The following is a 57,671-nucleotide window of genomic DNA, read 5'->3' as shown; positions in this document are numbered from 1 at the left end:
GCTTTTTTTACCTGTCCAAGCACCGCATATTCATCTTCTGGCATGGTAAAGCTATCCCTGACCAGCTTAGTTTTGCGGGGTTTTTCCTGCACCTCCGCTTTGACAGCGACAGCGCGCTCAGTAACAGCTTTGACCGCTGTCGCTGTTTTTTGCGCACGAGCTGTGCTGGCGGCTTTCACTGCTGGCACCTTAGCCGCCACCGGCTTACGTCCAGCAACAAGCTTTTCGACAGCAACTTCTTTCTTATTTCCGACTGCAGCCATGTCAATCTCCCTGGTTAAACGGCAAATGATATAAACAATTTATGCAAAACACTTAACTCTAAGCATAACGCCTTGACATGACAAGCAAATTACGAGTCTCTTCACAAAAAAAACGCTTGTGGGATAATCGCGCCGCTTTTATTTTTCCACACATCAACAATCATGATACGCAAAGCTCTACTCATCAGTTTGATTTCGCTGACATCCGCCTACGCAGGCGCAAATGAAATCAAAGGCGCAGGATCTTCCGCGGCCGCTCCGCTTTACCAGACCTGGGCCGATGCTTATGCGAAAACGACCGCATCCAAAATTGACTATCAAGCCATAGGCTCATCCGCAGGCATACGCAAAATCAAAAACAATGAGCTGGATTTTGGTGCGAGTGACGTTGCCTTGCCCTCTGCAGAATTAAAAAAAGCAAAGCTGATACAATTCCCATCCGCCGTATCCGGTGTCGCCATCATTTACCATGTTCCCGGCCTGCGTTCCGGCGAACTAAAGCTCAATAGCACACTGCTGTCGCAAATATTTTCCAAAAAAATCCAGTTTTGGAATGATCAGGCAATTCAAAGTCTGAATCCTGGCTTACGCTTACCCGCCCATACCATCGAAGTGATCGCACGTCAGGATGGATCAGGCAGCACCTATAATTTCAGCGACTATCTGAGTAAAACCAATCCGGACTGGCAAAATCAGTACGGAAAAAATTTCACCATACAGTGGAACGAAAACATACAGCAGGTCAAGGGAAGCAGTCTGCTGGCGGCAAAGCTGAAAAAAACGCCGTATGCGATCAGCTATGTAGACTACAACTACGTGGCACAAGAAAAACTCGATGTCGCTCAACTGCAAAACCGGGAAGGTAAATTTGTACTGCCAAATACAGAATCTTTTTCCAGCGCACTGAGTAATAGCAGTTGGAAAACCAGCGGTAATTTTGAAGAAGCACTGACCGACAAAGCTGGCACCAAGTCCTGGCCAATTACCATGGGAACCTTTGTCATTATGCCGCAGGCTGCAGTCAATAGTGAACAAGCGAAAGCAACACTCAGATACTTCAACTGGGCCTTCCTCAATGGTGATCGTCTGGTCAACAGCGTCGACTTTGTACGCCTGCCTGACGCATTGCAAGCAAGGGTATTCAGGGAAATGACGACAGTCACTGATCAGAAAGGCGTGCCTCTGAATTGGTCAGTCTGAGTCACCATCTGAATGGCCACCTGAATTGATGGCCCAGCTCAGCCGCTTCATTGCGTACCCGCGTGAATTGAAACGGCTGAGCATACAGACCACAAAAAAATACAGCAGTAAGCCCTTAGCATCAGCACAAAATACGCATTAATTGTTTATTCTATATGCTGCGTATCCAGAGCGGATTTTGCCTGATTCTACCCCCCCTATCCCTTGAAAGCCTTATCAGGCCTAGCGCTCCCACGAGTGCTAAAAAAATCGCTACAATTGCGCACTTTTAAAAATCCAGGAAATTACAGACAAAACTTGTCAAGAAGAGCTAAGCCGAGGATAATTCTGCCCTCGCGTCTCTTCAGAGATCCAGTTTGAGCAAGATGAATCCGCTTTCATCAGCGTAGCCCGCTATCACAGCGGGCTTTTTCGTCCGTGTCTGCCGTTGATCTACAACACATGATCGTCAGCAGCCTATCGCCATTGCCATACACTATTGACAAGCCTTTGTTGTCGCATTCGATTTTGTTACATGAAAAACAGCTTAACTGACTCAACGATTTCTATTTCTAAAACAGGCTCTACACTCACCCTGGGAAAGAAAACATTACAGTTGAATCGCCCGACCCTGTCCAGCTCCAGCAATGAAGTGTCGACAGAGGCTACGGTCGCTGAATCTGCTGAAAATGTCACCTCTCCCGCTGCTCCTGTGACAGTGATAACCAAGCGCCGCTCGCGCATGCAGGCGGTGTCTGCGGCTGCGATCGTCACTCCTAAGGCATTGACCGCTGAAGATATCGAAGCGATGAGCTCGCTTCCTGTCGAGGATATCCCTGCCGAGACAGCACCTTCAAGCCTGAGCGAAGAGCCACTGTCCATTCAGGATGTCAGCGCCATCAATCATGAGGTGGAAGCGCTTGCTGCAGTTGCAGAAGCGGACATCGCCCCTGAGCCTAAGGTTGAAATCAAAACCGAAATCCGTGCCGACTTAAAAGCTGAGTTACTGACACTGACCGGTGCCGACATTGCCAAACCACGTGCCGCCGTTATCCGCAAAACCAGCGTCAAGCCAGCTAAAAAGCTGCTGCTGTCAGATCAATTGGGCAGCAAACCGGTTACGGTCAGCGTGAAACGCGAAAGCCGCATCAGCAATACCAAATTCGCTGCACCCGCTCCAGTCACTACGCTGAAGCCGGTAGCGCCAGTTGCACCAGTTGTAGCGGTTGCGCCTGCAATCAGTCGCCCGGCAGCACCAGCAGCGGTTCACACAGAAGCACGCGTGCCAACTGCAGCCTTCACCGCTCCGGTCATCGCGGAAGTGCCTATGCCGCGCGTAGCCGCCAGCAGCGTGCTGAGCGCAAAGCCTGCAGCGGAAGTCAGGCCTGTGGCAACTGCCGCGCCGGAACTGCTGTCGAAAGCTGCTGAGATCGACACCTCTGCCTATGTCATGCCCGGCAGTAAAGAGCCTGCCAAGCGCGGCCGCAAATCGTCTGAGAGCTTCTTCGACAACGATGAAATTCAGGCGCTGAATGCTGCGGAATCTGCAGAATTGAAACGGGCAGCGCGTGCCAAGAGTAAAAAAACCGGCACCAACGAAGAACAACTCGAACACTATCGCAAGCAATTATCCAAGCTGATACGCCTGGGTAAAGAGCGTACTTACCTGACCCATGCTGAAATCAATGATCATCTGCCAGAAGAAATCGCTGATGCAGAAATGATTCAGGAAGTAATCAGCACACTCAATGACATGGGTATCGCAGTTTATGACCAGGCGCCGGACGCAGCAATGATGCTGCTGACCGACAATGTGGTCACCGCTGTCAGCGATGATGAAGCGGAGTCGGTAGCCGCCTCTGCACTGGCCACTGTGGACTCTGACTTTGGCCGTACCACTGATCCGGTCCGCATGTATATGCGTGAAATGGGTGGCGTGGAATTGCTGACGCGCAGCGGCGAAATCGAAATCGCCAAGCGCATCGAAGAAGGTCTGAAAGACATGGTGCAGGCGATTTCAGCCTGCCCGGGCACGATCCAGGAAATCCTGGTGATTGCTGAAAAAATCGCCCAGGATGAAGTACGGGTGGATGACATTATTGATGGCCTGATCGCACCGGAAGAAGCCGATAATTCAGCCCTGCTGCTGAACGACAGCGACGACGCCGATGAAGATGAAGACGATGACGAATCAGTTGCCGACAACGTCGGCATCAGCGATGAGCAATTACAACAGCTGAAGGCAGCCAGCCTGCAGAAATTTGCGGTAGTCGCTAAACGCTTTGAAGAAATGCAGGCAGCACGCGAACGTGACGGTTACCAGTCTGCAGCGTATGTAGCTGCACAACAGGCGATCTCACGCGAATTGCAAAGCATGCGTTTCACCGTCAAGACAGCGGAAAAACTGTGCGACACCCTGCGTAAGCAAATGAAGGATCTGCGCCAGACTGAAAAACAGTTGATGGAATTGCTGGTGAATAAATGCGCAATGCCGCGTAACTACTTCATCGATATGCTGAAAGTCCACGCGACCAATGCCGCCTGGTTTGAGCATGAAATGCAATCGAACCAGCCTTATGCAGCAACCCTGTCACGCCACATTCATGCAGCACGGGAATTGCAGAATAAGCTGATACATCTGGAAGAACGCGTGCAATTGCCATTGAGCGCACTGCGCGACATCAACAAGCAAATGATCGCCGGCGAAAAACGTTCCAGCGAAGCCAAGCGCGCAATGACAGAGGCGAACTTACGTCTGGTCATTTCGATTGCGAAAAAATATGTGAACCGCGGCCTGCAATTCCTGGATCTGATCCAGGAAGGCAATATCGGTTTGCTCAAAGCGGTGGATAAATTCGAATACCGCCGTGGCTATAAGTTTTCTACCTATGCTACCTGGTGGATACGTCAGGCGATCGCACGTGCCATCGCGGATCAGGCCAGAACCATCCGCGTACCGGTACATATGATAGAAACCATCAATAAGATGAACCGGGTACGCCGTCAGTTGCTACAAATGACGGGACTGGAACCGGAACCGGCTGCCATCGCTGAAAAAATGGGCCTGCCTGAAGTCAAAGTACGTGAAATTCTGAAGATTGCGAAAGAACCAGTATCGCTGGATGTACCTATCGGTGACGATGGTGACTCGCAATTGGGTGACTTCATTGAAGACAATGCGACCTTGTCGCCGATGGCAGCTGCGATGCAGGCATCGGTACAGGAAAAACTGAAAGAAGCATTGGATGGCCTGAGCCCACGCGAAGCCAAGGTATTGCGTATGCGCTTCGGCCTCGACACCACCACTGAATTCACACTGGAAGAAGTTGGTAAGCAATTTGAAGTCACGCGTGAACGTATTCGTCAGATCGAAGCCAAGGCCATGAAGAAACTGCGTCATCCTGGCAAATCAGAGCATCTGCGCAGCCTGATGGAAAGCCAGTAATCCTGGCTAGTCAACGCCAATAAAAAAACCTCAGTGTGAATTCACTGAGGTTTTTTTCATTCCATCATACAGCTTAACATCCTGTGCGCAGTTCACTCCATCAAAAATTCCAGCGCAAACCCGACTTGCTCCAGCCGCTGCTCAGGACTTCCCTCTATCAGCAAATGGGGAATATCACGCGCTTCCAGTTCGCTCAGCAAACGCTCATGGATGCGTTGCCGCACTGCGGGTGACTCACGCTGCAAGCCATCTGGCATCCACGGAAAATCGGGCGCCGTCACCAGCGTGAAATCATAGTCATGCTCATCGGCCAGCGTGGTCAGGGTTTCATCCGCAAAACGGAAGTAATGATCACTGTAAATCCAGGTCATCAGCGGGGAAGTATCACAGAACAGATACTGATTTGCCTGCGCCAGCATGGCAGCCTCACGCCGCAGCTGTTCCTGCGCTATCCCGGTCTGCTCCTGCTCCTTAGGAACGCGTGCCTGGGTATCGACGAACTCACGTAAATATTCCGGCACCCAGACTGTCTGATAACGCTTTGCGAGCATTTCAGCCAGAGCTGATTTACCGGAAGATTCCGCACCAAGAATCGCAATTTTCTGCGCTTGTTTTATACCCGGCATGCTGCACTCCATTGTTTTAAGCCTATCGCGGCCAATACGACAAAAATCCCATACAGTATGGCCGTCAGCACCAGTCCCTTACTCAGATACAGGCCTACATACAGTACATCCACAGCTATCCAGATCAGCCAGTTCTCTATTTTTTTTCGCGATAACAGCAGTTGCCCAACCAGACTGCCCGCGGTCAGAAAACCATCCATATACGGCACATCGGTATCGGTGTAGGTTTTGAGAAACAGAGACAGGATAACAAAACCGCTTAACCAGGCCAGGATGGCAGCAAAGCGTTGCATCAGGTTCAGGCTGGTAACCGGCATTTCCTGACTTTGTTTACTCCCTTGCAGCCAGCAATACCAGCCATATACCGACACCACCACAAACACCATTTGCAAACCACTGTCACCATACAATCTGGATGAGAAAAAAACGATGCCGTACAGTGCAGACGACAGGATAGAAAATAACCAGGCCCAATGTATCTGGCGGATATTCAGCAGTACAGTCAGCACCGACAGCACAAAGCTTAACAGTTCAAGCGGTGTGGTTTGCCAGGCAAAAAAGGGAATTGAGTCGTTCATGGCAGGCGCAGAATTCAGAATGCAGCATTATCAACTATCGCAGACACAAAGTCATGTACCTGCAATGCCAAACCGCGCTGGCCGTCTGCCACGAACCAAGGCTCAGCGTACAGGCGGCTGACCGGGAACTGCCTTTGCGCGAGCAAACCAAATCTGGCGATAATGCTCTTTAAAATTGGACAGCGTATCGATGTCTGCGCCCTTAAGCTGATTCAGCAAGCGGCTGGTCACCACAACCGGACTACTCACGTAGCCACTCGGTGCAGCGCCGGAAAATGCACGATTCAATTCATCTGCCAGTTGCCAGCCCTGTATTCCCAGCGGCTCAGCAATGGTCGCCAATTGTTGCGATTTCCCGGACTTGATACGATTGAGCGCTATATAGGAGCCATCGCCCGCCGCAATATTGACGATATCGCGCCGCCCTTCTGACATCATGGGGATATTCATCGCATCAAAATATGCGTCGTTAATCGCCAGTGTATGGGTCCAGCGTGAGCCAAATTGCTGATTCCATCGGCGTACAGCAGCAGGAATTTCCAGATTCACATTCCCAATCGCGATATCTTCCACAGCCAGCAAAGTGCATAGTCTGCAACGGGAGATAACATCTTTCATGACTGCCGTTTTCGCATTGGCGATTTTAAAGCGCTTGTCATTGAGAATAATGATGCCTTTTTCGGCGCTACCTGCCTCCACCAGCAACTCTGCAGCCTTGCGTGCCACCTGCTCATAGTGCGTAGTGACATTCACGAACAATTGCTTGCTGGCTCCCGGCGTTGCCGCTGCATGCCAGCCCACCAGCACCACTGCTTTTTGCTGCGCCAGCGTCACAAGATCCTGAAATTCCTCGTCGATATCAATGCCCGCCAGGACTACGCCATCCAAACGTTGCGTCAATCCATCCTTCAATAAGGACCGGAACAGCCTGACATCTCCCTTACCATCATACACATCCAGCTTCCATCCCAGCTCAAGAGCAGCGAGGTAGAGACTGCGATAAACCGAAGAGATGCCACCATTACGCATATCCTGGCCAATAAAACTGATTCTTTTTCCAGGCAATGCCATTGGCCCATCGCGCGGACCATCCCATGCAAACGCAGCAGCGGTGGCGGTGGTGGCGGTGGTGGCGGCAGCAGAATCACGCGCGCAAACAGAAACGCTCACGCAATTCAGCATTAGCAGCAAAAGTAAAACAGATATCCGGCTTACAAAAGGCATATTTATTTCCTGTTCTATCGCTACGATCCTGCAGTCATCACTGCCGTACCATCAACCTGAAACAATGAGGAAACACCAATCTCCTAACCACACCATCTGTCCCGCCAACAAGCGCCCGCTCAGCGGAATGTAAACGCAGGCAGTAAGCTACCTGCTTTACTGCATTCTACTGAAAGTCCCCCTGCACAAACAGAAGATTACTTCGTGCAGCACGACAAAACCACAGGTTCGCGGAAACTGAGGGCGCGAACGTGCAAAAATCTTGCTCTGTCAAATTTAAATCAGACCCGTCGTCGCGAAACGTTCACGGTACAATTTAGGGGTAATGCCCAGCTTTTTTTGGAACACCCGGCGCATCTGAGTTTCATCGCTGAATCCGGCCATAGCGGTAATTGTTTTAATCGGCAGCTGTAAATCTGATAGCAGCTGCGTGGCGCGCTCGAAGCGGCATAGTTCAATAAACTGCTGAGGACTCAAGCCGGTTTCCCGATGAAACACCCGGGAGAAATTCCTTTCACTCATCATCGCTTTTTCCGCCAGCTGACTGACTGTCAGAGGCGACTGCAAATGCTCCTGCACCCAGGCCTGAATGTCACGGATACCAGGTTTAACCGTCCGCTCAGTCAGTAAGTGAGAACTGAACTGCGACTGCCCGCCGGGGCGCTTCAGGTATACCACCATCTCGGTAGCGACCTCCAGCGCCAGCTCACGACCATAATCCTCTTCAACCAGCGCCAGTGCCAGATCTATCCCTGCGGTAACACCGGCTGAGGTCCAGATGTGACCACAGCGCACAAAGATCGCATCACTGTCGACCTGCACCAGCGGATATTGTTGCTGCAATGTTGCGGCAACGCTCCAGTGGGTAGTGGCGCGCTGACCATTCAGCACACCGGCCGCGGCAAGAAAGAAAGCGCCGGAACACAAGGAGGCCAGACGCGGGATACGCGCGTTCACTGCGGCAACCCATGGCACGATCGCGGTATCCTGATCCAGCACATGCTGAATATGCCTGGCACCAACGATGAGTGCTGTATCCGGCAATGCCAGCGTGTTCAAAGACTTGGTCGCTGTCAGTGACATCAGCGTATCAGAGGCCACATTGCCAGCTTGTGGCGCTGCGATGCGTACATCGTAGGCAGCGGGCTCACCGCGTCTTTGCAAATGCAGGTTGGCATACTCGAACACTGACATAGGCCCGACCGCTTCCATGGCTTTAAAACCGGGATAGACGATGATATCGACGGTGTGTATCTGACGCACGGAGCGGGTAGCAGGCAGTTTTCTCATTATCTCAGAGCTGAAAGCGTGAAAAGTCTGCCATTATGGCAGCATTTTCAGCCATTCCCGGCATACGGCCGAACGTCCGGCCTCAGACCTGGTCACAATAGGCCATCTGAATGAATACGAAGGAGCAAACACATGAAAACCAAAGCTGCAGTTGCATGGCGGGCAGGCGCACCACTGACTATCGAAGAGGTGGAATTGCAGGGCCCAAAACAGGGTGAGGTTCTGGTCGAACTGAAAGCCACCGGCATCTGCCATACCGACTATTACACTTTATCAGGTGCCGACCCGGAAGGCCTGTTCCCTGCGATTCTGGGGCATGAAGGTGCTGGCATCGTGGTCGATGTCGGGCCAGGCGTTAAAAGCCTGAAGAAAGATGACCATGTCATTCCGCTCTACACACCGGAATGCCGCGAGTGTAAATTCTGTCTGTCGCGCAAAACCAATCTGTGTCAGGCGATCCGCAGCACTCAGGGTAAGGGCTTAATGCCGGATGCCACTTCACGTTTTTCGCTGAACGGCAATCCGCTGTTTCACTACATGGGAACCTCGACCTTTTCCAACTACATCGTAGTACCTGAAATCGCTCTGGCAAAAATCCGCGAAGATGCGCCGTTTGATAAAGTCTGCTACATAGGCTGCGGTGTCACCACTGGCGTCGGCGCAGTCCTGTTTTCTGCCAAAGTCGAGGCTGGCGCTAACGTCGCCGTGTTCGGTCTGGGTGGCATAGGCTTGAATGTGATACAGGCTGCGCGCATGGTCGGCGCAGATAAAATCATTGGCGTGGACATCAATCCTGCACGTCAGGAAATGGCACGCAAATTCGGCATGACGCATTTCATCAATCCGAATCAGGTAGAGAACGTGGTCGATGCGATTACGCAGATTACCGATGGCGGTGCCGACTACAGCTTTGAATGCGTGGGTAACACCAGCACCATGCGTCAGGCTTTGGAATGTACCCATAAAGGCTGGGGCAAATCCTTTATCATCGGCGTGGCCGCTGCCGGTCAGGAAATCTCCACCCGCCCGTTCCAGCTGGTGACCGGTCGCGAATGGCGCGGCTCCGCCTTCGGCGGTGCACGTGGCCGTACCGATGTACCTAAAATCGTAGACTGGTATATGGAAGGCAAACTTAATATCGACGACCTGATCACCCACCGTTTATCACTGGAGCAGATTAACGATGGTTTCGATCTGATGAAGCGCGGCGAATCGATACGCTCGGTCGTGATTTACTAAGGATGATGCGATGCCTGAACTGATCAGTGAACACCTGTGCTTTGGCGGTGTACAGCGGTTTTACCGCCATGCATCGCAGGCTATAGGCTTGCCTATGCGGTTTTCGGTCTACCTGCCGCCGCAGGCACAGACCGCAGCCGTGCCCGCACTTTTCTATCTGGCGGGACTGACCTGTACAGAAGAGACTTTCATGATCAAGGCTGGTGCGCAGCGTATCGCCGCTCAGCTGGGACTGGCGCTGATTTGCCCCGACACCAGCCCGCGCGGCGCCGGTGTGGCTGGTGAGGCCGAACATTGGGATCTGGGTGTGGGTGCAGGTTTTTACCTGGATGCCAGTCAGGAACCCTGGTCCACGCACTATCGCATGCAAAGCTATCTGACCGAGTTGCACACATTGGTCAGCCAGCACTTACCGGTCATTGCTGCACAAACCGGCATCATGGGTCACTCTATGGGGGGGCACGGCGCGCTGGTGACTGCCTTGCGCCAGCCTGCGCTGTTCCGCTCGGTTTCTGCGATTGCTCCAATTTGCGCGCCTGCCGATTGTCCATGGGGTGAAAAAGCTTTCCAGGCTTATCTGGGACCAGACCGTACGAATTGGGAGCACTATGACGCAAGCTGTCTGATGCGCGACCGGCAAACGCCCTTCCCTGCAGGTATATTGATCGATCAGGGTTTATCGGATCAGTTCCTGGCGACGCAACTGCATCCCGAACGTTTTGAGCAAGCCTGCCTGCAAGCGGCTCAGCCACTGAATTTGCGTCGTCACGCGGGCTATGATCATGGCTATTACTTCATCGCCAGCGTGATCGAAGATCATCTGCGCTTTCATCACGAACGCCTGAGCACTTAAGTCATCGCGCCATCAACCGAGAGCGGTACTCAAGCGCAGGAAACCATAGCGGTTTCTTGCGCTTTTTGCTAAGAACTCAATCGCGTGTCAAGTATCCACATCAAGCAATAATGCAAAGAATACTGCGATAATATGGGTCTATCGTCTAACAAGGTCGTTCTATGCTTAAGATTCAAGCCATCTCACCGGAAGTGCAGGCCCTGAAAACCCTTCCTGAGTTATTACAATGGCGAGTACAGAAAACACCAGGCGCAGATGCCTATCGTCAATTTGACACACAAACCGCAACATGGCTGACCTATAGCTGGGCCGATGCAGGCCGCCTGGTCAGTCAGTTCAGCCGTGCTATGGCGGCTATGCAGTTCTATAAAGGTGCCCGTATCGGCATTTTGCTACCTAATGGCCTCGATACCGTCTGCGCAGATCAGGCCACACTGGCTCTGGGCCATGTACCGGTACCTATGCATGCACTGGACAATCCTGAGAGTATCGCGTTTATTCTGGCCGACAGTGCCGCCAGCATGCTGATTGCCGAGTCCCAAAAGCAGTGGGAAGCAATCCGCGATGCGGGCTATGCGCTGCCTGACTTACAGCAGGTGGTGATTACAGCTGCATCAGTCAGCAGCAACCCCGCGGATGCACAGACCCGTATCAGCACACTGGCAGACTGGCTGCAAGCGGCGGAACAGTTTCCAGCGACCAGCTGGCCCTTCCCGGATGAAGAAGATCTGGCCGGACTGGTGTATACCTCAGGCACAACCGGCAAACCAAAAGGCGTGATGCTGACTCATCGCAATGTAATGGCTAACGTCAAAGCGGTGCTGCAGCGTGTGACCCCGTTTGAAAGCGATGTATTTCTGTCCTTCCTGCCGCTGTCGCATACTTTCGAACGTACCGCTGGCTATTACACACCGATTGCCGGTGGCTGCTGCGTTGCATTCGCGCGTTCGGTCAAAGACTTGCCAGAAGATATGCGCACCATGCAACCGACTATCCTGGTATCGGTACCGCGTATTTATGAACGGGTACTGGCTAAAATTGAAGGCGACGTCAGCGCCTCTGCACTGAAATCCTGGTTATTCCGTCAGGCTTGCAGCGTAGGCTGGAAACGTTACAGCCAGCAGCACGACGGCGTGCAAGAAAGCAATCGCCTGAGCCTGGCTGAGCGCTGCCTGTGGCCACTGCTGGACAAGCTGATAGCCGGTAAACTGCGCACCCAGTTTGGTGGCAGATTGCGACTGGCCGTGAGTGGCGGTGCCGCGCTGTCGCAACATGTGGCGCAGACTTTTTTGGGACTGGGCATACCGGTTGCCCAAGGCTACGGCATGACAGAAACCTCGCCGGTGATTGCTGCCAATATCCCGCTCAATACCGATCCAACCAGCGTCGGTGCAGCCTTAGAAGGCGTGGAAGTACGCATCGGTGACAACAAAGAATTGCAGGTACGCGGCCCCAGCATCATGCGTGGTTACTGGAACCGCCCTGAAGATACGGCCAAAGTGTTCGATGATGGCTGGCTCAAAACCGGTGATCAGGCAGCAGTGGAAGCCAATGGCCGCATCCGCATCCTGGGTCGCGTGAAAGAAATCATCGTAACCTCTACTGGTGAAAAAATCGCGCCGGTCGATCTGGAACAGGCCATCCTGGCTGATTCGGGCTATGAACAGGTGTATGTGTTTGGCGATAACCGTCCTTTCATCGCATGCTCGGTCGTCGTCACTCAGGCTTATTGGCAACAGATGCAGGCCAAAGCCGGTATCAGTGCCTGTGCACCGGACAGCGCCGAAGCTGCCAAGGCACGTGCATTGATACTCAAGCGTATCCGTGAACTGACTACCAGCTTCCCGTATTATGCGCAGCCACGCGGGGTAATCGTGACGCTGACGCCCTGGTCAGTAGAGAATTCTCTGCTCACACCGACGCTGAAGCTCAAGCGCAATAATCTCGCCGCGCATTTTGCACCGCAGGTTGAAGCGCTGTACAAAGGCCGTTAAGCGCAAAGAAGTGCCGGGTGCCATCAGCTGCACCCGGCTTCATCATACTTAGCTTGCGGACTTGACGGCGGATACCGCAGAACCGTCCGGCGCCACGTCTACATCCGCATTCTGCCTGGGCTTCAGCCTCGCGACACCCACGATGACCAGCGCCAAGCCGGCAATCTGCCACAGCGTAACGGCTTCACCCAGCATCAGCCAGGAAGCAAACAAGGTCAGCACCGGCCCCAGACTGCCTATCGCGGCAGCTTGCGTCGCTCCTAACTGACGAATTGCAAGCGCCATCCAATACACCGGCAATGCAGTTGAAAACAGTGCCATCAGTGCGCCATATCCCCAGACCGCAGCGGGCAACTGTAATACCGTCGCAGACTGACCAGTCCCGACAAAATGTAGCAACACCAATACACAGGAAGCACAACCAGCCAGTCCGGTCAGCCGCATAGAACCTATGCGCTGCACCACTTGCCCGGTACCGATGTAATACATGGCATAAGTAACCGCACTGGCAAACACCCACAGCGAACCAGTCACTACCTCACGTCCATAAGCACTTTGCAGTAAATCGTGTACGAACGCGACCATCAAACCAACATAACAGATCAGCATGGCCTGCACCGTAGTGCGCTGCGGCCACCGGCGTAGCAGCAGCGCCTGAAAGACCAGCACCAGTGTTGGATAGACGTACAAAATCACGCGCTCCAGATTGGAACTGATGGTCTGCAAGCCATAGAAATCAAACAGGCTGGATAAGTAGTAGCCCAGCAATGCCAGTATCCAGATCCGTCCACAGTCAGCCAGCGTGAGTCTGGCCTGCCCCGGTTCACGGCTCATCAGCCACAACAGCAAAAACAAAGGCAAGGCAAAGCCCATACGCAGTGCGAGTAAGCTGATCGCATCCTGCGCACCGGCCGCATAGCCGAGTTTGACGAAAATGGCTTTCAGCGCAAAACCTGCGGCTGACAACACCGCATACAATCGGCCGTCACGGCTGATGCGGGTCCAGAATGGCAAAAAAGCTGACATAGTTATGGAAGAAAAGAAGGAAGAAATGAAGAATCTGACTTATTCTGCCACGAAGGAAAACAAGGTAAAATTCCTCATTTAAGCAGGATTACTTCGCCTATGGAGAAGGCATGCAACTCAACCTGATCGATCTGCGTCTGATACTTGCGATCGCGGACAGCGGCAGCCTGAGTCGTGCGGCGGCAGAGTTTCCACTCGCTTTGTCCGCCGCCAGCAATCGACTCCGCCAGTTTGAAGAGCGTCACGCGGTGATCCTGTTCAAGCGCGATAGTGCCGGCATGATTGCGACACCCGCTGGGAAAATCGTGCTTGAGCAAGCCAGGCGAATACTGGCCGAAACCGAGCAACTGCAACACACGCTGCAAGACCTGTCAGGCCAGCGCAGGATCAAGCTGCGACTGGCGGCGACTACGGTTGCCAACAATACCTATCTGCCCGCCGCACTCGGCCCATTTCTGGCCGATTACCCGGAAATCGATTTGCAACTGGAAGAGAAAAGCAGCCGTCAGATTTTGGCAGCAGTACAGGATAAAGATGCCGACATCGGTGTCCTGGATGGCAACCTGGTGCCGGAAACCCTGTACTCAGTGCCGTTTCGCCATTTTCGCCTGGTGTTACTGGTCTCGGCAAAGCACCCACTAGCCAGCCGTCAGCATTGCCTGCTACGTGATGCGCTGAGCTACTATTTCATCGGACTTCCCAAGGAAAGGGCAATACAGGGATTTATCGAGGGAATAGCAATGCAACACGGCAGACCGCTCAAAATTCGGGTCCGGGCTCCTAGCTTCTATGCCCAGGCACAGTTGGTGGCGCAGGAAGCCGGCATCGCGATGCTGCCGGAAATTACGGCGCAAAGGCATGCCAGGGAGCTGGATGCCAGACTGATCTACCTCGACGATCCATGGGCCAGCCGGGAATTACGCTTGTGCGTATTCAGTCTGGGAAATCTGTCCCCCCAGGCGGCTCAGCTATTGCACTATCTGAGTCAGAGCGCCAGCGAAGAGCGCAATCCAGCCTGAACATATGGCCGCATACAGTTGGCATAAAGCGGGTTTTTGCTTATATTGGCATAGTCTTATTTTTCTGCGCAGCAAAAAATCCTGCACAGTACTGTGTACATACTGAAAATCTATGAAAAAAAATGCTGGCTTTTCCTTACTTGAATTAATGGCGGTGGTCGCCATCATCGCCATTCTGGGTGCGATGGCACTACCCTCTTATTTGTACAAAGTAGTTCGTGAGCAGGTAGACAGTTCTGTCCCGCTGGCAGATATCGCCAAAAAGCCCAGCGAGCTGGCCTGGCTCAGCGAAAAGGACTTCCCGGCAGACAATGCAGCGGCAGGATTACCGACAGCTGACAAGATCGTGAATAATTTCATCAGCAGCGTAACAGTGGAGAATGGCGCAATACACATCATGTTCGGCAATCGCGCCAGCAATGCCATCAAGGGCAGAATACTGAGTCTGCGCCCGGCAGTGGTGAATGACACCCATCAGGTACCGGTGACCTGGGTATGTGGTAAAGCGGAAGCGCCGGCAAAAATGAGCATTTACGGCACCGATAAAACCTCGATTCCATCCGAATATCTGCCAGCAATCTGTCGCAGAAAAATGCCATAGTCACAGATGCAGAAATAAAAAACGCCGGAACATACAGTCCGGCGTTTTTTTTGTGTGACCTGAGCCCGGGCCGCGTCAGAATTTGTGCTCAAACATCGCACGTGCCACGACTGTGGTTGGATTGAGCGTAGTCTGTACTATCGTGCCGCCCTGTGGCGCAATGTAGGAATTGGATGAGACATTATCCTGATGCAGCACATTCGACAGCGAAATTCGCAAGCTGGTCTTTGCATCGAACTTCCACAAACCATACACGTCAACCACGCGTTTTGGTGTCGAATAACGGCTTTGTACCGCAGACACCTGAACCGGACCTGCCCCCTGATAACCATAGTTCAGACCCAAGGTCAGCGGCAGTTTATCCAACTTATAATCTGCGCCTACGTTAGCACTGACTGGTGTCTGCGAATCCAGACGATTGTTAGGACCTGGTACAGAATTCAGATCCGACCAGTTGAACGAGACATTGGCACGGAAATCCAGCGCTGGTGCATTATCCATCACCGAGCGCAGTGGGAATTTCGCTTCCAGCTCTACACCCTTGGTGGTTGCAGCACCCTGATTGACCGGCATGGATACCCAGCGTCCATCCAGGAAGTCCAGTTTCGTAATGACGATGTCATTGATCTTGCGCATATACACCGAGGCACTCAGCATACCGCCTTCAGGCAGGTAATGCTCGAACGAGAAGTCCAGTCCCCATGCGAGTTCAGGCTTCAGTGCCGGATTACCAGTGGTGTCCGGGTTGGTTTGTTTATTGTCGGTAGAAATAAAGCGGCGTGGCACCAGTTGGCTGGTATCCGGGGCTTTATAAGTTCTGGTCAGACCGAGCCTGACCTGATCATTTTTACTGCCCGGCAGCTTCCATAAAGTTTGCAAAATCGGGCTCCAGACGCTGGAGCGGTTATTCACCTCAGCATAGGTACTACCTACGCTCTTGGTATCCAGACCTTCCCAACGCAAACCGGCATACAGCGACCACTGCTTGCTAATACTCCATTCATCCTGTGCGAACAAAGCCAGACGACTGACAGTCGCGTTATAGTCCTCGTTCAGATTGATAGGCTTCAAGGTGATATTGGTGACCGGATCGGCGCTCACGATATCGGTCTGCTGACGATTCTCGCTGCGCTTGCTGTATTCCGCATCCCAGCCCAACACAAAGGCGTGATCTTCAACGAAAGGGGCAGAGTATTTACCACTGGTCGTCAAGCCCTTACCAATACCATCGGACAGCGATTTGCGATCCAGTACCTGAGCCTGGTTGTAACCATAGCCGATCAAGCCCACATCCGACGAACGTTTGTTATAGTTCAGTCCCAATTTCACATCCAGCTTGGCACTGTCAGCCAGCTTATGTATCCAGTTCAGATTGGTGCGCAGCATGGCAAAATCAGAATTCACGGTCTGCATATCGCTCTGGTAAGAAGGCGGCAAACCGACTGAGGTAGCGGTCACTTCCTTATTATGTCCGGAAAAACGATTGGCGTTGATAAAACTCTGGGTCGTGATGGTGTCGCCGTTTTCCAGACTCCAGTTCACACGCGGCGAAAAACCAATGCCGTTAAAAGTGCCCCAACCCAGTAAATCAGTGTGTTGTTGTCCAGTGATTTTTCCGTTTGCATCGCGTACTACGTAATCGGTCACAGTAGGACGCTCATACTGGCCATGCGTCACATTGCCGGATATCGAATACGACATACGACCGGCTTTATCGGAAGTCTGGAAATTCAGATTTTCACCATATTTGCCACCATCCACCTGACCACCAAACTTAATTTCGCGCTGTGCGGTCTGCACTGCGCGTTTCAATACGATGTTGATCGCACCAGCGATTGCCTGAGTGCTCAGTTCTGCAGTCGCTGCACGGATAATTTCTATTCTTTCGATCAGGTCCGGCGAGATAGAATCCAGCGAAAACCCGGGTGGGCTAGGCTCACCATTTAACAAAATCTGGGTATAGCCAGAACCCAGTCCACGCATACGAATATCGCCGCCGCGCCCCTGTACACCGCCTATGGTTACGCCGGGCAAACGCTTGAGCACATCACCCACCGTGGTATCGCCATAGCGTACGATGTCTTCCTGGGTGACTACGATCTTGGTTGCCGTATCCTGACGCCGCTCATCATATTGGCGTGCGCCCTGCACTTCGACTTTTTGCATACCGCCAGCACTGTCTTTAGGCGCAGCTTTTTTCACTTCAGGCTTTTTGCTCTCTTCACTGAGCACGGTTTGCGGCGGCTGCGTGGTTTGCTGTGCGTAGGCCTGAGCCTGAACAGCCAGTAATACCGACATGGTCAATACGCGCAGGGGAAAAGCTGGCAAGGCATCTTTAGATTTCATTGAATGATGGATGATAAAAATTGGAAGGGAATTCAGTACTTATGCTGGGCAGATTATCCATCTACACATACTAAGCACTGTAAGCTGCAGCTCAGACTGGCCCAGAAACAGAAAGTTCAGCCAGCCAGCGCAATTTCCCCGTAGATTTGTATCGTTATGTTATGAGCGCTATCATCAGGTGGCTGATGCTTCATCCTGCACCATTGCAAGATCCGGCGCAAAACGCGGCAGTCTCAGTGTAAACAACACACCTTGCCCAGGCTGACTATTCAATTCAATCTCTCCGCCTAATACCTGGGTAACGAGGTTGTAGACGATGTGCATACCCAGTCCGGAACCGCCATGGCCTAGTTTAGTGGTAAAAAACGGATCAAACACTTTCTTTTGCACAGATTCAGTCATGCCTACACCATCATCGCTGAACTGAATTTCGACAAACTCCGCATCGATTTCGTGGCAACGCACAGTCATCCTGCCCGTGGTTTTTCCTTCGAATCCATGCAATAAAGAATTCGTCACAAAATTCGTCAAAATCTGCCCCAGCGGTCCAGGATAGCTATCCATAGAAATGCCAGGCTGCAGCGTGCAATCGAGATGAAATCCAGTTTTCTTATACAGGGGCGTGAGCGTCACAACCACCTCTTCGAGCACCCGCGACAATTCAAACTGTCGTCTTTGATTACTGGACTGATCCGCCGCCACTTGCTTGAAACTACCGATGAGATCACGCGCAATCTCTAAATTGCGCATTAACAGGTCTAAACCTTCCAGGTAGGAATCCATAAACAGCTTCATGCCCGAACGTTTCAAATTGCCAGTATCCAGCTGCAGCATTAATTCATGTACCTTATCCTGCAAGGTACTGGCTACGGTCACACTATTCCCCAGTGGCGTGTTCAATTCATGCGCAACACCAGCAACCAAAGACCCCAGTGCCGCCATTTTTTCAGAGCGCACCAGATCAGCCTGGGTATAACGCAGATTTTCCATGGCTTTCGCGAGCTCCTGATTCGCCTGCTCCAGCTTACGGGTACGCAAGACCACCCGCCGCTCCAGTTGCGCGCTGAGCTCACGAATTTCTTTTTCTATCTTCACCTGCTGAGTCACATCCATCAATGCCACAATCAGCAATGAGGCTTCGGGATCCAGAAAGCGTGCAGACATGCGGCAAATTCTTTGCGCAGCCCCCAGGCCGGTAACAGACACCTCGGTCTGTTCTACATTGCCTTGTTGACTCAACTGCTCCAGCAAAACCAACATAGGAGAGAAATCTGTCTTGAACTGCTGCCGCCATGCACTGCTTTGACCATCCCTGTCCATAGCAGCATAAAACTCTCTGTGCCAGGCATCATTGAGTTTTTGGACTTGCCAGCTACCGACCTGCAGCAGTACCAAAGGTACCGGTGACATTTGAAACAAATCTGCGTACTGGCGCTCGCTTTCACGCAATAACTGTTCTGCTTCCTGCCGCGCACCTTCTACGCGCAGCTCGGCATCGATACTGCGCGAACTCAATAAAAGGTAAGCACTTCCATCCATATCGAAGCGGGATCCGGACACCAGACATTGCGAGATACGACCATCTTTATGGCGGAATGCGATTTGCATATTGCGCGCCTCCCCATCACGGTTTATGCGCTGAATAAGCTGATCGCGCTGAGAAAAATCCTGCCATAAATTTAAATCTGCAGAACTGCGTCCTATCGCTTCTTCCCGGGTGTATCCGGACAAAGGTTCCCAATTCCGGTTGACGTCTATGTACTGCCCGTTTTCCATACGCGTAATGGTCAGCGTGTCGGGTACCAGTTGAAAAACTGTGGACAGGACTTTCTCACGTTGCGCCAATTCCTTGACTACCTGGTCGCGCTCGGTTTCGGCCTGTATCAGCGTTCTGCGATCACGCAAGGTAAGCAGAAAATACCATTGCCCCTGACGTTCGACCTGACGCAGCGTCACACCCACCGGTATCATTTCTCCGGTATGACTCTTCATCTCCAGATCGCAGGACACTGAGGGCTGCCCCTCCTGCAGCAAACCCATCTGCGTGCGGTATTGCGACGCATCCACCCAGATATCGAAAATCGAAGTTTCGCCACGCAAGGTGGTCGCAGCAACACCATTGAGCTGCTCCCAACGCGCATTCCAGTCTATGCAACGGCCATCCTGCAGATGCACCAGCAAAGCATCCGGCGCTGAATAAAACATGGAGCGATAAATTTCGTCCGAAGCAGAGATGATCTGCACAGTTTGCCGTAATTGATCTCGGCTCAAGGTTTCCCGTACCAACAAGGCTTGCAAAGCAGCACGCAAAATCAGCGCTGGGCATAGCCAGTAGTGAGTGCCATGGGACAAAACAAGCGGCAAGAAAATCAGGTCGCCAGCGATACCAACCCAAACCAAACGACGAATTGCGTCAGTAAAATTTCTTTGAAGCAAAAAGAATGAAAATGCCAGCGACATCCCGATCAATAGCCATGGTAAGGCATCAGGCAATTGGACTGATGAAAGCATAAGATAGGCACTGGCACCCAGTGCAGATGCGAGTAGCAAATAACCGCCCGACCTGAGCGAAGCAGGCGTCAGACAATGATTTGGATTGAAGTGTTTATCGGGAAAAATACTCAGCACGTAGATGAGTATCATGCTGTGAAGCAAAAGAATGAGGACTAGAAATTGCGTTGACACCAACACCCCTCCTACCTTTGAATGTTTACCCTAATTTTCAATGTGAAATAAGTCGCTCACTTCATTCTTGATTCAATTGGAACATACATACGAGAGTTCATAGTACACCAGTGCAAGTTGCAAATCGAAAAAATGAAACGCAAGTTCTCATTTACATGTAAATTCTTTCAGGATTTTCCGCGTCTAGTCTTGATAAACAAGTTTGCTTCACATAAGATTAGACATGACATAAAAATCCAAGCACCAGGGAGAACACTGATGAAGCAGTTACACAGTAAATTGCCCGGCTTGATTCAACGCGATCACTTGATCGTAATGGGCGTCAATACACAGTTGAGTTCTATCTTTGCAGACGCTTTTTCTGCACCGTCTTCATACTCTTTGAGTGAAAATACGTCCAATTGCGAATCGGATGATGACGTGATTCATTTTCTGGATGAAGATCAACAGGATGTCGCTCAAAAAACCGAAGTTCATCCCTGGAAAATTCTGATTACGGACGATGATGTCAACGTCCATGAGACTACCCTGCTTGCCCTGACTGGAGTCCGCATTCACGGACGTCCACTACATTTTCTGCACGCCTACTCAGCCAAAGAAGCACGTCAAATTCTTGAAACAGAAAATGATATTGCGCTGCTGTTGCTTGACGTTGTGATGGAAACTGTAGATGCAGGGCTGAAGTTAGTGGAAGCTATCCGCGGCGAACTAAACCGTACCAGCTTGAAGATTGTATTGCGCACTGGTCAGCCGGGAAATGCTCCTGAGCAAACTGTACATCATCAATTTGCAATCGACGGTTACACCACAAAATCCAAACTCACACGCTCATTGCTGATCTCCGTGTTGAATGAGGCACTCAATACAGGCGACGAACCCTCGGGACGATTGAATTAAAGGCGGAGTATCTGCTACACCCCGCCTTACTCAATCGTAAACCCGACGTAATGCGTTCTGCACTGATTGCCTTACAGATTCATCACGCATCTGCATCGGGCTGATTTCCTGGATGTGCCTTGATAAATGCTGGATGGTCCAGGCAATTTTGATTGATACGCATCAACTCAGGCACCTGAGATAAATCACACTGAAAACGTTGCGCATTAAAAATTTGCGGCACCAGTAAGCATTCTGCGTAACCTGGCTCATCGCCGTAACAAAATGCGTGCCTGACGCCATCCCGCGACAACTTTTTCTCCAAGGCAATCAAACCAGTTTCACACCAATGCCGATACCAGGCATTTTTCTGCTCATCTGTCACACCCAAAGTCTGGCTCAGGTATTTCAAAACACGCAGATTATTGACCGGGTGTATCTCACAAGCAATAGACAGCGCGAATGACCTGACTTGAGCGCGTAAGCCCAAATCCGCAGGCAGCAATGGATATTGCGGATATTTTTCATCCAGATACTCCAAAATAGCCAGCGACTGGCTCAATTCCAGTTCAGCACCGTCATAAGTATCTGTCAGCGCTGGCACTAATGCTTCCGGGTTGATCGCACGGAAAGCTTCGGATAAATGTTCTCCGCCATTTTTTACCAGATGCACACCCACATGCTCATAGTCCAAGCCTTTGAGGTTTAATGCAATACGTACCCGGTAAGAGGCCGAGCTTCTGAAGTAACCATACAGTTTCATCTTTCCCCCTGACAAACAATAAACATGGATTATCTGAATTCAGACTGCATTTTACATGCGCAGTGAGCAATATCATTGTTTTACAAGCGAATCAGCTTAGGGAAACAGCTGCATTCAAGAAATTTCTATTCCCGATATAATCCGGCAAACAACTGAAAGTATTCCTCATGACAATTACCTGCCTCCATCCGCACTATCTGATCCCTGTCGAACCAGCGGGCGTCGTGTTGCAACATCATGCACTCGTTATCGAAGGAACGAAAATCCGTGAAATTGCACCCAGCAATGAAGTGCGGCTAGGCTATCCGGATGCAGAACACATAGAGCTAGTCAAGCACTGCATCATGCCTGGCATGGTGAATTTACATGCGCATTCGGCCATGAGCCTTTTGCGTGGACTGGCCGATGATCTGGCACTGATGGACTGGCTGAATCACCACATCTGGCCAGCAGAAAAAAAGCATGTCTCCGACCAGTTCGTGTTCGATGGCACCAGTTTTGCTATCGCAGAAATGCTCAGAGGCGGCACCACCACCGTCAATGATATGTATTTCCATCATGACGCGGTGGCGCGTGCCGGATTGGCCAGCGGCATGCGCACTGTGGTTGGTTGCAGCATTTTGGAATTCCCTACTGGCTATGGTAACAATGCCGATGACTATCTGGAAAAAGCATTGGCGGCCCATCAGCAGTTTGCCGGGCAAGACGGCGTTGACTTCCGCCTGGCTCCGCATGCCCCCTACACCGTAGCCGACAGCACCTTCAGCAAAATTATCGCACTGGCCGAACAACATGGCATGGGGATCCATTGCCACATCCATGAAACCCAGGAAGAAATTCAAGGCAGTCTGGAACAACACGGCAAACGCCCGCTGGAACGCCTGCATCAACTCGGTCTGCTGTCAGCCAATCTGATTGCAGCGCATATGGTGCATACCACTGAAGATGAAATCGCATTATTGGCGCGTCAGGGTGTGCATATCGCCCATAACCCTGCCAGTAATCTGAAACTGGTTTCCGGCTTCGCCAGCATCCACGCAATGCAACAACAGGGCGTGAATGTGGGTATAGGCACGGATGGCGCAGCCAGCAATAACAAGCTGGATCTGCTCGGCGATCTGCGTCTGGCCGCCCTGCTGGCGAAAGCCCAATCAGGCGACCCAACTGCACTGCATGCACACAAAGCTTTGGAAATGGCAACTTTAGCGGGCGCAAGGGCACTGGGCCTGGATAGTCAAATCGGCAGTCTGCTGCCCGGCAAACGCGCGGATCTGATCGCGATTGATCTCGATACGATAGAAACTCAGCCTATGTTCGATCCGGCATCGCAAATTGTGTATGCGGCGGGACGTGAACAGGTAACGCACACCTGGGTCAATGGGCGTTGCCTGATGCGCGAACGCGTATTGACCAGCCTCGACACTCAGCAATTGCTGGACAAAGCAAAGTGGTGGCAACAAAAAATCGTAGAAAACATCACATCCGCCTAAACCGGGAACCAAGCGGGGTGTGCAGGGTCTGAGCCTGCTGTAAGATTGCGTATCGTCAACATTCGACGATACGATTTGACAATCTGTGTTCTCATCATTACCAGGCTCAGCCATGAAATTACTGCCCTTCCTGATCGCCAGTCTCATGACTGGCGGTACTGCCCTCGCCGCAGAAAGCATCACCACACTCGCAGAAAAGTCGCAATTTCAAAAAACCGGTCGCTACGATGAGGTAGAAACTCTGTGCCGGAATTTCCAAAAAAATTATCCTAAATTTGTACGCTGCCAGGAATTTGGCCGCAGTCCCGAAGGACGGCCCTTGCTGGCGATGCTGGTGACCAAAACCGGCGCGCTGACACCACTGGCTGTCAAAGAAAAACAAATCCCGGTCACACTGATACAGGCTGGCATACATGCTGGTGAAATCGATGGAAAAGATGCGGGCTTCTTAGTTCTCAAAGAATTACTGGCACAAAATCAGGGCAGCGATTTGCTCGACAGGCAGGTCTTGTTGTTCGTACCGGTGTTTAATGTTGATGGACACGAACGCTTCGGCAAATGGAATCGTCCAAATCAGCGTGGACCAGAAGAAATGGGATGGCGCACGACAGCACAAAACTTCAACCTGAACCGCGATTACATCAAAGCAGATGCACCTGAAATGCAGGCCATGCTCAGGCTGATCAATCTGTGGGATCCGCTGGTCAGCGCTGATTTACATGTGACGGATGGCGCAAAATTCGAACACGATATTTCAATTCAGGTCGAACCTGTGAATGCGGGCGATGCAGAATTGCGACGCAGCGGTAAAGCCTTACGCGACAGCGTCATCACGGAGCTGGAGAAAAGTGGCTCTTTGCCACAGCCGTTTTATATGTCTTTTGCGGAAGAAGATGATCCGCAATCCGGCTTCATCGATGGCGTCCCCGGCGCGCGCTTTTCGAATGGCTATTTTCTGCTCAGAAATCGCTTTGGCATTTTGGTGGAAACCCATTCCTGGAAAGAGTATGCAACCCGGGTAAAAATCACAAAAAACAGTATTTACGCCATCCTGAATCAGGTAGCGCGTCATGGCAACGAATGGAAAAAACTCGCTGAGCAGGCTGATATGCGTGCCGTCAATGCAGCAGGTAACAAGCTGCCAGTCACTTACAAAACGACTGAGAACTACAAACAAATCAATTTCCGTGGCTATGCTTATACACGTACCATGTCTGAGATATCAGGCGCGCTGATGACGCGCTATGACGAAAGCAAACCACAGTTATGGAAAGTCAAACTGCGCGACGAGGTTATCCCTGACGCACAGATACAATTACCTGCAGGCGGCTACCTGGTACCTGCCGCCTATGCCAAACCGGTGCTGGAAAAACTCAGGCTGCATGGCATACAGTTTCAGTCTCTGAGCGCACCACTCAGTGATGTTGCGGTAGAACGCTTTCAAACCAGCCAGGCGAAATTTGCCAGCCACTCCTTTGAGTCACATCAGCAATTGAAGCTACAAGGCGAATGGAAAACCGCGACTGCTAATTTTGGCAAAGCCTCATTATTCATTCCGTCGGCACAACCAAAGTCAGCGTTGGTTGCCACATTATTCGAACCCGCCTCGGCAGACGCATTGGTCAACTGGGGCATGTTCAATAACGCCTTTGAACAAAAAGAATACATGGAAGCTTATGTGGCGGAAGACGTCGCCAGAGAACAGCTGGCGGCAGATCCGGAACTGAAAAAAGAATTTGCGCAAAAGTTGAAGTCTGATCCGGCCTTTGCCAAAAATCCGGCCGCACGGCTGGAGTTTTTCGCAAAACGTCACAGTTCCTGGGATCAGAATTACCAGCAATATCCGGTCTACAAAACCAGCATCATTCCCAAATAAGTCCTGAGCAAGCAGCCATCACTATGATGGCTGCTTCGTTGATCAGCTCAATGAAAAAACAGGTAAGCAACAAAAATCGCAGCGATCACGCCAGCAAAATCTGCGATCAGACCAACCGAAATCGCATAGCGGGTCTTACGTATACCAACCGATCCAAAATACAATGCGACGATGTAAAAGGTCGTGTCAGCTGAACCCTGAAATATACAGGTCAGCCTGCCCACAAAGGAATCAACACCATAGGTTTTCATGGCGTCCACCATCAATGCACGTGAACCACTGCTGCTGAACGGCTTCATTAACGCAGTCGGCAAAGCAGAAGTAAAATCGGTATTGATACCCAACCGTGAAAACAGCCAGGTAAAGCCTGAGACCACCATACCCAGCACACCGGCATTGCGTAACACACCGATGGCCACCAGCATGCCAACCAGATAGGGAATGATAGTCAGTGAAGTTTGCATCCCCCCCTTCGCCCCTTCTATGAATGCTTCATACACATTCACTTTTTTTCGCATGGCCCCGAGTATGAAGACAACGATGATGGAGAACAGCAGCAGATTACTGCTGACTTTCGAGAAAACTTCGATCTCAGTCCGGTTCATGAAATGACTCATATACCAGACCAAACTGATGATGGCGGCACTGATACCACCTAACCATCCCAGCACTACCCGGTTCAGCAGATTAATGCGCTGACAAATGGCGACGGCGATCAGACCGACTATCGTAGCGACGTAGGTAGCGATCAGGCAGGGAATGAAAATATCCGAAGGATTTTGCGCCCCCAGGATGGCACGTTGCGCCATGATAGAAAGCGGTATCAGAGTCAGGCCGGAAGTATGCAGTACCAGGAACATAATCTGCGCATCGGTCGCCTCGTCCTTATTCGGATTCAAGGTCTGCAAACTCTCCATCGCTTTCAGCCCAAACGGCGTGGCGGCATTGTCCAGCCCCAATAAATTCGCCGAAAAGTTCATTACCATATGTCCGTTGGCCGGATGATCGGCAGGCACGCCAGGAAAAATCCGCGAAAAAAACGGACCTATGATGCGCGCAAAAAACTGGATGGCACCTGCTTTTTCTCCGACATTCATAATACCCAGCCACAGCGTCATCACCCCCGCCAGTGGCAATGCGATGTCCATCACACCCATACGGGCAGATTCAAACGTACCATCCATAATGCGTTTGAAAACGTCGACATCGCCGAAAACAAGGAATTGCAACAGAGAGGCAAGAAAGCTGATCAGAAAAAAACTGATCCAGATATAGTTAAGTAGCATGCGTTCACTTGAGAAAAAATATCCATTGATGCCATTGAACATCAGGAAAGACACAGGCATAGCACCTGTGCAAAAATGCCTGCGTCAAGCGCTGACCAGGCTGGCGGCGATATTAATCGAAAAACCAAGTATCGCGACATTAAAGAAGAAACTCAGTACAGATTGAAATAAAACTGTTTTACGCGCACTGCCAGACATCACACTGACATCTGAAGTCTGCGCTGCGACTGCAATAGTGAAAGAAAAATACAGGAAATCCCAGAAATCCGGAATACACTCCAGATCCGGGAACTTCAAGGCACGCTGCTGCTCCGGTGAGGCATAAAACAATAAAGCGTAATGAAAGCTAAAGACTACCGGCACCAGTGCCCAGGCCCCGATCACAGTCACACCTGTCAGCGCATAATGGTAGAACTTCACCTCGGCTGCCGCTCCCTGTATGCCTGCCAATTCAATCACAATGGCAGCCAGACTGATGCTGGCGCAAACAGAAATCAGGGTCAGGATTGCGACTGCGCTTTCATCTTCTTTCTCGGCCATCTCCATCACTTGCTCTGGCCTTGCACGTGACATCATCCACCCCATCAGCACCAGATAAGTCCAGGCAGTAACATCCCAGCTCAACAAGACGCGCGTCGACATGCGCCAGCTCTCAGGCCACAAGACACTGCTGAACATCCCCAAAAATATGGCCAGCATTAAGCGCGGCCGCCTGACAGACTGCAACGATGTCCAGATACGCATTATTTCCCCAGCTTCCTATTTGCAGCAGATCATAACAAATTGCACATAATTGGGGCTAGGCATTGCGAAGTTTGTCATATATGCTCATATTAATGGTTTGCAATAATAAGTAGGCAAGCTAAGCACTTCGCAATCTGAACCCCGAACGGGTTGTCTGGCAGCAGCACAGCCCGTAAAGACGGAGGCAAAACAATGAGCAAGCACAGTCGCTATCTCCCACTGAATAAGCTCGAGGCAGGCATGGTACTGGCGGATGACCTGCTCGACAAGATGGGACACGTTTTACTGCCTGCGGGCGTCAGCCTGACGGAGGCTACCATCAAGGCAATCGCCCACCATGACGTGCATTTACTTAGCATAGTCGCTGAAGCCGGTGAGCAGAAAGTGGATGCGGAGGAACTGCAGCACCAGCTAAAGCGCTTAGACTATTTGTTCCGGCATGCTACCGAAGAAGGCGCGATGCAGACACTTAAACAATTCATCGTGCATTATCGCGAGGGACTCGCATCATGAGCAATATCGAGACGACAGGGATGAGTGAAATCATTCGTCACATCCGGGATCTGCCAACTTTGCCCGAGGTCGCCCACGAGCTACTTGCCGACCTCAGTAATGATGAATCCAGCATGGATAGCATGAATGAAAAAATTGCTATGGACCAATCCATTACAGCCAAAATTCTGCGTCTGGCAAACTCCTCCCATTTCGGCACCAACTCCAGAGTCGTCACCATACAGCAAGCAACTGCCTTACTTGGCGTCAGAAATATAAAGAATGTGATCCGTACTTCTGTCATGTCACGTCAATTCCCAATAGTTAACTGCCCTGGCTTTGATTTTCGTTCTTTCTGGCGCCATAGCACTGCTACAGCGGTCTGCGCCGAACTAATTTCACGTGCCCTGCATATGAAGCATGACTTTGCATTCACGGCCGGATTGCTGCATGACATAGGGCGACTGGTGCTGGTGACGCATAATCCATCTGCCTATGCGCAAGTCATTCAAACCAAAGTCACACTGGATTGCGCGCTGATCGAAGCAGAAAACAGTGTTTTACAGACGAATCATGTCGAAGCCGGGCTGGCACTAGCACAACACTGGCACTTCGCAGAAGCGGTGCAGGATGCGATACGCGGCCACCACCAGCCAGACCTGGAAGATATTCATCCGCTCGCCTCGGTCATCCACGTTGCTAACAGTATGGTGCATGCGCTGGATCTGAATGGCCAGGAAAATGATGCAGTCCCCTTGCTGTCGCAGCAAGCTTGGGATACGCTAGCTCTGGATGAAAAAGAATGCCTGAGTATTTTCCGGGAAACTGAAATGCGCTGTGAAGCACTGAATCAAATTTTTTTGTGAGTACTATGTATCTGGATAAATCAATGTTGGAACAGTTAATGGTTTTCAATCAAACGCATTACCGGGTCGAAGATATACAGTTATTCCGCGATATTCCTGAACAAAATTTACCACTGATCCGCCACATTCTGAGTCACTGCGCGGTAGTCAGCGCCAGAACCGGACAAATCGTGCTTGATGCCAATAGCTCAGGCTCACGACTGTATGTGGTATTGCAAGGCGCACTCGGTATCAGTAAGCTCAACGACGATAATAATCATATCGAAAATACGATTACTCAATACCTGCCCGGAGAATGCGTAGGTGAGCTATCGGTGCTGGATGAAGAAACCCACTCTGCCACCGTCACTGCGATACAGGACAGTGAATTGCTGGTGATAGAAGCAGAAACAATGTGGCGTCTGATTGAAGAGTCCAATGGCGTCGCCAGGAATCTGCTGCAACTGCTGTCGTTCCGGATACGTGCAGCCAATGCGCAGATACGCAGTCGCCAGAAGGTGGGCGAATTCTATCGCCAATTATCGATGGTCGACGGCTTAACCGGACTACATAACCGTGCATGGCTCAACAGCCAGCTGCCTGCCTTGGTACAACAGGCGCAGGCCAGCGCTACCCCGCTCAGCATCATACTGGTCGACCTGGATCACTTTAAGCGCTTCAATGATACCTATGGACATGTATTGGGTGACGATGCACTGCAAACTGCTGCCAAGGTATTGAATGCAGGCCTCAGGCCGACCGACTTTGCAGCCCGCTATGGTGGCGAGGAAATGATGGTAATCCTACCTGGAACAGCGCAAAAACAAGCGTTTACGGTTGCGCAAAGGCTGTGTAACAGGTTGGCTAAGGCCAGGGTCTTTCATGAACACAATAAGGCGCTACCACACATTACAGGCTCATTTGGTGTCGCGACCCTGAGCGAGGAGCAAGACTACAGCGCATTGATAGAAGCAGCAGATCAAGCCTTATACCGCGCCAAAGAGGCGGGACGCAATCAGGTAGCCGTGTAAGACTGCGACCGGCAGCTTACCATCATCCAGAGACTGTAAAAGATTTGGCGGGCTAAAACAAAAAAAACCCGGATACGACTGATGCGTATCCGGGTTTTTTATTTTTTATGACTCAGGACTGGAATTACCAGAAGCTATAGCCAACACCTACCGCAACCACAACAGGCTTAAAGTCAACCGTAGTTTTACGTTCAATACTACCTGTTATTGCTGTCATATCCGTTTTCACTTTAGCTGTTGCGACAGAAGCAGTCACAGACCAGCGTTCGTTCAACTGATAAGTCGCACCAACCTGAGCCGCCAGACCAAACGAACTTGTCAGGTTCAGCTTAGTTGGTCCGCCTACAGCGATGTCGTTTAATGGTGTGGTTTTAGCATCAAAGAACTGTGTGTAATTGATACCCAGACCGACAAAAGGACGGAAACTTGAGCTCGGCGCACCGAACTTATAGTTCACAAATACCGTCGGTGCGCGTTGCTTCACACGAGCAATCACACCGTATGGTGCCAATACGCCACGACCATAGACCTCATGCTCTGGCGGCAAGCCAGCAACGAAATCCAGCTCAAAGTTATCGTTGAGTTTTTTGGTCAGACCAAACAACAGCGTTTTCGCATTGCCGACTGTCAGACCCGCAGGCTGAGGCGTCAGAAATGCAGGACCGTTACTGGTGAAATCTGGCGATTCTGAGTGAATATTGATACCAATCACACCACCACGCACAGTATAGTCGTAAGCAAACGCTGAGCTGGAAGCGAGGGCAAACAAAGCGGCCGCAGCCAATTTAGTTTTCATCATTTGAGTGATCTCCACGCTTATTTAGCCAAAACTTGTTGGAAGAAGCCACGTGCTGCAGCATTGCAGAATGGTGGAACTAAAGTGCCGTGATAAGCGCTTGCGATTGCCTGAGTCGGATCCTGCTTTGCAGCGATAGCAGCATCGATCGCTGCCTTTTTAGTTTGCGCGAAGCCAACTTTAGCAGCTGCAAATGGGTCACTTACACCAGTCGGAGCAGAGTCCACGTCTAACACGGTTAGGGCAGCGGAAGGCAAGCCTTTTGCGAGGAAATAGCCAGCTGTTGCTTGAGTGCTCACAAAGAAGACGGTTGGATCTGCATTGCCACCGCACAGCATGGTTGGCACTTGAGGTACGTAGTTACGTAAGTCATTCTTAACACCGGCTTTACGCAATCCGTTAGCAGGAGCGCAGTTCAATGGATCAGCAGGGTTTGCGCCGCAAGGATTTTGCACCAGGTCAGCAACATAGGCATTGCGATAGCTGGTTTTAACCAGATTTCCTGCACCAAAGAATGCACCGAATCCAGGCTTTGCGGCTGGCAGCGAGTCGGCTGCAAACATCGCCAGTTGTGGCAATTTACCTGTAGTAAACAACTCACTGAAGCTCAGGCTGCCTGGCAGTAAGGACTCGATTCCTGTAGCGTATTTATCTTCGTAGATGTCGCCTGGAGAGTTGTAAATACCGCCATAAGACTTCTGGAAACTGGTCGTCAACATTGGTGTAAATACAGTACCGCCAGCATTAGGCGCGCCACCGAATACAGCATCGCCCAACATTGCCAGTGCATATGGACCGGACATACCAGCAAGAGCACTTACTTTAAATTCAGAAGCGTAAGTTGTCTGCATTGCGCGCTGGGTTGCCATCGCAACGTGACCACCTTGAGAATAGCCAGTCAGTACCAGCTTACCGGAGTCTTGGGCACCAATCACAGGGAAAGCCTTGCGTGCAGCACGCAGGGAATCAACCATATCGTTGGCTTGCTGTTCTGCATTCAGATAAGGATGGTAGCTCAGTGAAGAAACGTCGTAACCCGCATAGTTAGACGCAACTACGATAAAGCCTTGAGCCGCATACATAGCAGCGACCAGGGTGGCTTCCTGGTTGTCACGCAGATTCGACATATTGAAAGCCTTGTCGGTCGTAGTTCCATGTGCGTACAGCAGAACCGGACGTGGGCCGGTACAGGCTGGATCGCTACCGGATGGAACCATAATCGCGCCAGTCGCATTGGTAGGTTCGTTCGCTCCACCAACGGTAATGTATTTCATGTAGTAAGTGGAAATTTCGCACTTAGGCACGCCAGTCAGCTGCGTGAAGCCTGGCTTAGCTGCCTCTAACATGCCCTTAAAGACAACCGGATCCAGCTTAGTGACAGCTGTACCATTCGCCTGAGGAATCGGTACCAGATTAGGTGGATTTGCAACCAGAGTACCACGTGCCATCGAATTGTCGACGGCTGGGCCTGGGGTGCCACTGCCACCGCAAGCAGATAAAACTGCAGCGGATATCAGTGTCAGCATTACTGAATGTTGACGCATTGTTGTCTCCTGTAAGAATTATGTTTGTAAGTCACAAGAAGCGCACGCTTGTTTATTACCATGTAATGGCACGAGCGTTCTAAAAACTCACATGAAGTATCGCATCAGGTCAAATAGCTGAATAGATTTAATTACAAATCTAGAGTAAATACTCTTAAATTATTTTTTCCCCTAAATCAGCATTGACCTTTGGTAAGGGATGCGCATTATAGACCTGCTCACAAAAAAATCAATGCCAGCACAATGCAGCCAAATCTGGCTTAAATCAAATTGCGTGCTAATACTATGCAGATTTGGACGAAGCGTTTTTAAAGAATCCATCCAGACTCAGTCGCCCTGGTCCCATTACTATCATCAGCAGCAACATTCCGCCCCAATAAAAATGGTCGCGAATTGCTGCTGGGCAGTCCAGAGTCCACAACAAAGGATAGGAGATCACCGCCATCAGATTCACCATGAATAACCCGCATGCTGCAGGACGGGAAAACAAGCCGGCAATCAGAAACAGTGGCAACACTAATTCCCCCGCTGTTCCCAGCAGCGCCGCCAGTTCCGGAGATAGCAAAGGTACCTGATATTCTTCCCTGAACAAGGACAGCGTCAACTCCCAGTCCTGGACCTTCAACAGTCCCGCCTTAAAGAATTGCCAGGCTACAAAGCAGCGTATTGCTAGCAAGGCCAAGGGCTGCAACCATTGCTGCATGCGATTTCCGAATTCATTTTCCAGCCCGGCGGCTAATTTAAATATGTTCATGGTGTGTTCCGATTTCGATTTCACGTAGGATCTGCATTGCTTATTCTGGGAACAACTTGCAACTTCACTGCATTGCAGCAAATCACCAAAAAACAATGCTATTGAATTATGAAAAGCTAATTAGATTTATTGAGTCAGGACATCAGCAAAACAGCCCCAGTCCAGCCATTGCCGTAAGCCTTGGGCCACATCGAAATCAGCCTGGGCCTGTAAAGCAACTTCAAATGCCTGCTCCAGACTTACCCCGCTTTGTATCTGCTCCAATGCCAGCCAAGCCGGCTCTTCGATGCGATGTACCTGGATCTTCCAGTTGACGCGACTCAGCACGCCTAAATTCCGCTCCAAATTTACTGGCAACAACAGTTCATGTTGATCTGGGTCGGCTTTTTCACTTGTCTCTTGGTGCGCAAGCCAGACATCGATTGCGCCTGACTCCGAACGGAATAACTGACATGCCGGATGAAGCACAGGTCTGACAGCGGTCAGTTCCTGCTCCATTTCGCCAGCTTTTCGAATCAAATCAGTCAGTGACAAGGCAGCCGCATTTGTCGCGAAATAAGCCCTATGCACTTGCCATTCCAGGCGCGCCACATCCACAAAATACGCATATTTTGGATCCAGTTCAGCCTCACCCAAAAAGCGTGCTAAGGCAGCGCCAAAGCGATGCATATCACCGGAATCAGACGGATGCGCCAGCGCAAACGCCTTGGCCATTTGTGCAAAAAAATCTTCGCCAACCAGACATCTGAGCACCGGATACGCGGACTCCAATGCGCGCAGCGTCAGCGCAGCATAATTGCCGCGATAGATGGCCAACCTGTCCTGCAACTCGGTATGAGGCTGAAGCTGAGGTAATAAATCAGGCACCTGCTGTACATTTTGCAATGCCCTGGCAAAGCTTTGTTGCAACTCAAACAGTTCTGGCTTCATGAGCTCACCTCAGCCAGCTGCGGTGCAGACAGTTGCCTTGCCTTAGTCGCCTCTTCAAGCAACACATGCAAGTCAGGAATATCCGTATCCCATTCAATAAGAACAGGAACCTGGTAAGACAATTGCTGACAGGCTAATTGATACAGATTCCAGACCTGATCATGAACACAGCTGCCATGATGATCAATCAGGCAAGTTCCGGCATCCAAATGTCCGGCCAGATGTATCTCCCCTACTGTACTAGCAGGCAAGTCTGCGTAAATCCGTAACGCTTCAATGGCACTCTCACCATGATTGACCTGATTGACATATAAGTTATTTATATCCAACAAAACACCACAGCCTGTTTTGTGAACCAGCTCTGCGAGAAATGCAGCTTCACTCATCTGATCAGCAGCAAAACGCACATAGGTGGACACATTTTCAATCAGCACCCGGCGCTGCAGCACATCCTGCATGCGATCTACGCGCTCGCACATTAATTGCAAGGCGACACTGCTTAAGGGTAAAGGGAGTAAGTCATTCAGAAAGTGATTGTGCACAGCATTCCAGCACAAGTGCTCGGACACCAGGCCAGGCTCTACTCTGTCTATCAATCGTTTCAGACCTTGCAGATGCTGTTCCTGCCCTGCACCGGTGGCAGATGCCGAGCCTAACCCCATGCCTACACCGTGCAGACTGATGGGGTAATCCTTGCGTAGCACTTCTAACACATGCAAATCATATCCGCCGTCTCCCATATAGTTTTCAGTATGGACCTCTAACCAATCTACCGCCTGTGGAGCGTTTAAAAAATCCCGGTAGTGACAAGTTCTGAGACCTACACCAAAACCTTCGATAGCAGTTGCGGATGATGATTGCATGTGAGCTTGCTTAAAAAACGGACAAATGAAAAATCAGTGTGTGATGTCTGACGGGTCAGCTTTTTGGCGCTTCAGTTTTACCGCCCATTTTTTCGCAAGAACCGGCAGGTACTTTTTTCCATTCATTAGGATCATTATCTTTTTTTGCCTGTCCTGCGCAGGAATGGCTACCGGTTTTAGTCGCGCAGTCATTCTGACCGGCTTTTGCAACGCCATAACATTTTTCAGTTTTTGCCGGTGCTTTCGCATCATCCGCGGCCACTGCAACAGCCGAAGTGACCAAACCAGCCAATGCTATTGCGATCAAAGCTTTGTTACTCATCTCTATCTCCTAAATTAAAAAAGGGAACCTGCAAGCCTTAGTCGCCTGGCTCGCCGGATTACTTACACACAAAGAAAAAAAATTTTCTATGCTTAGAAAACATCCTACTATGAATGTACATGTTTGCAAGTCAGATCCTACCGCTAAATCCTGTATCTCTTGCATCAGTCTGCACCTGTCAGAATAGGAAAAGTTTGAACAGTCCCGCCTGAATTTTGGTGTATCCTTGCGCACTTTCTGAATTAATTGAGTATAGATATGAGTCAGCAGATCAGCTTCGCCCTGGAGGGGGAATTTATAGAATTAAACCAGTTACTCAAAGTAGCTGGATTGTGTGACAGCGGTGGTGCCGGGAAAATGATCGTTGCCAGCGGCGATGTGCGCGTAGATGGACAACAGGAATTGAGGAAAACGGCAAAAATCCGCGCAGGTCAGCGCGTACAGTTAGGTGACATTGTGATCACTGTACATGCCTGAGACCAGAGCATAATGAAATCAAACTGTTCATATCAGACCTTATCTGCACAGTTTGATATGAACAGATGATGCTGGCTGTTGTGCATACAGTGCCAACAGCCAGTGAATTTCAGGCTGTCACAGCGCTTGCTTCTTTTTGCAATGCCGCCATATGCCTGGCCAGCATGTTATCCATTGTATCCACATGGTGCTCAAACCAGTGTGGCAATTCTTCTGCCAGTCGGGTACCCAACTCGCTATCACCAGCTTCGCAGCGCAGACGCACTTCGCGCATAATCTCTAACACGGCATTGTGTTCCTGCTCGTGACATCCCTTAGGTGGGAAATCTGTCTCGGCCATCCAGGTATTTTCCTGTTCAAAGTGCGCTACTGAATGTTCTATTAAGGCATCCAGACGTTGCAGAAAAGTCGCCGGATTATCCTCCGATAACGCCGCGCACAGCTCGACAAACTCCTGGTGTGTTTCATCCATTGCCGGATATGGCAAACTCAGTCTGTCCGACCATCCCCATTGCACTTCAGCCATAGCATTCCTCTCATACATAAACAGACCATACCGGGTCACAAAGCGGAATTATGAAGGAAGCGCGAGGGTTTTGCTTGCGCAAAATCACGGGCATAAAAGAAAAACAGCGCACAAGATGTGCGCTGTTTTGAGCCAATCAGATCCGTTCCGAGATCAGGCTGTGGTATTCACGTTACGACCAAGATGAGATGGCAGATTCGAAGTCGCCTTATTATCCGGTATCGCCTCTATCAGTGCGGTTGCACTCTCTGCCTGAATATCGTTTGCCTTTTTCAGCACAGCAATACTGACAGCCTGACTAGTACCAACCTCAGCCAACGTTGTTGCAACGTTGGCAATTCCTTTGATATCCATGACAATCCCCCTTATCCGTACACCTCTTTAACGGCTACGAAACAGGTCGACTTAAGTCTTTTTCGAAAATAATTTTCGATGCAATGCAACATATCAAAAAATATCTATAGGACTTACGCAAAATTGTCCCAACAAGGCATGGCGACGCAGGCAGTACGCACAGTACGACAAGGAGCCATAACGCAGCTGGGGCGGTTTTGCGTAAGTTCTAATCTATCTGCACGGTATCGATTTAACACCACTCAGGCAACAAGCATGCAACGAACAGTCACCTGCGCGTCATATTTGACAGGCAAACTTTCCGCATTGCACCAATTTACTTAGCCCGAGCTTATGAAAATCTTACTAAAAAAATGTCTCGCACTTTCCCTGCTTAGCACCACCCTCGTCAGCAACAGTCTGCAAGCGCAGGATAACCCTATCGTTGTTGGACACGCCATCGATCTTTCTGGCACCAATTCCAGTCTGGGTCGGGATTATGTAGCCGGCATCACTACCTATTTCGACAGCATTAACCGTTCGGGCGGCATCAATGGACGTAAAGTCAAATACCTGGTCAGGGATGACCAGGGGAATCCGCAACAATCTGCGAAAGCAGTATCGGAACTGTTGGATAAAGACAAAGCAGAGTATTTACTGGGTGGCGTCGGTGCTGGCGTAACCGATGCAGTTGTCAACTCGCCTCGCTTCGCACAAAGCAATATGACTTTGTTTGCACCGCTGGTCGGCTCAGCGAAAAATTACGGCAATCGCGTCCTGTTCTGGCGCCCGACGCCTGAACAAGAGATGCAATACATTTTTTCCTATTTTGACAAACTGGGCATTAAACAGGTTGGCATTGCCCTGCAAAACAACAGCATCAATCACGAGATGTATCAATATGTGGTGTCTGAAGTCAAACGCCGCAACATGACACTCAGCGGCGTTGCCAAGATTTCCGATACGCCGGCGGATATGACGCGCGAAGCCACCGCACTGGCCAAGGCCACCCCAAATATCGTAATTACTGTTGCTGATACCGTTGCGACCGGCTTATTTCTCAAAGAATTCCGCAAACATGCGCCGCGTACTTTTGTGGCGGGCATGTCTACGATTAACCTGGATACGCTGGCTGAAATCGCAGGACCGACATCGTTGGAATGGACAGTTTTTTCGCAGGTTGTCCCCAATCCGCAAGGAAAAAAATCTGTGATTCAAATTGATCATAGCAATATGATGAAGAAATTCCGTGATGAAGATATTTCATCCCTGACTTTCGAAGGCTTTATGGTTGCGAAAACACTCAGCAAAGCCATACAGATGTCAAAACCCGGTCGTGACGGCCTTCAGGCTATCGCCAGCCAGCGTACGCCGATCGATCTGGGTGGCGTGATACTAACCCCGACAGAAAACAGCTTCCATTTGTCCAGTTATGTCGATGTGGCTTTATTCCGTAAAGGTGGCGGATTATTGTTTTAGAGCCTCACACAACATCAGACCGAGCAAGTCCTGCCCCTCCATCAATTACCCTCCCCCGCGCAGCGCCATGCTTACAGGCGCTGCCGCATCGGCAGCAGTTACAATTTCTCACAAGAAATATTTACAGCAAGGCTGCATACTCTTTGACAGCCGGACGCCCCCATTGTTAGTATCCCGTACTTTTGCGTCCGCATGGTTCAGTTTTCGCACATAACGATGTGCCAGTGACCTGCGGTTCATTCCGTTTTATTCGCTAGCCCAACTGCAATGCGCTTCTCCCGACAATCTGCCCTCACCTGCCTGCTTTCACTTTGCCTGACCCTGCTTAGCGCTACCGCTTCAGCCCAAACTTATCTGGGTGTCTCAGGAGGTAAAATGTCGACTAATCTGAGTTGCAAGAACAGCTGCCAGACATCGGCTTCCAATCTACGGCTGTATGCCGGAGCCGACCTGAACAGCAACTGGAGCATAGAGAGTCAGCTCCATACCTCTGGTGAACTGAAGGGCACATTTTCCAGTGCAGGCCAGTATGCGAATGCTACTGTCACGACCAAAGCAATTGATCTCACCGCCATGTACCGCTGGCGAATGAATGACAGATTCGCACTGTTCAGCCGCGCCGGGCTCACGTATACCATCAGCGACGTAAAAAATACCAGCACGTCCAGTTCATCACGTTATAAGTCCCTGAAGCCCATAGTTGGCGCGGGTTTGGCCTATGCGATCACCCCACTCACTTACCTGCGTGGTGAATTGGATATTAAACAGGCGCGCGTTGATGGTCGCAACACGACAATTACCGGATTCGGCATAGGCATACAAAGCGCATTCTGAGCCACTGATTTCAATCTGAAAGCAGTATAAAAAATCCCGGCTCAGCGCGAAGATGACCGGGATTTTTTGTCTGACAGCCGCCAGAACAGCGCGCTATCTGCTTATTCGCTTACCTGCTGCTTAGCCACTATTACGCAAACCGGCAGCGATGCCGTTAATCGAGAGGTGGATACCGCGTCGCACACGCTCATCCTGGTCACCCTGACGGAAACGCTCCAGCAATTCAACCTGCACGTGATTCAGCGGCGACAGATATGGGAAGCGATTACGGATGGAGCGCGCCAGCAAAGGATTGGCCGCTAACAATTCGTCCTGCCCCGAGATTTGCTTCAGCACCGCAATTGTTAAGCTATGTTCAGCTTCGATGCGTGGGAATATCCTTTGTCGCAGGCTGTTGTCCTTCACCAGTTGTGCATAACGGCTGGCGATACCAATATCGCTTTTCGCCAGCACCATTTCCATGTTGGACAATACCGTGCTGAAGAAAGACCATTCACGGAACATCGCCTGCAAAGTCTCCAGGCCATTTTCAGGATGTGCTTGCAGATAAGCCTGTACCGCCGCACCAAAACCAAACCAGCCCGGCAGCATCAGGCGGCATTGCGACCAGCTGAACACCCAGGGAATCGCACGCAGATCTTCAATCGCAGTCGATTTTTTACGCGATGCCGGACGACTGCCTATGTTCAAACCAGCGATTTCTGAAATCACTGTCGATTCCCAGAAATACTGCTCAAATCCCTCAGTTTCATACACCAGATGGCGATAAGCCTTGAAGGCGTGATCGGACAACTCTTCCATCACCCGCAAAAATTCTGGTCTTGGTGGCTGCTCACCGGCAGACAACAAACTGGCTTCCATGGTGGCTGCAGCCAACACTTCCAGATTACGGCGGCCAACTTCAGGATTGCCATATTTCGCGGTAATCACCTCACCCTGCTCAGTCAGACGTATCTGGCCCTGTACTGCTCCGGCCGGTTGCGCCAATATCGCCTGATAGCTGGGGCCGCCGCCACGACCAACCGAACCACCACGACCATGGAACAGACGCAGGCGCAGCTGATGGCGCGCAAACACCTGTATCAGATCCAGTTCCGCCTTATACAATTCCCAGCCCGAAGTCAGGAAACCACCGTCTTTATTACTGTCGGAATAGCCGAGCATGACTTCCTGTGCCTGCTGACGGCTCGCGAGTAAGCGGCGATATGCGGGGATGCCAAACAAACGATCCATTGCTGGCGCACTGTTTTGCAAATCGCCTATCGTTTCAAACAAAGGAATAATATTCACATCCAGTCTGCCCTCCGCCGGATGCAGCAAGCCCGCCTCTTTGAGTAGCAAAGCCAGCTCCAGCATATCGGATACGCCATCCGTTTTAGAGATGATGCAGTTTGGTACCGCTTGTTTACCATACCGTTGTTGAGCAGTTGCGGCTGCGCGATAAATTGCGAGTTCAGATTGCGTCTCTTCAGAATACGTCAGATAAGGCGAAGCAAGTGGGCGCGCTGAACTAATTTCTTTCACCAGCACAGCAATCCGCGCATCTTCATCCAGACTCAGGTAATCGAGTTCAGGGTTAGCCGCCTGCAGCAGCTCTGCCACCACACGCTCATGTACATCTGAATTCTGGCGCAAATCCAGCGGTGCCAGATAAAAACCAAATACCCGCACCGCACGGCGCAAATGGCGCAGACGACCACGCGTCAGCGCAGCGGAACCATTCTGCAATAAGGACTGATGCACGATATCGAGCTCGGCCGCCAGCTCTTCTGCATTGGCATATGGCGCGGCTTCACCACTAGGCGGAATATGCGGCAGCAAGCCCAGTAATCCGGTATAAGTGGCAGCTACCCGCGCATAGATACCACTGATCGCGAGGCGATAAGGTTCGTCGGAACGATGTGGCGAATGATCAGGAGAAGCCTGAGCCAGCGCCAGCAAGGGCTCAGATACTTTGACCAGCAAAGTCGCCATCGACAATTGCGAACCCAGGGTATGCAATTCATCCAGATAAAAACGGAAGGCGCGGGTCGCCTGCATCGCCATGGTTTTTTCCAGCACGCTGGCAGTTACAAACGGATTGCCATCGCGGTCACCACCTATCCAGCTGCCCATCTTCATAAAGCTAGGCAATTCCTGCTGGCGGAACGCAGGATCTTTTTCGGCCAATAAATCTTCCAGTCCCGCATACAATTGCGGCAGCTCGCGCAGGAAGGTGTAATCGTAAAAACTCAGGCCATTTTCGACTTCATCCAGCACCGATAATTTAGAAGTACGCAACATTCGGGTCTGCCACAGGGTCAACACAGCGCGGCCCAAGGCTTCTTCATTGGCAGCCGATTCTTCCGGCGTCAGTTGCATACGATCGCGCTCATCCAACAAGCGTGTGATCACCATCTGGCAATTCAGAATACTCTTGCGCTGCACTTCAGTAGGATGCGCGGTCAGTACCGGCGCGACTTGCGCAGTCTGGAAAAAATCTTGTAATTGCTGCGTGCCCTGACCGGTTGCATACAGTGCTGCGATAGTGTGCGCCAGGCTGCCCTGACGCGGCGCCGAACCAGCGATCTGATGCGCACGGGTGCGGCGTATGTGATGCTGATCTTCGGCCAGATTCACCAGATGTGAAAAATAACTGAATGCGCGTATTACCTGCGTAGTCTGATCATTGGTCAGACTGTCGAGTGTGGATTCCAGTTCGGCACGGGCAGCCTGATCCGCATCCCGCCGGAAGCGTACCGAATTCTGTCTTACCTGCTCAATCAGATCAAACACCTCGTCGCCGTGCTGATTTCTTACCGTATCGCCTAACAGTCTGCCCAGCCGGCGAATATCCTCGCGCAGGCTCTGGTCTTTGTCGTCATTGATGTCGTTCATTTTGATGGGAAAGTGGAGGTGGGCGTTCATGAACAAAAAATTCTACGGTAGCAAGCGGGTTCGAAAGATGAAAAAAATTGTGCGGCGCAAAATTACAACACTTTGCCGCAGAACGGGATCAAGGCATAGCCTGACATGCCAGATTGACTGGAGACTTACATGGCAGCGCCGGAATGGCATGCTGCAGTTGCTCAGTTGCGGTAAACACTGAGCAACTGGCAATGAGCAACTGGCACTGAGCGCAGATATCTCAGCTGGCTTTATATTGCTGGCTGCGTCTGACCGCCTGCAACAAACCCTTGGTCGAGCTGTCATCGGCTTCACGTACTGCTTCAGGGTCCAGGCTGATCAATTGCTGAGCCAGCGATTTACCGAGTTCTACACCCCACTGATCAAAGGCATTGATATCCCAGATCACCGATTGCACAAACACCTTGTGCTCGTACAAGGCAATTAATGCGCCGAGTGAGCGTGGCGTGAGACTGTCTAGCAGCAGCGTCGAGGTAGGACGATTGCCTTCGAAGACGCGTGGTGCCAATAATTTTTCTGGCAGATCGCCGAGTTCTGCACGCACTTCATCGATGCTCTTACCCCAGGCCATAGCCTTGGATTGCGCAAAGCAATTCGCGAGCAAGGCCTGATTATGTCCGGGCAAACCGGCATCATCATCGGCCACCACAATGAAGTCAGTCGGGATTATGGTCGCGCCCTGATGCAGTAACTGGAAATACGCATGCTGGCCATTGGTACCGGCCTCACCAAACAAGATGGCCGAGGTCGAATAGTCGACGCGCTGACCTTCACGCGTAACCGACTTACCATTGCTTTCCATTTCCAGCTGCTGCAGATAGGCCGGTAAGCGCGTCATGCGCTGGTGATAAGGCGCGATAGACAGGGCTTGCAAGCCGAGGAAATTGATATTCCAGACGCCAATCAGTGCCATCAGTACAGGCAGATTTTGTTCCAGCGGGGCTTGGGCAAAATGCAGATCCATCTCATGCGCACCGGCCAGCATTTCTTCAAATCGGTCAGCACCCACATACAGAGCGATCGATAAACCGATTGCACTCCACATCGAATAGCGGCCACCGGCCCAGTTCCAGAACGGGAATACGTTTTCTTCTGCGATCCCGAATTCCGACGCCGCTTTGACATTGGTGCTCAACGCCACAAAATGCTGGCGGATCTGATCGACCGGACAACCATGTGCCAGCATCCACTCACGCGCAGTGCGTGCATTGGTCAGGGTTTCCATGGTGGTGAAGGTTTTGGAAGCAACCACGAACAAGGTGGTTTCCGGATCAGCATTTTTGAGTGCATCCGCCACATGGCGGCCATCCACATTGGATACAAAATGCAGCGACAGATTTTTTTGCGACCAAGGTGCCAGTGCGATACACGCCATTTGCGGGCCAAGGTCGGAACCACCGATACCGATGTTGACGATGGTACGTATCGCCTTACCACTATAGCCCAGCCAGCGTCCCTCACGAACTGCATCGCTGAAGCTGCGCATTTGTGCCAGCACACTGTGTACATCGGCGGCGATATTCTCGCCATTCAGCATGAACTTTTCATCTTTCGGCAGACGCAGCACGGTATGCAAGACCGCACGGTTTTCCGTGTGATTGATTGCCTCGCCACGCAGCATCGCATCGCGCCGCGCCTCGACCTCCTGCTGTCTGGCCAGCGCCAGCAAATTGAGCTTGGCAGTGGTATCGATACGCTGCTTGGAATAGTCGAGCAACATCCCGCAAGCGGAAGCGGAGAAATGCGTAAAGCGTTGCTTATCAGCGCGGAATAATTCTTTCAGGCTGGGCATATTGGTTGCACGTTGCTGCAACAAACACCAGAGCGGCGAGCGGGAGACAGAATTGGTCATGATCTTTTCAGATGGAATGAAGATTTTTTGAGCTGAATTTCGAGCAAACATCAGGGCGCTGCCCGCACTACGCCGGGTTAATCTGACAGGTGCCCAATTAACCCGGAATCTTTACTGCATGAGATGCGTGTTCAGCAACGACAGACTGCTGGCTTAGGCCTTAGCAGCGACAGCAGCAGCGCTGGCCAGCTTGCCAATCGCATCCCAGTCACCGGCTTGTATCAGATTCGCCGGACACATCCAGGAGCCGCCCACACACAGCACATTTGATTGCTGCAACAAGGCCGGTGTGGTTTCTACCGTCACACCACCGGTCAGGCAGAAACGCACATCAGGGAAAGGCCCGCCCAGTGCTTTCGCCATCTTGGTACTGCCAACGATATCGGACGGGAACAACTTAACCACAGAAAAACCATGTTCCAGCGCCAGCATCAAATCACTGGCACCACCCACACCAGGGAAGTAAGGCAGGCCGGATTCTGCAGCGGCTTTGGCCAGCACCGGTGTAATGCCTGGACTGATACCGAAAGCGGCACCGGTTTCTTTGACCGCATCCAGCTGGGCAGGCGTCAATATGGTACCGGCACCAACCGTCACATCCGGGCAGGCGCGCACCACTTCGCGCAAAACCTGCATCGCATTTGGGGTGCGCAGTGTGATTTCAACGGCTGGTAAACCATGTTGCGCCAGCGTAGTCACGCAGCGTATCGCCTGATCGACATCATCCGTGACCAGAATCGGCAAGACCCGCAACTGAGCCAGTTGTTCTATGATGTTTTGCAGCTTAGCCTGGGAATTATTTGTATGACTCATCATGGTTTCCATTCAAAAATTTTGCAGAACTGGACCTGAGCAAGGCTTCAGGCCAGCTGGATTAGTTCACTCTATCGCTTAGTCAATAAACAGGGTGGATGCACCACGTTCCGGCGCGGTCACCACGCGTCTTTGTGCCGCAAACAGTTCGCGGCCAAAGCCAAAGGTTTCCTGTTGTCGCAAAGCAGGCACCTGGCGTTGCGCCCATACTTCTGCATCGACCAGCGCTGTCAGTTCACCGGTGTGCACATTCAGTTCCACCAGATCACCATCACGTACTTTGCCCAGCGCCCCACCCTGCGCCACTTCCGGGCTCACATGCAAGGCTGCCGGCACTTTGCCGGAAGCGCCCGACATACGGCCATCCGTAACCAGCGCCACTTTAAAGCCAGCCGACATCAGACTGCCCAGCACCGGCGTGAACTGATGCAGTTCAGGCATACCGTTCGCCTGCGGTCCCTGGAAAATCACCACAGCCACAAAGTCCTGATTTAAGTCACCGGCTTTATAGGCTTGTACCAGTGCGTCCTGAGAAGTGAAGACTTTGGCTGGCGCACGTACCACCCAGGCTTCCGCTGGTACCGCTGAAGCTTTGACGATGGCGCGTCCCAGATTACCCTGTAACAGGCGCAGGCCACCGGTAGCCGCAAATGGCTGATCGGCATTACGCACTACATCTTCGTTGGTAGAACGCGCTGGCAATGCCTGCCAGCTCAATTGCTGATTCTCGTTCAGCACCGGACGCACAGTATGACCATGCAGACCTTGGTTGCCGTACACTGTCATCACATCGCCATGCATCAGGCCAGCCGACAATAATTCGCGGATGACAAAAGTCGGACCACCTGCTTCTTCAAACGCATTCACATCGGCAGTGCCATTTGGATACACGCGGGTCAGCAAAGGAATCACCGCCGATAATTCATCAAAATCCTGCCAGTCAATCAGGATGCCAGCAGCGCGTGCGACCGCAATCCAGTGTATGGTGTGATTGGTCGAACCACCGGTCGCCAGCAAGGCAATCACCGCATTGACGATAGTTTTTTCATTGACCAGATGACCAATAGGCGTATAGCGCTGGTGCTCAGTCAATTGCAGCACCTGCTCAACAGCCGCATCAGTCAATGCGCTGCGCAAAGGATCATTCGGATGCACAAAGGCGGCGCCAGGCAAATGCAGGCCCATCGCTTCCAGCAGCATTTGATTACTGTTCGCCGTACCGTAGAAAGTGCAGGTACCGGCGCTGTGATAGGCGGCACTCTCTGCCGCCAACAATTCTTCTTTTGTGGCTTTGCCTTGCGCGTAACGCTCACGCACCGCAGCTTTTTCCTTGTTTGACAACCCAGAGCCCATAGGACCCGCAGGGATAAACACGGTAGGCAGATGACCAAAAGCCAGCGCGCCGATCAACAGGCCAGGCACGATCTTGTCGCAAATACCCAGGCACAACGTCGCATCAAAGGCATCATGCGACAGAGCGACTGCGGTTGCCTGAGCAATCACATCGCGCGAAAACAGCGACAATTCCATGCCTGGACGGCCTTGAGTCACACCATCACACATTGCAGGCACCGCACCCGCGACCTGAGCGGTCGCACCAAAGCGCAGTGCAGCCTGACGTAATTGTTCAGGATAGTGCTGATAAGGCTGATGCGCTGACAACATGTCGTTGTAGGCAGTGACGATACCGATATTCGGTTTCTGCGCCTGATTCAGCCAGATCTTGGTTTTGCTATCCATCGCCGCATTGGCATGCGCCTGATTGGCACAGGATAAGGAAGCGCGACGCGGGCCGCGTCCACGCATTTGCTCAATACGCGCCAGATAGGCGCTACGCAGCTTGTGACTGCGCTCTGTAATGCGCTGCGTTACCTGAGCAATTACAGGATGCAGCGCGACGGAAGTAGATGTTGTCATGGAACTCACCTATTGCCCGTTTGGGCGAAAATTAAAAATGAACAGACCTGAATACACTGCGCAGCAACATCCTCAGGTCTATGCTTTTTCATTGCAACTGATCCGAACAAATATCAAAGTAAGGATACACACACCAAAACCACAAATACACAACACAAACAAGATTGACGATAAAGATAGCATAAATCCAGATTTTTCCGTAACAAACTTTCAGAAAATAGTATTTTTGGGTTTTTATTCGACAAATAAATCACATTTCTCGTAATGAAACTACATTTCTGAAGTTTTTCTGGCATAATTCCATCACTCTTTACGCTTCAGTTCAGCCTCAGCACTACAGCCTGCAGCAAGCGAATGCTGCACTAAGTACTGAACATTGCGCAGGCCGGAATGCAGACTCCCTCCCCGGAATTTGCATTCCGTGTCTCCGGTTCAGAGTGCCGTAGCAAGAACCACAGGAACAGCCAGAACCGAAGCGGTAATACGTTCAGATTTGAGCCTGCAACCACAGGACAGCAAGAAAATCGCTGAGGTGATTTTTTAAAGTCCACAATAAAACGGAGTCAGCATGACCACTTTTGTACTTTTTGGCGGCACTGGCGATCTCGCCAAGCGCAAGATCATCCCGGCGCTCTACAGCGCATTTGTGAATGGCAGGCTGGATGCCGATTTCCGTTTTATCGGCGCAGCGCGGGAGCGTCTGGAAGATCAGGAATACCGCCAACGGGTGGCTGACAGCATCGCCCAGTATGCCGCCAAGGTCAGCGGTGGCAGCCCGGAAAAGCTCGCCGCTTTTCTGGATATGACGCATTACGCCAAAATCGATGCACGTATTCCGGAAGACTTTAATACCCTCAAGGCCAGCCTGCGCACCTCTGAGACCCACGCCACACTGTTTTATCTCGCGACCGGCCCGGATATTTTTATTCCTGTGGTTGAACAGCTGTCGCTGCATGGTCTGGTCGAAGGCAATGCACGCGTGGTGGTGGAAAAACCGCTGGGTCGCGATGCGCAATCCGCAAGGGAAATCAACCAAGCCTTACGCCGCTATCTGCAGGAAAACCAGATTTACCGTATCGACCATTATCTGGGTAAAGAAATGGTGCAGAATTTGCTGGCACTGCGCTTTGCGAATTCCTTCCTGGAACCGCTGTGGAATCGCAAATGGATACAAGACGTACAGATTTCAATTTCTGAACAAGTCGGCGTGGAATCGCGCGGCGATTTTTATGATCATACCGGCGCTCTGCGCGACATGGTGCAGAATCACTTGCTGCAACTGGTCTCTATCGTGGCGATGGAACCACCGGTGAACGCCAATCCGGATGCGATCCGCGATGAAAAAGTAAAAGTGCTGCGCGCGCTGCATAAATTCACACCCGATGAAGTCAGCAAAAAAACCGTGCGCGGCCAATATCGCGCCGGTGCAGTGGATGGCAAACCGGTCATCGGCTATCAGGCTGAACCTGGCGTACCACAAGCCTCACGTACAGAAACCTTCGTCGCGATCCGGGCAGAAATCGACAACTGGCGCTGGGCCGGTGTGCCGTTCTACCTGCGCACAGGCAAACGCATGGCCAGCCGCAGTGCTGAAATCACGATTAACTTCAAACCGATACCGTATTCGATTTTCGGCCAGTCGCAGGGCCCGATGCGCTCGAACCGGCTGGTGATTTCGCTGCAACCGGAAGAAAGCGTGCAACTGTTCATGAAGGCTAAAGAGCCGGGTGAAGGCATACGTTTATCCGATGTGGCGCTGAATCTGGACTTCGCCGAAGTATCGAACTCGCGCCGGGTGGAATCCTATGAACGCCTGTTGCTGGATGCAATGCATGGCGACCTGACCCTGTTTGTGCGTGATGACGAATTGAGCGCAGCCTGGGAATGGGTAGACCCGATTATGCTGGCCTGGCAAAACGATAGCGAAGGTCTGAAATCCTATATCGCTGGCAGCTGGGGCCCGGCCGCCGCCAGTTACCTGCTGGCCCAGCACGGCGCTGCCTGGGGCGAAGAATACGTAGAAAGCTGATTCATGAAACAAACTGCATTGCATTTCCACGAGTACAGCGATTTTGCTGCACTCAGCACCGCACTGAGCCAGCAATGGCTGAGCCTGATCCAGGATTCGTCACAAGCCAGCAGCTTTGCGCTGGCAGGCGGCAGCACACCGGCACCGGTGTATCAGGCGCTGGATAAACTGCTGACTAACAGCAGCCCGACGCAACCGGTCAAGCTGGTTGCCACCGATGAACGCTGGGTGCCGGATGCGGACAGCCAGAGCAATGAAGGTCTGTTCCGGCGCAGTCTGGCACTCAGTGCAGAAGCAAGGCGCTGGCAACTGATCTCGCTGAAAAATGCATCCAGCTCAGCGGAAATCGCAACTGAAGCAATTCATACCCGGCTACAGGCGGAATTGCCTGACGCGTTTGATGCAGTCTTGCTCGGCATGGGTGCAGATGGTCATATCGCCTCCCTGTTCCCGGGTGCGCCAACTCAGCATGACGCGCTCGATTGTCTGGCGGCGGTACATCCGCAAACCCGTCAATGCCGCATGTCATTGTCTCTGCCACGCCTGCTCAACACACGCCGCATCTGGCTGGTGATTACCGGTGCAGAAAAACGCGCGGTACTGGACTCAGCACAGCAACAAGGCTTACCGGTTGCCGCTTTGCTGCAACAGGCACAGTGCGATATCGATGTGTATTGGTGCCCCTGAGCGGTAAAATGACGAATTACGCAAGCTAAACGGCTATTCGCACCAGAAAGAACAATGACAACTCCGCACTCTGCCATCACGGCGACTATCCCCTCTGAAAAAGGCTTGCTGGCACGCATACGCACGGCCAGCACAGCCCTGAGCCGCGCTGAACGCCAGGTCGCCGAATTTTTACTGCAAAAACCGCATGACGCACTCGAGATGTCTATCCGTGTTCTGGCGCAGGCCTGCGATGTGAGCGAGCCTACCGTCGCGCGCTTTGCCCAGAGTCTGGGATTCGATGGTTTTAAATCGTTTAAACTGGCCTTCGCAAAGAGCCTGGCAACCGGCATCCCTTATCTGCATCTGGATGTGAATCAGGCTGATCAGGTCAAAGATGTATTACCCAAAGTATTTGACCGCACCATTGCAGCATTGATGGAGGCCAGGAATAACGCCAATACCGCCAACTTTGAAGCTGCAGTCAGCCTGTTGGCGCGCGCACGCCGCATTGAATGCTATGGCCTCGGTTATTCTGGTGCACTGGCGATCGATGCACAACTCAAGTTCTTCCGCTTTGGCATCCCGACCACGGTATTTTGTGACGCGCATTTGCAGGCGCAGTCGGCTTCGCTGCTCAACAGCGATTGCGTGGTGGTGGCTTTTTCGCGTACCGGCCGTACCCGTGATCTGATCAACAGCGTGCAACTGGCTAAGCAAGCCGGTGCCAAGGTGTTGGTGCTGTGTGCCAGCGGCGGCCCGCTGGCAGAACTGGCCGATGTGCATATCAGCGTCGATGTGGAAGAAGACCCCGACATTTACACACCCATGACGTCGCGTCTGGCCCATTTGACCTATATCGATGCACTGGCCGTTGCAGTGACCCTGATGCGCGGCCCGGCTGCCATCGATATGCTGGAACGCGCAAAAATCAGTATCAGTGAAAAACGGATAGACTCGAAAGTCTGATGCTTTGCCGCCCCCCTCCCCTAAGCAGCTAAGCAGCTAAGCAGCTAAGCAAGCTGTTTGACATTTCTTCTTGATTTCACTCTTAGTGTGGCACACAGGCAGCAAATTCTGCCTGATCTGCTGAGCATCTCTTCTGTCTATAGTGTTTTTAGGTAATACTCAGCACAGGAGGCCGTATGTACACAATCTCAACACAACAAATCATTGAAGATGTACAAGACTTGCCCACGCTGCCCGCCGTGGTGATGGAAATACTCAATAATATCGACAAAGAAGATGTTGATACCCATGAGCTGGCGGACAAAGTGGCTCATGACAGCGCGCTGACCGCCAAAACACTCAAGCAAGCCAACTCGGCTTATTACTCAACCATGGTGAAGGTCACAACCATACAGCAGGCAATTTCGCTGTTGGGTCTGGTTACTGTGCGCCAGATCATCATCAGCGCCGCACTCAGCGGCTGCTTCCCGGAAAATAACTGCAGCGGCTTCAGCCATAAAAATTTCTGGCGCCATTCCAATCTGGTGGCAATCGTGGCGCGCATACTGGCTCGCCGGCTGAAATTCAATCAGGAAGTCGCTTATACCGCAGGCCTGTTGCACGACATAGGTACACTGGTCCTGGTCAGCAAACACAGCACAGAATATGCAGCCGCCTTACTTTGGCAGCAGGAAAATACTGCCACCCAGCTGCATGCTGAGCGTCATGTGCTGGGTACTGATCATGCCGCGGTGGGTGAAGCACTCGCGCAAGAGTGGAATTTTTCAGAGCAGATGATCCAGGCGATTGCGGGACACCATCATCCGGAGCGGCCAGGTGCAGGATTTTTAGCCAGTATTGTCCATGTCGCCAATGGCATCACCCATGCACTGGGCCCGAGTGGCACGCAAAGCTATACACCACCTGAAATCAATGGCGTATCCTGGGAAAGCTCAGGACTGGATCAACAGGCGCTCGACGAAGTACTGGAAGAAGCCAAAACCGAATTTCTGAAACTGGAGCAGGACATCGCGATTTAAGGAGGCATCATGCGCAGCTTTACCATCCCACTGACTGGCCTTGCACTTGCACTCGGATTGACACTGGCATCCACCCCGACTGCGCATGCACAGCAAAGTGTGCCCAATCCGCAATTCGATGCTGAACTAGCCAGGAAGCTGGGCGCAGATCAGCGCGGTATGCGCCGCTATGTAATGGTGGTACTGAAAACCGGACCTAATAAAATGACCGCAGGCCCTGAGCGCGATGCGATGTTCGCCGGGCACTTTGCCAACATAAAAAAGTTAGCAGCCGAAGGCTTACTGGTCACCGCAGGCCCATTTGACGGTGTCGATGGCTGGCGCGGCATGTTTATTTTTGCCGTCAACAGCATCGCTGAAGCGCAGGCCTTGACCGCCACCGATCCCGTCATTCAGAAGGGAGAGATGGTGGCGGAATATCATATCTACTATGGCACTGCCGCTATGATGGAGATCCCTAGTCTGCATCAGAAGCTGACGCCCACGCTGCCCTGAGGTGCGCGGGTGAGTCTGGCATCGTTCAGATCACGCCATCGCTGTCTATCATATGGCCGAGCTTGGCGACCTTGGTATCGAGATAACGGTCATTGTGCGGATTGCGTCCCGCGATCAGTGGCAGGTGTTCTGCGATCGTGACGCGCAAACCCTGCATAGCAGCGATCTTACGCGGATTATTCGTCATCAGACGTAAAGCACTGATACCCAGATGCTTGAGCATGGGTTCACACAAGCTGTAATTACGCAGGTCGGCGGCGAAGCCCAGACGCTGATTGGCTTCTACTGTATCGGCACCCTGATCCTGCAAATGGTAGGCGCGTACTTTATTGAGCAAGCCTATACCACGGCCTTCCTGGCGCAGATACAGCAAGGCGCCACGGCCCTCTTCTGCAATTTTTTGTAAAGCCAGCTCCAGCTGTGGACCGCAGTCACAACGGCGACTGAACAAGGCATCCCCCGTCAGGCATTCGGAATGAATACGTGCCAGCACTGGCGCACCATCATTGACCTGGCCCAGGGTCAGCGCCACATGCTCTTTACCGGTGGCAGGTTCGAAAAATGCGTGCATCTCAAACTCAGCCCACTGGGTAGGCAAGCGGCAGGATTCCACAAATTCCAGTTCCTGAGCAGCAGAGACTACAGGCGCATTGGTTTCAGACATAACAGACTCACAAGATACGGGTCAGGCCACTGGCCCGCCCTCAAATTCGGAATTGACCACCCAGATTACAGCGGCAAAAACCTCAAGTATAAACGAGGCAGGATTTTTCAACCCGATAGCGGCCGAATTTCGAATAATTCACCAAGATCGTCAAGCATTCTGCATAAAAACAGGTCTTACGCAAATTTGTCCCGGCAAGGCATGGCGACGCTGGCAGACCATCTGTACGGCAAGGAGCCATAACGCCGCCGGGGCAGTTTTGCGTAAGCCCTAAAAAAAGGGAGCCCTGAGGCTCCCGGATACAAGGAACAACCTAATCCGCCTACTTCATGAGCACCTGTGTTCTCAGCGACGCTTGAGCTGGCTGATATCGCGCACCGCGCCACGATCAGCTGAAGTGGCCAGTGCTGCATAGGCCTGCAAAGCCTGCGACACATAGCGTTCGCGGTTTTCCGGCTGCCAGGCTTGCTCGCCACGCGCTTCCATTGCAGCACGGCGCTGTGCCATTTCTTCAGGGCTGATGCGCAATTGTATGCTGCGTGCCGGAATATCAATATCTATCATATCGCCTTCCTGCACCAGACCAATCGCGCCGCCTTCCGCTGCTTCCGGTGAGGCATGACCGATCACCAGCCCGGATGAACCGCCGGAAAAACGACCATCGGTGAACAGCGCGCAGGCTTTGCCCAGACCTTTGGATTTGATATACGAAGTCGGATACAGCATTTCCTGCATACCAGGCCCGCCTTTCGGACCTTCATATCGGATGATGACAACATCACCTGCATGTACGGTGTCCTGCAGAATGCCTTCCACCGCAGCATCCTGACTCTCGAACACGCGCGCTTTGCCGCTGAAGCGCAAAATGCTTTCATCGACACCGGCCGTTTTGACGATACAGCCTTTTTCTGCCAGATTGCCATACAACACAGCCAGACCGCCATCCTGCGAATACGCATGCGCAAGGTCGCGGATACAGCCAGCTGCGCGGTCACTATCGAGGCTGTCAAAGCGGCGCTCCTGAGAAAAGGCCTGCTGGGTCGGCACGCCGCCCGGCGCAGCCTTGAACAGGCTGTGCACTTCAGCGTTCTGCGTGACAGCGATATCGTAATTCGCAATCGCCTGTGCCAGCGTGCTGCTGTGTACCGTTGGTCGCGAGGTATCAAGCAAACCGGCACGCGCCAGTTCACCCAGGATAGCGATGATGCCGCCAGCACGATGCACGTCTTCGATATGGTATTTATCCGTCATCGGCGCTACCTTGCACAGACAAGGCACTTTGCGCGAAATACGGTCTATGTCTGCCATGCTGAAGTCGACGCCAGCCTCATGCGCGGCCGCCAGCAAATGCAATACGGTGTTAGTAGAACCACCCATCGATACATCCAGCGCCATCGCATTTTCAAAAGTCGCTTTGTTGGCGATCGTGCGCGGCAGGACGCTGTAGTCATCCTGCTCATAATGACGCTTGGCCAGCTCAACGATCAGACGTCCGGCGCGCAGGAACAGCGCTTTGCGGTCGGCGTGAGTTGCCAGTATGGTGCCATTGCCAGGCAGAGATAAACCCAGCGCCTCGGTCAGGCAATTCATGGAATTCGCAGTGAACATGCCTGAGCAGGAACCGCAAGTCGGACACGCAGAGCGCTCAATACGGCCGACTTCTTCATCTGAGATACTGCTGTCACCCGCTTTGATCATCGCATCCACCAGATCAATCTTCATGATCTTTTGTCCTGCAGCGGCTGGATTGGTCGGGTGCAGTACTTCGAGCACTTTACCGGCTTCCATCGGGCCACCCGACACAAACACCACCGGGATATTCAGGCGCATAGCGGCCATCAACATGCCGGGTGTGATTTTGTCGCAATTCGAAATGCAGACCATCGCATCGGCACAATGCGCATTGACCATGTACTCCACCGAGTCGGCGATCAGTTCGCGCGAAGGTAATGAGTACAGCATGCCGCCATGACCCATCGCGATACCGTCATCCACTGCGATGGTATTGAATTCTTTTGCGACACCGCCCGCCGCTTCGATCTCTCGCGCCACCAGCTGGCCCAGATCTTTCAGATGCACATGCCCCGGAACGAACTGGGTAAACGAATTCACCACCGCGATAATGGGTTTATTGAAATCGGCATCAGTCATACCAGTGGCACGCCATAAGGCGCGGGCACCGGCCATATTACGGCCATGGGTAGTGGTACGGGAACGGTATTGCGGCATAGCGGACTTTCATGGATAGACACAAGTCTTCAGCTTGCCTTGGGTGCAAGCATATGTCAAATATCAAATTTAACTACCATTAAGACGTTAATCATATTAATAAGGCTAAACCCAGCGGGCAGTAAGTGTTTTACACCAATGCGCTTGTACGCACTCAGGGCAAACGATGCACATCCACACCACGCAACATTGCGCAGATATTGTCGGACTTTTCATCATCAAAGCCACAGCGCAGCACCTGCTCCTTTGGATTATGCCAAGTGCCGAACAGCATATCCCACACTGGCAAACCATAGTTTTGTGCATGATGTCCGTAAGCGTGATGCACCCTATGCATTTCCGGCCTTTGTATCAGATAACCCAGCCAGGTTGGGGAACTGCGGTCAGCATGCAAATACAGATCGAACACGCCAGTAAACAGCAATGCCCAGGCTGCGCCCATTTCAGTTGCGCCAAACAGCAGATAACTGCTCAGGCAGGAAATCAGGGTGGCGCATGCAGTATCGAGCGGATGGGCAAAGAAGGCTGTCAGGGTTTCGATTCTTCTTGCTGAATGGTGTAACTGATGGACATGACGCCACAAAAAATCACTGGCGTGGGTGGCGCGGTGCCACCAGTAAAAAACAAAACTGGTGCTGAGAAAACTCAGGAAACCAAGCACAGGTGCAGCCAGCTTATCTGCCATAGGCAGCAAAGCATAATACCGGATTTCAGCACCAAACACATAGCCGGTTGCCAGTGTCACGCAAACGGTCAGCAAGCCCATACTGAGTGTCATCAATTGCCAACGTTTATCGCAGGCGTTACCGGATGCAGGTGCGATGACTTCTCGCGTAAACAAGGCAACAAACACCAATAATAAAACGGGATAAGCAAACCATTCCATAGCATGACACCTTGTGATTAAGACCGTATAACACCTGTCTGCGCTCTATATTCTGCACCAATATTGCACTAACAATGCACCGATAATGGTTCAATAAGCAGCTTGGCTGCACCATGAAAAAGCAAGCAGATCCACGCAGTTCAATTGCCCGTGACCGACAGTTCTTCGGCTGCCTGCAAAACCTGTAGTCCAGGCTGTTTCATTAAAGCCAGACACTGATCGGCAGGCAAAGGATGGCTATACAAAAATCCCTGCACCTGATCGCAAGCCAGTGCGCGCAATGCAGCTTCCTGCTCAGCATTTTCCACACCTTCAGCAATCACTTGCATTTCCAGTGCGTGACCGAGCTGGATAATGGCATGCGATACCGACCGCCCCTGCCTGGTCTGAATTTTTTGCACAAAGCTCTTATCCATTTTCAGATAATCGAGTTGATAGGTTTGCAGAGCGGCCAGCGAAGAATAACCGGTACCGAAATCATCAAGCGCAATCTGTACACCCGCGCTGCGCAGCTCTGCAATGATGGCGTGGGCACGGCGCGGGTCCTCAATCAGCGAGCTTTCTGTGAGTTCCAGTTGCAGAAATTTACCGGCTATCCCGCTCAGATTCAGCAAGGCTTTGATACGTGCGACAAAGCCATCATCCTTGAGCTGCAGCGGCGACACATTCACCGCCACTGAGATATCCACCCCATCCTCTCGCTGCCAGCTTTCCATTTGCGCGATCGCTGCCTTTAACACCCAGTCACCTATCGCCGCGATCAATCCTGTCTGCTCTGCGACCGGAATAAACACCAGCGGGCTGACGATACCACGCAAGGGATGACGCCAGCGCAGCAAGGCTTCCAGCCCTTGCAACTGCATAGAGGGGAAAGAAAATTTAGGTTGATAGACCAGGAAAAATTCATGGTTTTTGAGTGCCAGTTTCAACTCGTTATAATCAGGCCGGTACTCCAGGGTTTGCGCCTGCATCTGAGGCTGATACTGAACGACAGGCGTGCCATCCGAGTTTTGGGCCACCTGCAACGCGGCAAATGCATTATTGAACATCGCATCCGGCGTGGTGGCATCCCCCGGATAGCTGGCGATACCCACTTTGCATTTCAAATCCAGCCAGACGCCGTCCACCACCAGACTGCTATCCAGATCCGACTTCAGTTGCGCCGCGAAATTGAGCAAACCATCGACCTGCGATAAGTCAGTCAGTATCAGCGCAAACTCATCGCCACCCAGGCGGCAGACACTGGCCCGCAAGCTGGCCAGGCGTTCCAGTTCACGTGCAATCTGACGCAATAACTGATCGCCAAAGCCATAACCACGGCTTTCATTGATCCATTTAAAGTTATCAAAATCGATCAGCAGCAAGGCCAGCGATTGACGCTGCTGCAATAACTGTTCTAGCAGTTGGTGAAAAGCCTGACGATTCGGCAAACCGGTCAGTGCATCTTTCCAAAGTGGATTTTCAAAACTCGGCAACAATCTCTAGCTCATTTCAACAATAAACGGAACGCATCAGCGCTACACCTGCCAGACTGCGTTTGCACGCTGAGACCACAAATCTGGCTGACAGCATCATTGGAGTATGCGAACTCTGCAGCATCGGCATGATTCGGACAAAGAACAGCAGTATAACCAGACTCACATCTGTTTTATGCAGAATTTATGCCAAGCTTAAAGGCCACTCCTCGGCACACGCTGATTCAGGCTTGCGGCCTGCCCGTTTTATGCAACAGTGATGCGCAAGCCAGCCCATAGCTGCAGGTCAGGAGGCACTCTATAATCGCCAGCCTGTTATCCCGTCGCTTGTTATCCCGTTTACTCAATTGTTTTGGAAGAAAATCATGTCTGTCACCCTGCACTATATCTATGACCCTTACTGCGGCTGGTGCTATGCCGCCGCCCCCTTGCTCAGTGCAGCGCAAGCTGTAGCTGGCCTGGAAATCCGTCTGCATGGCGGTGGAATGATGACAGGCGCACGCCGTACGCAAGTCAGCCCCGCACTGCGTGACTATGTGATTCCGCATGATCTGCGCATTGCGCAACTGACCGGACAGGTGTTTGGTGAAAACTACTTTGAAGGCTTACTGCGCGATAGCAGCGCAGTATTCGATTCTGCCGTGCCGATCACAGCCATCCTGGCTGCACAAGCGCTGGGTGTGGATGCACTTGCTATGCTCAAAGCGATCCAGCATGCGCATTATGCCGAGGGACAGAAAGTCTCAGAACAGGACACGCTGAGCGCCATTGCCACACAGCTGGGCATGGAACAGGAGGCTTTCAGCGCCAGCTGGCACAGCTTGTCCGGCACAGCAACCGAACAGCATATCCAGGACAGCCGCAGTCTGCTGACGCAACTTGGCGGCGGCGGTTTCCCTACGCTGGCACTGGAACAGGACGGACAATTACAACGCCTGGATATCAGCCCATGGCTGGGAAAAGCTGAGGCATTTCAGCATAGTCTGCAGAACCGCTCCATGGCGCCAGCAGCAGAGTCCGGCGCATTTTGCAGCATAGATGGCTGCTGATCAGCCATCCGAAGTCAGCCATGCATCACGCTGATGCTGTACAGGTCTGACAGACTGAAACGCTAATGCAAT

49 protein-coding genes (1 of these 49 only partly in view) are annotated in these 57,671 nt (G+C 51.8%); 22 read left to right on the top strand and 27 right to left on the bottom strand.

Features of this window, described 5'->3' with window-relative positions; genetic code table 11:
• Positions 1 to 263: the 5' portion of a hypothetical protein gene (locus EYB48_RS10250; protein WP_162020234.1), read on the bottom strand. Its footprint begins 148 nt before the window's first position; 263 of the gene's 411 nt are visible here — the first part of the coding sequence; its start codon is at positions 261 to 263; its stop codon lies beyond the left edge, outside the window.
• Positions 264 to 425: 162 nt separating this feature from the next.
• On the opposite strand from EYB48_RS10250, the gene pstS reads away from it, so the two are divergent.
• On the top strand, positions 426 to 1,463 hold the full coding sequence (gene pstS / locus EYB48_RS10245; RefSeq protein WP_162020233.1) for a phosphate ABC transporter substrate-binding protein PstS: 1,038 nt from the start codon (positions 426 to 428) through the stop codon (positions 1,461 to 1,463).
• Positions 1,464 to 1,977: 514 nt separating this feature from the next.
• Positions 1,978 to 4,887 carry an RNA polymerase sigma factor RpoD gene (gene rpoD / locus EYB48_RS10240; protein ID WP_328823353.1) on the top strand — a complete coding sequence of 970 codons (2,910 nt, stop codon included), beginning with the start codon at positions 1,978 to 1,980 and terminating at the stop codon, positions 4,885 to 4,887.
• Positions 4,888 to 4,979: 92 nt separating this feature from the next.
• Here the strand turns inward: rpoD and EYB48_RS10235 are convergent, their stop codons facing one another.
• The 4 genes from EYB48_RS10235 to EYB48_RS10220 all read right to left on the bottom strand — a co-directional run bounded on the left by EYB48_RS10235 (position 4,980) and on the right by EYB48_RS10220 (position 8,605).
• A complete protein-coding gene (locus EYB48_RS10235; RefSeq protein WP_162020232.1) occupies positions 4,980 to 5,513 on the bottom strand; it encodes an AAA family ATPase in 534 nt (177 codons plus the stop codon).
• Positions 5,501 to 6,091 (bottom strand): nicotinamide riboside transporter PnuC, encoded by a 591-nt coding sequence (gene pnuC / locus EYB48_RS10230; protein ID WP_162020231.1) that lies wholly within the window; start codon positions 6,089 to 6,091, stop codon positions 5,501 to 5,503. Before pnuC ends, EYB48_RS10235 begins: the two co-directional genes overlap by 13 nt.
• Before the next feature lie 102 nt (positions 6,092 to 6,193).
• Positions 6,194 to 7,261 (bottom strand): substrate-binding domain-containing protein, encoded by a 1,068-nt coding sequence (locus EYB48_RS10225; protein ID WP_162020230.1) that lies wholly within the window; start codon positions 7,259 to 7,261, stop codon positions 6,194 to 6,196.
• A 330-nt stretch (positions 7,262 to 7,591) separates the two neighbouring features.
• Entirely contained in the window at positions 7,592 to 8,605 is a 1,014-nt protein-coding gene (locus EYB48_RS10220; protein ID WP_162020229.1) for a GlxA family transcriptional regulator, read from the bottom strand.
• Between the two features lie 132 nt (positions 8,606 to 8,737).
• Here EYB48_RS10220 and EYB48_RS10215 point away from each other — a divergent pair, with 132 nt between their 5' ends.
• The 3 genes from EYB48_RS10215 to EYB48_RS10205 all read left to right on the top strand — a co-directional run bounded on the left by EYB48_RS10215 (position 8,738) and on the right by EYB48_RS10205 (position 12,691).
• Entirely contained in the window at positions 8,738 to 9,844 is a 1,107-nt protein-coding gene (locus EYB48_RS10215; RefSeq protein WP_162020228.1) for an S-(hydroxymethyl)glutathione dehydrogenase/class III alcohol dehydrogenase, read from the top strand.
• 10 nt (positions 9,845 to 9,854) lie between these two features.
• Positions 9,855 to 10,697, top strand: a complete 843-nt coding sequence (gene fghA / locus EYB48_RS10210) for an S-formylglutathione hydrolase (RefSeq protein WP_162020227.1) — start codon at positions 9,855 to 9,857, stop codon at positions 10,695 to 10,697.
• A 161-nt stretch (positions 10,698 to 10,858) separates the two neighbouring features.
• Positions 10,859 to 12,691: an AMP-dependent synthetase/ligase gene (locus EYB48_RS10205; RefSeq protein ID WP_162020226.1), complete on the top strand. Its 1,833-nt coding sequence runs from the start codon at positions 10,859 to 10,861 to the stop codon at positions 12,689 to 12,691.
• Between the two features lie 48 nt (positions 12,692 to 12,739).
• On the opposite strand, the gene EYB48_RS10200 is transcribed toward EYB48_RS10205, so the two are convergent.
• The gene (locus EYB48_RS10200) at positions 12,740 to 13,717 is read right to left on the bottom strand and encodes a DMT family transporter (protein ID WP_162020225.1); all 978 of its coding nucleotides are present in this window, start codon (positions 13,715 to 13,717) and stop codon (positions 12,740 to 12,742) included.
• A gap of 110 nt (positions 13,718 to 13,827) precedes the next feature.
• Between EYB48_RS10200 and EYB48_RS10195 the strand changes: the two genes are divergently transcribed.
• Both EYB48_RS10195 and EYB48_RS10190 read left to right on the top strand, forming a co-directional pair.
• Positions 13,828 to 14,736, top strand: coding sequence for a LysR substrate-binding domain-containing protein (locus tag EYB48_RS10195; protein WP_162020224.1), 909 nt, complete (start codon positions 13,828 to 13,830; stop codon positions 14,734 to 14,736).
• 112 nt (positions 14,737 to 14,848) lie between these two features.
• Complete coding sequence (locus EYB48_RS10190) at positions 14,849 to 15,337, top strand: pilin (protein ID WP_162020223.1); 489 nt, start codon at positions 14,849 to 14,851, stop codon at positions 15,335 to 15,337.
• Positions 15,338 to 15,412: 75 nt separating this feature from the next.
• On the opposite strand, the gene EYB48_RS10185 is transcribed toward EYB48_RS10190, so the two are convergent.
• Both EYB48_RS10185 and EYB48_RS10180 read right to left on the bottom strand, forming a co-directional pair.
• Entirely contained in the window at positions 15,413 to 17,683 is a 2,271-nt protein-coding gene (locus EYB48_RS10185; RefSeq protein WP_162020222.1) for a TonB-dependent receptor plug domain-containing protein, read from the bottom strand.
• 174 nt (positions 17,684 to 17,857) lie between these two features.
• A complete protein-coding gene (locus tag EYB48_RS10180) occupies positions 17,858 to 20,326 on the bottom strand; it encodes a PAS domain-containing sensor histidine kinase (RefSeq protein WP_162020221.1) in 2,469 nt (822 codons plus the stop codon).
• 300 nt (positions 20,327 to 20,626) lie between these two features.
• Between EYB48_RS10180 and EYB48_RS10175 the strand changes: the two genes are divergently transcribed.
• On the top strand, positions 20,627 to 21,265 hold the full coding sequence (locus tag EYB48_RS10175) for a response regulator (protein ID WP_162020220.1): 639 nt from the start codon (positions 20,627 to 20,629) through the stop codon (positions 21,263 to 21,265).
• Positions 21,266 to 21,347: 82 nt separating this feature from the next.
• On the opposite strand, the gene maiA is transcribed toward EYB48_RS10175, so the two are convergent.
• Positions 21,348 to 22,007, bottom strand: a complete 660-nt coding sequence (gene maiA / locus EYB48_RS10170; RefSeq protein WP_162020219.1) for a maleylacetoacetate isomerase — start codon at positions 22,005 to 22,007, stop codon at positions 21,348 to 21,350.
• 167 nt (positions 22,008 to 22,174) lie between these two features.
• Between maiA and EYB48_RS10165 the strand changes: the two genes are divergently transcribed.
• Together EYB48_RS10165 and EYB48_RS10160 are read left to right on the top strand one after the other, a co-directional pair.
• Positions 22,175 to 23,497 (top strand): TRZ/ATZ family hydrolase, encoded by a 1,323-nt coding sequence (locus EYB48_RS10165; RefSeq protein ID WP_162020218.1) that lies wholly within the window; start codon positions 22,175 to 22,177, stop codon positions 23,495 to 23,497.
• 112 nt (positions 23,498 to 23,609) lie between these two features.
• Complete coding sequence (locus tag EYB48_RS10160) at positions 23,610 to 25,373, top strand: M14 family metallopeptidase (RefSeq protein ID WP_162020217.1); 1,764 nt, start codon at positions 23,610 to 23,612, stop codon at positions 25,371 to 25,373.
• A 47-nt stretch (positions 25,374 to 25,420) separates the two neighbouring features.
• Here the strand turns inward: EYB48_RS10160 and EYB48_RS10155 are convergent, their stop codons facing one another.
• Positions 25,421 to 26,659: a nucleoside recognition domain-containing protein gene (locus EYB48_RS10155; protein WP_162020329.1), complete on the bottom strand. Its 1,239-nt coding sequence runs from the start codon at positions 26,657 to 26,659 to the stop codon at positions 25,421 to 25,423.
• A gap of 84 nt (positions 26,660 to 26,743) precedes the next feature.
• Positions 26,744 to 27,403, bottom strand: a complete 660-nt coding sequence (locus EYB48_RS10150) for a DUF1345 domain-containing protein (protein WP_162020216.1) — start codon at positions 27,401 to 27,403, stop codon at positions 26,744 to 26,746.
• A gap of 192 nt (positions 27,404 to 27,595) precedes the next feature.
• On the opposite strand from EYB48_RS10150, the gene EYB48_RS10145 reads away from it, so the two are divergent.
• From EYB48_RS10145 to EYB48_RS10135, 3 genes are read left to right on the top strand one after another with little or no spacing between them, the layout of a single operon-like run.
• Positions 27,596 to 27,916, top strand: coding sequence for a hypothetical protein (locus tag EYB48_RS10145; RefSeq protein WP_162020215.1), 321 nt, complete (start codon positions 27,596 to 27,598; stop codon positions 27,914 to 27,916).
• Positions 27,913 to 28,761 carry an HDOD domain-containing protein gene (locus tag EYB48_RS10140; protein ID WP_162020214.1) on the top strand — a complete coding sequence of 283 codons (849 nt, stop codon included), beginning with the start codon at positions 27,913 to 27,915 and terminating at the stop codon, positions 28,759 to 28,761. The genes EYB48_RS10145 and EYB48_RS10140 overlap by 4 nt, the downstream gene beginning before the upstream one ends.
• Positions 28,762 to 28,799: 38 nt before the next feature.
• The gene (locus EYB48_RS10135) at positions 28,800 to 29,771 is read left to right on the top strand and encodes a GGDEF domain-containing protein (RefSeq protein WP_235935019.1); all 972 of its coding nucleotides are present in this window, start codon (positions 28,800 to 28,802) and stop codon (positions 29,769 to 29,771) included.
• A 124-nt stretch (positions 29,772 to 29,895) separates the two neighbouring features.
• Here the strand turns inward: EYB48_RS10135 and EYB48_RS10130 are convergent, their stop codons facing one another.
• The 6 genes from EYB48_RS10130 to EYB48_RS10105 all read right to left on the bottom strand — a co-directional run bounded on the left by EYB48_RS10130 (position 29,896) and on the right by EYB48_RS10105 (position 34,980).
• Entirely contained in the window at positions 29,896 to 30,570 is a 675-nt protein-coding gene (locus EYB48_RS10130; RefSeq protein WP_162020213.1) for an OmpW/AlkL family protein, read from the bottom strand.
• A 17-nt stretch (positions 30,571 to 30,587) separates the two neighbouring features.
• Positions 30,588 to 32,111 carry an alpha/beta hydrolase family protein gene (locus EYB48_RS10125; protein ID WP_162020212.1) on the bottom strand — a complete coding sequence of 508 codons (1,524 nt, stop codon included), beginning with the start codon at positions 32,109 to 32,111 and terminating at the stop codon, positions 30,588 to 30,590.
• Between the two features lie 283 nt (positions 32,112 to 32,394).
• Positions 32,395 to 32,865, bottom strand: coding sequence for a DoxX family protein (locus tag EYB48_RS10120; RefSeq protein WP_162020211.1), 471 nt, complete (start codon positions 32,863 to 32,865; stop codon positions 32,395 to 32,397).
• Between the two features lie 126 nt (positions 32,866 to 32,991).
• Positions 32,992 to 33,795: an HvfC/BufC N-terminal domain-containing protein gene (locus EYB48_RS10115; RefSeq protein ID WP_162020210.1), complete on the bottom strand. Its 804-nt coding sequence runs from the start codon at positions 33,793 to 33,795 to the stop codon at positions 32,992 to 32,994.
• Positions 33,792 to 34,658: an MNIO family bufferin maturase gene (gene bufB / locus EYB48_RS10110; protein ID WP_162020209.1), complete on the bottom strand. Its 867-nt coding sequence runs from the start codon at positions 34,656 to 34,658 to the stop codon at positions 33,792 to 33,794. Before bufB ends, EYB48_RS10115 begins: the two co-directional genes overlap by 4 nt.
• A gap of 55 nt (positions 34,659 to 34,713) precedes the next feature.
• Positions 34,714 to 34,980, bottom strand: coding sequence for a BufA1 family periplasmic bufferin-type metallophore (locus tag EYB48_RS10105; RefSeq protein WP_162020208.1), 267 nt, complete (start codon positions 34,978 to 34,980; stop codon positions 34,714 to 34,716).
• 258 nt (positions 34,981 to 35,238) lie between these two features.
• Here EYB48_RS10105 and EYB48_RS10100 point away from each other — a divergent pair, with 258 nt between their 5' ends.
• Positions 35,239 to 35,457 (top strand): RNA-binding S4 domain-containing protein, encoded by a 219-nt coding sequence (locus EYB48_RS10100; protein ID WP_162020207.1) that lies wholly within the window; start codon positions 35,239 to 35,241, stop codon positions 35,455 to 35,457.
• A 109-nt stretch (positions 35,458 to 35,566) separates the two neighbouring features.
• On the opposite strand, the gene EYB48_RS10095 is transcribed toward EYB48_RS10100, so the two are convergent.
• Both EYB48_RS10095 and EYB48_RS10090 read right to left on the bottom strand, forming a co-directional pair.
• Positions 35,567 to 35,983 (bottom strand): hemerythrin domain-containing protein, encoded by a 417-nt coding sequence (locus EYB48_RS10095; RefSeq protein WP_162020206.1) that lies wholly within the window; start codon positions 35,981 to 35,983, stop codon positions 35,567 to 35,569.
• A gap of 153 nt (positions 35,984 to 36,136) precedes the next feature.
• Positions 36,137 to 36,337 carry a YjfB family protein gene (locus EYB48_RS10090; RefSeq protein WP_162020205.1) on the bottom strand — a complete coding sequence of 67 codons (201 nt, stop codon included), beginning with the start codon at positions 36,335 to 36,337 and terminating at the stop codon, positions 36,137 to 36,139.
• Between the two features lie 333 nt (positions 36,338 to 36,670).
• On the opposite strand from EYB48_RS10090, the gene EYB48_RS10085 reads away from it, so the two are divergent.
• Positions 36,671 to 37,795 carry an ABC transporter substrate-binding protein gene (locus EYB48_RS10085; protein WP_162020204.1) on the top strand — a complete coding sequence of 375 codons (1,125 nt, stop codon included), beginning with the start codon at positions 36,671 to 36,673 and terminating at the stop codon, positions 37,793 to 37,795.
• Positions 37,796 to 38,062: 267 nt separating this feature from the next.
• Complete coding sequence (locus tag EYB48_RS10080) at positions 38,063 to 38,629, top strand: outer membrane beta-barrel protein (RefSeq protein WP_162020203.1); 567 nt, start codon at positions 38,063 to 38,065, stop codon at positions 38,627 to 38,629.
• Between the two features lie 120 nt (positions 38,630 to 38,749).
• On the opposite strand, the gene ppc is transcribed toward EYB48_RS10080, so the two are convergent.
• From ppc to edd, 4 genes are all read right to left on the bottom strand, one after another.
• On the bottom strand, positions 38,750 to 41,536 hold the full coding sequence (gene ppc / locus EYB48_RS10075) for a phosphoenolpyruvate carboxylase (RefSeq protein WP_202927747.1): 2,787 nt from the start codon (positions 41,534 to 41,536) through the stop codon (positions 38,750 to 38,752).
• 220 nt (positions 41,537 to 41,756) lie between these two features.
• On the bottom strand, positions 41,757 to 43,388 hold the full coding sequence (gene pgi, locus EYB48_RS10070; protein ID WP_162020202.1) for a glucose-6-phosphate isomerase: 1,632 nt from the start codon (positions 43,386 to 43,388) through the stop codon (positions 41,757 to 41,759).
• A gap of 153 nt (positions 43,389 to 43,541) precedes the next feature.
• Positions 43,542 to 44,204, bottom strand: coding sequence for a bifunctional 4-hydroxy-2-oxoglutarate aldolase/2-dehydro-3-deoxy-phosphogluconate aldolase (eda, locus tag EYB48_RS10065; protein ID WP_162020201.1), 663 nt, complete (start codon positions 44,202 to 44,204; stop codon positions 43,542 to 43,544).
• 75 nt (positions 44,205 to 44,279) lie between these two features.
• The gene (gene edd / locus EYB48_RS10060) at positions 44,280 to 46,118 is read right to left on the bottom strand and encodes a phosphogluconate dehydratase (protein WP_202927746.1); all 1,839 of its coding nucleotides are present in this window, start codon (positions 46,116 to 46,118) and stop codon (positions 44,280 to 44,282) included.
• Positions 46,119 to 46,686: 568 nt separating this feature from the next.
• On the opposite strand from edd, the gene zwf reads away from it, so the two are divergent.
• From zwf to EYB48_RS10035, 5 genes are all read left to right on the top strand, one after another.
• On the top strand, positions 46,687 to 48,147 hold the full coding sequence (gene zwf, locus EYB48_RS10055) for a glucose-6-phosphate dehydrogenase (RefSeq protein ID WP_162020200.1): 1,461 nt from the start codon (positions 46,687 to 46,689) through the stop codon (positions 48,145 to 48,147).
• Positions 48,148 to 48,150: 3 nt separating this feature from the next.
• Positions 48,151 to 48,834: a 6-phosphogluconolactonase gene (pgl, locus tag EYB48_RS10050; protein WP_162020199.1), complete on the top strand. Its 684-nt coding sequence runs from the start codon at positions 48,151 to 48,153 to the stop codon at positions 48,832 to 48,834.
• Positions 48,835 to 48,888: 54 nt separating this feature from the next.
• A complete protein-coding gene (locus tag EYB48_RS10045; RefSeq protein ID WP_162020198.1) occupies positions 48,889 to 49,782 on the top strand; it encodes an SIS domain-containing protein in 894 nt (297 codons plus the stop codon).
• A gap of 176 nt (positions 49,783 to 49,958) precedes the next feature.
• Positions 49,959 to 50,801: an HDOD domain-containing protein gene (locus EYB48_RS10040; RefSeq protein WP_162020197.1), complete on the top strand. Its 843-nt coding sequence runs from the start codon at positions 49,959 to 49,961 to the stop codon at positions 50,799 to 50,801.
• Between the two features lie 9 nt (positions 50,802 to 50,810).
• Positions 50,811 to 51,296 (top strand): YciI family protein, encoded by a 486-nt coding sequence (locus tag EYB48_RS10035; RefSeq protein WP_162020196.1) that lies wholly within the window; start codon positions 50,811 to 50,813, stop codon positions 51,294 to 51,296.
• Positions 51,297 to 51,321: 25 nt separating this feature from the next.
• On the opposite strand, the gene ribA is transcribed toward EYB48_RS10035, so the two are convergent.
• The 4 genes from ribA to EYB48_RS10015 all read right to left on the bottom strand — a co-directional run bounded on the left by ribA (position 51,322) and on the right by EYB48_RS10015 (position 56,553).
• A complete protein-coding gene (gene ribA / locus EYB48_RS10030; RefSeq protein WP_162020195.1) occupies positions 51,322 to 51,960 on the bottom strand; it encodes a GTP cyclohydrolase II in 639 nt (212 codons plus the stop codon).
• Between the two features lie 345 nt (positions 51,961 to 52,305).
• A complete protein-coding gene (gene ilvD, locus EYB48_RS10025) occupies positions 52,306 to 54,189 on the bottom strand; it encodes a dihydroxy-acid dehydratase (RefSeq protein ID WP_162020194.1) in 1,884 nt (627 codons plus the stop codon).
• Positions 54,190 to 54,343: 154 nt separating this feature from the next.
• Complete coding sequence (locus tag EYB48_RS10020; RefSeq protein WP_162020193.1) at positions 54,344 to 55,075, bottom strand: sterol desaturase family protein; 732 nt, start codon at positions 55,073 to 55,075, stop codon at positions 54,344 to 54,346.
• A 140-nt stretch (positions 55,076 to 55,215) separates the two neighbouring features.
• Positions 55,216 to 56,553, bottom strand: coding sequence for a putative bifunctional diguanylate cyclase/phosphodiesterase (locus EYB48_RS10015; protein WP_162020192.1), 1,338 nt, complete (start codon positions 56,551 to 56,553; stop codon positions 55,216 to 55,218).
• Positions 56,554 to 56,915: 362 nt separating this feature from the next.
• On the opposite strand from EYB48_RS10015, the gene EYB48_RS10010 reads away from it, so the two are divergent.
• On the top strand, positions 56,916 to 57,599 hold the full coding sequence (locus EYB48_RS10010) for a DsbA family protein (RefSeq protein WP_202927745.1): 684 nt from the start codon (positions 56,916 to 56,918) through the stop codon (positions 57,597 to 57,599).
• The last annotated feature ends 72 nt before the right edge of the window (positions 57,600 to 57,671 follow it).

The sequence above is a fragment of the Cognatundibacterium crateris genome (assembly GCF_010078235.1).
Lineage (GTDB): Bacteria > Pseudomonadota > Gammaproteobacteria > Burkholderiales > Burkholderiaceae_D > Undibacterium > Undibacterium crateris.
The sequence above is the reverse complement of the archived record's forward strand: the minus strand, read 5'-3'. Positions and strand labels throughout refer to the sequence as shown.

Coding starts and splice junctions, on each gene's coding strand:
- pstS (WP_162020233.1), top strand. CDS start 426: ATGATACGCAAAGCTCTACTCATCAGTTTGATTTCGCTGACATCCGCC.
- rpoD (WP_328823353.1), top strand. CDS start 1,978: ATGAAAAACAGCTTAACTGACTCAACGATTTCTATTTCTAAAACAGGC.
- EYB48_RS10235 (WP_162020232.1), bottom strand. CDS start 5,513: ATGCCGGGTATAAAACAAGCGCAGAAAATTGCGATTCTTGGTGCGGAA.
- pnuC (WP_162020231.1), bottom strand. CDS start 6,091: ATGAACGACTCAATTCCCTTTTTTGCCTGGCAAACCACACCGCTTGAA.
- EYB48_RS10220 (WP_162020229.1), bottom strand. CDS start 8,605: ATGAGAAAACTGCCTGCTACCCGCTCCGTGCGTCAGATACACACCGTC.
- EYB48_RS10215 (WP_162020228.1), top strand. CDS start 8,738: ATGAAAACCAAAGCTGCAGTTGCATGGCGGGCAGGCGCACCACTGACT.
- fghA (WP_162020227.1), top strand. CDS start 9,855: ATGCCTGAACTGATCAGTGAACACCTGTGCTTTGGCGGTGTACAGCGG.
- EYB48_RS10205 (WP_162020226.1), top strand. CDS start 10,859: ATGCTTAAGATTCAAGCCATCTCACCGGAAGTGCAGGCCCTGAAAACC.
- EYB48_RS10200 (WP_162020225.1), bottom strand. CDS start 13,717: ATGTCAGCTTTTTTGCCATTCTGGACCCGCATCAGCCGTGACGGCCGA.
- EYB48_RS10195 (WP_162020224.1), top strand. CDS start 13,828: ATGCAACTCAACCTGATCGATCTGCGTCTGATACTTGCGATCGCGGAC.
- EYB48_RS10190 (WP_162020223.1), top strand. CDS start 14,849: ATGAAAAAAAATGCTGGCTTTTCCTTACTTGAATTAATGGCGGTGGTC.
- EYB48_RS10185 (WP_162020222.1), bottom strand. CDS start 17,683: ATGAAATCTAAAGATGCCTTGCCAGCTTTTCCCCTGCGCGTATTGACC.
- EYB48_RS10180 (WP_162020221.1), bottom strand. CDS start 20,326: ATGATACTCATCTACGTGCTGAGTATTTTTCCCGATAAACACTTCAAT.
- EYB48_RS10175 (WP_162020220.1), top strand. CDS start 20,627: ATGAAGCAGTTACACAGTAAATTGCCCGGCTTGATTCAACGCGATCAC.
- maiA (WP_162020219.1), bottom strand. CDS start 22,007: ATGAAACTGTATGGTTACTTCAGAAGCTCGGCCTCTTACCGGGTACGT.
- EYB48_RS10165 (WP_162020218.1), top strand. CDS start 22,175: ATGACAATTACCTGCCTCCATCCGCACTATCTGATCCCTGTCGAACCA.
- EYB48_RS10160 (WP_162020217.1), top strand. CDS start 23,610: ATGAAATTACTGCCCTTCCTGATCGCCAGTCTCATGACTGGCGGTACT.
- EYB48_RS10155 (WP_162020329.1), bottom strand. CDS start 26,659: ATGCTACTTAACTATATCTGGATCAGTTTTTTTCTGATCAGCTTTCTT.
- EYB48_RS10150 (WP_162020216.1), bottom strand. CDS start 27,403: ATGCGTATCTGGACATCGTTGCAGTCTGTCAGGCGGCCGCGCTTAATG.
- EYB48_RS10145 (WP_162020215.1), top strand. CDS start 27,596: ATGAGCAAGCACAGTCGCTATCTCCCACTGAATAAGCTCGAGGCAGGC.
- EYB48_RS10140 (WP_162020214.1), top strand. CDS start 27,913: ATGAGCAATATCGAGACGACAGGGATGAGTGAAATCATTCGTCACATC.
- EYB48_RS10135 (WP_235935019.1), top strand. CDS start 28,800: ATGGTTTTCAATCAAACGCATTACCGGGTCGAAGATATACAGTTATTC.
- EYB48_RS10130 (WP_162020213.1), bottom strand. CDS start 30,570: ATGATGAAAACTAAATTGGCTGCGGCCGCTTTGTTTGCCCTCGCTTCC.
- EYB48_RS10125 (WP_162020212.1), bottom strand. CDS start 32,111: ATGCGTCAACATTCAGTAATGCTGACACTGATATCCGCTGCAGTTTTA.
- EYB48_RS10120 (WP_162020211.1), bottom strand. CDS start 32,865: ATGAACATATTTAAATTAGCCGCCGGGCTGGAAAATGAATTCGGAAAT.
- EYB48_RS10115 (WP_162020210.1), bottom strand. CDS start 33,795: ATGAAGCCAGAACTGTTTGAGTTGCAACAAAGCTTTGCCAGGGCATTG.
- bufB (WP_162020209.1), bottom strand. CDS start 34,658: ATGCAATCATCATCCGCAACTGCTATCGAAGGTTTTGGTGTAGGTCTC.
- EYB48_RS10105 (WP_162020208.1), bottom strand. CDS start 34,980: ATGAGTAACAAAGCTTTGATCGCAATAGCATTGGCTGGTTTGGTCACT.
- EYB48_RS10100 (WP_162020207.1), top strand. CDS start 35,239: ATGAGTCAGCAGATCAGCTTCGCCCTGGAGGGGGAATTTATAGAATTA.
- EYB48_RS10095 (WP_162020206.1), bottom strand. CDS start 35,983: ATGGCTGAAGTGCAATGGGGATGGTCGGACAGACTGAGTTTGCCATAT.
- EYB48_RS10090 (WP_162020205.1), bottom strand. CDS start 36,337: ATGGATATCAAAGGAATTGCCAACGTTGCAACAACGTTGGCTGAGGTT.
- EYB48_RS10085 (WP_162020204.1), top strand. CDS start 36,671: ATGAAAATCTTACTAAAAAAATGTCTCGCACTTTCCCTGCTTAGCACC.
- EYB48_RS10080 (WP_162020203.1), top strand. CDS start 38,063: ATGCGCTTCTCCCGACAATCTGCCCTCACCTGCCTGCTTTCACTTTGC.
- ppc (WP_202927747.1), bottom strand. CDS start 41,536: ATGAACGCCCACCTCCACTTTCCCATCAAAATGAACGACATCAATGAC.
- pgi (WP_162020202.1), bottom strand. CDS start 43,388: ATGACCAATTCTGTCTCCCGCTCGCCGCTCTGGTGTTTGTTGCAGCAA.
- eda (WP_162020201.1), bottom strand. CDS start 44,204: ATGATGAGTCATACAAATAATTCCCAGGCTAAGCTGCAAAACATCATA.
- edd (WP_202927746.1), bottom strand. CDS start 46,118: ATGACAACATCTACTTCCGTCGCGCTGCATCCTGTAATTGCTCAGGTA.
- zwf (WP_162020200.1), top strand. CDS start 46,687: ATGACCACTTTTGTACTTTTTGGCGGCACTGGCGATCTCGCCAAGCGC.
- pgl (WP_162020199.1), top strand. CDS start 48,151: ATGAAACAAACTGCATTGCATTTCCACGAGTACAGCGATTTTGCTGCA.
- EYB48_RS10045 (WP_162020198.1), top strand. CDS start 48,889: ATGACAACTCCGCACTCTGCCATCACGGCGACTATCCCCTCTGAAAAA.
- EYB48_RS10040 (WP_162020197.1), top strand. CDS start 49,959: ATGTACACAATCTCAACACAACAAATCATTGAAGATGTACAAGACTTG.
- EYB48_RS10035 (WP_162020196.1), top strand. CDS start 50,811: ATGCGCAGCTTTACCATCCCACTGACTGGCCTTGCACTTGCACTCGGA.
- ribA (WP_162020195.1), bottom strand. CDS start 51,960: ATGTCTGAAACCAATGCGCCTGTAGTCTCTGCTGCTCAGGAACTGGAA.
- ilvD (WP_162020194.1), bottom strand. CDS start 54,189: ATGCCGCAATACCGTTCCCGTACCACTACCCATGGCCGTAATATGGCC.
- EYB48_RS10020 (WP_162020193.1), bottom strand. CDS start 55,075: ATGGAATGGTTTGCTTATCCCGTTTTATTATTGGTGTTTGTTGCCTTG.
- EYB48_RS10010 (WP_202927745.1), top strand. CDS start 56,916: ATGTCTGTCACCCTGCACTATATCTATGACCCTTACTGCGGCTGGTGC.